This window comes from Paracoccus acridae, from assembly GCF_014642735.1.
GTDB lineage: Bacteria > Pseudomonadota > Alphaproteobacteria > Rhodobacterales > Rhodobacteraceae > Paracoccus > Paracoccus acridae.
Genome location: NZ_BMIV01000003.1, coordinates 221,320 through 278,990, shown reverse-complemented (window position 1 = coordinate 278,990; position 57,671 = coordinate 221,320). Strand labels below are relative to the sequence as shown.

Here is a 57,671-nt window from a genome sequence, read left to right as displayed (position 1 = left end):
CTGGCCTTTGGCGCGGCGGATTTCGGGCCGGACGTGGCGGCGATCACCGCCGACCACATGGGCCGACGCCCCCAAGTGGCCCCGGTGGACCGCGACGATCCCTGCTGGTTCTTCTTCACATCCGGCACCACGGGACGGCCCAAGGCCTCGGTGCTGACGCACGGCCAGATGGCCTTCGTGGTCACGAACCACCTGGCCGACCTGATGCCGGGGCTGACGGCGGATGACGCCTCGCTGGTGGTGGCGCCCTTGTCGCATGGGGCGGGGGTGCATCAGCTGACCCAGGTGGCGCGGGGGGTGAAGACGATCCTGCTGCCCACGGAACGCTTCGACGTGGCGCAGGTCTGGGATCTGGTGCGCGAATGGCGCGTCTCGACGATGTTCACCGTGCCCACGATCCTGAAGCTGCTGGTCGAACATCCCTCGACCGCCGGGGCCGACACGTCCTCGCTGCGCTATGTCATCTATGCGGGCGCGCCGATGTATCGGGTGGACCAGCAGAAGGCGCTGAACACCCTGGGTCCGGTACTGGTCCAGTATTTCGGCCTGGGCGAGGTCACGGGCAACATCACCGTCCTGCCCGCCCATCTGCACCAGGCCGAGGACGGCCCCACGGCCCGCATCGGCACCTGCGGCCATGCCCGCACCGGGATCGAGATCCAGATCCAGGACGACAATGGCCATGAGGTCGCGCCGGGCGAGACCGGGGAAATCTGCTGCATCGGCCCCGCCGTCTTCGCGGGCTATTACAACAACCCCGAGGCCAATGCGAAATCCTTTCGCGACGGCTGGTTCCGCACGGGCGATCTGGGCCACATGGACGAAGGGGGCTTCGTCTATATCACCGGGCGGCAGTCGGACATGTTCATCTCGGGCGGGTCCAACGTCTATCCGCGAGAGATCGAGGAAAAGATCCTCACCCATCCCGCCATCAACGAGGTCGCGGTGCTGGGCGTCCCCGACTCCTTGTGGGGCGAGATCGGCTGGGCGGTCTGCGTGGCGAACACCCCCGTGGCTGAGGAGGACCTGGCCGCCTTCCTGGACGGCAAGCTGTCGCGCTACAAGATGCCCAAGCGCTTCCTGTTCTGGGACAGCCTGCCGAAATCGGCCTATGGCAAGATCACCAAGAAGATGATCCGCGAGGAACTGGAAGCCCGCGGCATGATCGCATGAAGCAGCGGATGATCCATCCCGGCCCCCGCGCCGCGGAACGCACGGTGGCGGTGCCTGCATCCCTGCGGCGGATTGGGGGCGTGCTGCCGGCGGGGCGGACGGTGATGACGGCTGTGGCGCGGCTGTTCGCGGATGCGGGCTGCAAGGGCGGCGCGGTCTGGCTGGACGGCGTGACCTGCGATCCCATCCGCTTCGTGCTGCCCGCGCCTTCGACCGACGGGGTCCATGCCGCCTGGTATTCCGACACCCATGCCCCCGACGGCCCCGTGACCATCGAACGGGCAACGGCCACGGTCGGCTGGAAGGACGGCGCGCCCTTCCTGCATTGCCACGGCACCTGGGGCGGGACGATGGGCCACCTGCTGCCGCTGGATACGGTGCTGGCGGCTGATGCGCGCGTCACCGGCATCGGCGCCCCGGATGCCTGGTTCGAGGCGCTGCCGGATGCGGAAACCGCCTTCACCCTGTTCACCCCGCAGGGCGGCGGCAGCGGCACCGGCCTGCTGGCCCGGATCGGGCCCGGAGAGGATGTGGTCACCGCCATCGAAGCCCTTTGCGTCCGCCACGGCATCGCGGATGCCCGGCTGCACGGCGTGGGCAGCATCGACCATATCCGCTTCACGGATGGCAGCCGCATGGACTGCCATGCCACCGAATTGCGGCTGGACGGGGCCACCCTGGCCCAGGGCCGCGCCACCGTCCCGATCGAGGTCGTGGACATCCGTGGCACCATCATGCGCGGCACGCTGGAACGCGGGGCGAATCCGGTCGGCGTGACGCTGGAACTGATCGTTGAAAGGACCGACACATGACGCAGGACGCCAAGGTGGCAATCGTGACCGGGGGTTGCCGAGGCATCGGCCTGGCCGCGACCGAGATTTTCCTGGAACAAGGCTGGCGCGTCGCCGTGGTGGACCGCGACACCGAGGAACTGCACCGGGTCTGCGACCCGATGGAAAACGTCCTGGCCGTCGAGGCGGACGTGTCGAATCCGCAGGCGGTGGACGGCATGATCCGCCAGACGGTCGCCCGGTTCGGCCGCGTCGATGCCCTGGTCAACAACGCAGGCGTGGCGCTGTTTTCGCGCGCGGACATGACCAGCTTCGAGGAATGGCGCGAAGTGATGTCGGTCAACCTGGATGGCGTGTTCCTGTGCACCCAGGCCGCCGTGCCGGAACTGGCGAAAACCAACGGCGCCATCGTCAACATCGCCTCGATCTCCGGGCTGCGGGCATCGACGCTGCGGGTGGCCTATGGCACGTCCAAGGCCGCGGTGATCCACCTGACCAAGCAATTCGCGGCCGAACTGGGCGAACAGGGCATCCGCGTCAACTGCGTGGCCCCCGGCCCAGTCAGGACCAAGCTGGCCATGGCCGTCCACGCGCCCGAAATCATCGCCGCCTATTACGACGCGATCCCCCTGAACCGCTATGGCGAAGCGCGCGAGATCGCCGAGGCCATCGTCTTCCTGTGTTCGGACAAGGCCAGCTTCATCAGCGGGCAGACGCTGGCCGTGGACGGCGGATTCGACGCGACCGGCGTCGGCCTGCCCGCCCTGCGGCGCGAAGCGGCGGCGAAATAGAACCATTTGAATTACCTTAACAACAATGGATAATATATCAGGCTGATGCCTGATATATTATTTTACATTAATTGTGGATTATCATTTTAGTTAATGATATTCATTCAAATGGGAATCATTTATTTGGGCTGAAAACAGGAAGGCCCGAAATATCCCGAAAAACCGCAGCCCTGCGGCCATTCCTTGTTCGGCGCAAAACCCTTTTGCGTCGGTGTGATCACGATTGCCTGGAGTTCAAGATGCTGTTTTCTCTCAGCCACGGAACGCGGATCGTCCAGGATACCGCCGTCCCGCAGCCCGCCACCGATGCCGCCCTCACCAGGGGAATGGCGGTCCTGGAAAATCCCGCCGCCCAAATGGAACGTCTGGACCTCAAGCCGTTGTCCGCCGTGGTGGACGGCGCGACCGCCCCCGCCCCCGAGGCCGGCAGCCTGCGGTCCATGTCCACCGCGCCGGGGGCTTTCCGATATCTGTTCCGCGACGCGCCCGGCCTGCCGGAAGGTCCCGCCACGCTTGCGGCGCTTGACCAGCTTGCCGACAGCATGGCGACGGAAACGACGGGGCCGGGCGACGGTTCGGTCGCGCCGATCTTCACCTATTTCGGACAGTTCATCGACCACGACATCACCGCCAACACCGACCGGGAGGTCGCGGGACTGTCGGAAATCGCGGGCGACATCGCCCCCATGGACCGCATCCAGGTCGAGGGTGAACTGGACAACCTTCGCGAAGGAACGCTGGCCCTGGACAGCCTTTACGGCGATTCCCCGGGCCAAGGGGCCTTTGCGGCCAAGCTGGCCGGGCTGATGCGCCATCCGACCTTTACCGACAAGATGCGCCTGGGGGTCACCGCCGATTCCGGCGACGGACGCCCGCCCCTGCCCGCCGATCCTGCCGCCGACCTGCTGCGGCTGGGCTTTCTGATGGACCGCGGCGACATCACGGTGGCGGAACTGAATGCCCTGCCCCCGGATCTGCGCGCCAATTTCGTCGATGCCGATGGCCCGATCCGCACACGCGCGATCATCGGCGACGGGCGCAACGACGAAAACCTGCTGGTGGCGCAATTGCATGTCGCCTTCCTGCGCCTGCACAACCGGATGGTGGATCTGGGCCACGACTTCGAGGATGCCCGCCGCCTGACCCGCTATCATTACCAATGGCTGGTGCTGAACGCCTTCCTGCCCGCGGTCTGCGCGGGTGACGTCGTGGACGAGGTTCTGGCCACCGGCGCGCCGCTTTATGCCGAATTCCTGGCCGACAATCCGCCCGCCGATCCGGCCAAGATGCCGATGCCGCTGGAATTTTCGGTCGCGGGCTTCCGCTTCGGACATTCGATGGTGCGCGGCGGCTATGACCACAACCGCTTCTTCGGTCGGGCCGTGGCGGGATCGACGCAGCTTGCGCCATTCGCCAGCTTCACCCAGTTGTTCCAGTTCACCGGCAGCGGCAAGATGCCCTCGCCCCTGACGGCCGATCCCAAGACATCCCTGCCCGGCAACTGGGTGATCGAATGGGACCGCTTCGTCCATGCCGAAACCCCGCTGCGGTCGGCCCGCAAGATCGACACGCATCTGGCCCCGCCCTTGGACGACATGATCAACCAGCCCGCTAACCCGGCCGTGATGCGGCGCCTGGCCAGCCGCAACCTGCGGCGCGGTTATCGGCTGAACATGCCGTCGGCCCAGGGCCTGATCGAGGCGATCAACGCGACCGGCCTTTACCGCCCGATCCCGGTGCTGACCCCCGAACAGGTGGCCGAGGGACGCGATTTCCTGACCGGACCGGGCCTCGATGCGGCAACGCCCTTGTGGTTCTATGTCCTGCGAGAAGCGGAACTGGTCGGCGGCAACCACCTTGGCGCCCTGGGCAGCCATCTGGTCGCCAACACGCTGGCGGGGCTGGTGATCCACGACGCCGGTTCCTACTGGAACGCGAAGATCGGCGGGCACCGCTGGTCGCCGCACCTGTTCCAGCCCTCGCAGCCCATCGACAGCCTGAAGGCGATGCTGCGCTTTACCGGGTTGCTGGCCTGACGGTCTCTGCCTGGCCGAACCGGTCGGCCAGGGTCTGGACCATCTGCCGCCCCAGGGGACCTGGCCTGCGATGCGCGGGCCAGGCCACGACCACGGTGCGGACCGGGTGGAACTGCATGTCCTCGCAGACAAGCGGCACGACCTCGCCCCGCGCGATCTCGGGGGCAAAGGTGCCGCTGGCGGAAAAGCACCAGCCAAGGCCCGCCGTGACCATCGACTTGATCGATTCCACATCGTTCACCGTCCAGACATCCGTCGAAAACAGCCGCCCCACCCGTTCCATGTCGATCTGCGGGGATCCGACGTAATAGATCTGCCGTTCCCGGTCGAAGGCGCGCATGGCAAGGGGCTGCGGCAACCCGGCCAGCCGGTGCCCCGCCGCGCAGACCGGGCCCAGCGTCTCGGTCCCCAGGTGGCGTGCGGCGATGTCCGAGGGGATCGCGGCGGCCAGCGTCAACGCGAAATCGAAATTGCCGTCCCGCAGGTCGTCCCACAGCGTCGCCAGCGATGAATTGAAGAACTGGAAGCGCGCATGGGGATGGTCGTCCGCAAAGGCCCGCAGCGCCCGGTTCAGGTCGGCGCGGGGAAACAGCACGTCCACCAGCACGCGCAGCCGCGTTTCCTCGCCCTTTTCCAGCGATTGGGCGTGGGTGGTGAAGCTGCGGGCGCGTTCCACGACGCTGCGCGCCTCGGCCAGCAGGACCCGGCCGCGTTCGGTCAGTTCCGCCCTGCTGGTGCCGCGCCCCAGCAGGGGAAAGCCGCATTGGCTTTCCAATTGCGCCAGCGAATAGCTGACCGAGGAGATCGGCCGCCGCAATTCCTTGGCCGCCGCCGTCAGGCTGCCCGTGTCGGCGATGGCGCAGAAGGCGCGCAGGTGATCGACCAGGTTCGGGTGCATTTCAGAAATCCCGAAAGAACTTTGCCATTCTTTTCGGTTTACCCAAAATCGCATCCGATGCTAGCCTTTCCTTATCCACGGTCGGAGGAGGAACCGGCCGGCAAGACTGTTTGGGAGGACAGGCTATGCGCGGACTGAACGGGCTTGTGCCCGCATGAGCGATCATACCCTTGTCTGCGACAATGTCGTGCGCCGTTTCGGCGGCGTCGTCGCGCTGAAGAACGTATCCGTGGCCGTGAACCGGGGGGAAATCTTCGGCCTGGTCGGGCCGAACGGTTCCGGCAAGACCACGCTGGTCAATGCCATCACCGGCTTCTATCCGCCGCAGGAAGGCACGATCACGCTGGACGGCCAGCAGATCAACGGGCTGAAGCCGTTTCGCATCGCCTCCATGGGGGTGGCGCGCACCTTCCAGAACGTGGCGCTGTTCCACGGCATGTCGGTCCTCGACAACATCCTGATGGGCCGGCACATCTTCATGAAGCCCAATCCGCTGGCCTCCTTCTTTTATCCCTGGTGGGCGCAAAAGGAAGAAGTGGCCCACCGCCGCCATGTCGAGGAGGTGATCGACCTTCTGCAACTGGCGCCTGCGCGCGACGAACATGTCGACGTGATCCCCCTGGGCCTGCAGAAGCGGGTCGAACTGGCCCGCGCGCTGTGCGCCGAACCGCGCCTGCTGGTCCTGGACGAACCGATGGCCGGCATGAACCAGGAGGAAAAGGAATACATGGTCCGTTTCATCCTGGACGCGCAGGAGGCCCTGGGCCTGACGGTCCTGATCATCGAACATCACATGGATGTCGTGACCGCGCTTTGCGACCGGGTTCTGGTCCTGAACAACGGCCAGGAAATCGCCCAGGGCCCGGCACGCGAAGCCATCGCCGATCCCCGCGTGGTCGAGGCCTATATCGGAAAGCCCCGCCATGCAGCATGATCCGGTGAACATCGCCCAGGCCCAGGCGCTGCATCCGAACTGGCGCCAAGACGACACGATCTTGGCGCGCCTGGCGCAGAACGCGGCCGAGGTGCCGAACCAGGTCGCCATGCGCGAACGCGACCACGGCATCTGGCAGGAATATACCTGGGCCGACTACCTGCGGGCCGTGGTGGAATTCGCCGCAGGCCTTGAGGCGCGCGGCGTGAAGCCCGGCGACGTGGTCATGGTGATCGGCGACAACCGCCCGAACCTGTATTTCGCGATGCTGGGCGCGGCCTGCCTGCGGGCGATCCCGTCGCCCGCCTATGCCGATGCCCCGACCGAGGAACTGGCCGCCCAGATGGAGCGCGAGGATATCCGCGTCGCCGTGGCCGAGGACCAGGAACAGGTGGACAAGATGCTGGAGGCCAAGGGCCGCTGGACGCATCTGGATCTGGTGATCTATGACGACCCGCGCGGGCTTGCGGGCCGCGAACCGGCTGGCGTGGCGGGCTTCGACGCGATCCGCGCCGAAGGGGCTGCGCGGCTGAAGGCCGATCCGAACCTTGCCAGGAACCTGATCGCTCGGTCCACGATCCATGACATCGTGGTGCTGATGCATTCGTCCGGCACCACCGGCGCGCCCAAGGGCATCCCGCTGAAACACGGCCATGTCCTGTCGGGCGTCCGCAACGCCGCCGCCGCAGGCTATTTCCAGCAGGGCGAAGTCCACATGGCCTATCTGCCGATGGCCTGGGTCGGCGACTTCATCTTCTCGGTCGGCGCGGCGATGGAATTGCGCTTCACTGTCAACATCCCCGAGGCGAACGAAACCGCGCTGCACGACCTGCGGGAAATGGCGCCCACGCTGTACTTCGCATCCCCCCGCGCATGGTCGGCCATGCTGACCCGCGTGCAGGTGGGGATTGCGGAAACCACCGGCATCAAGCGCTGGCTTTACGACTATTTCATGCCCCGCGCGATGGAGGCGGAACGCGCCCGCCTGGACGGCAAGCCCGCGGGCGGCGGTCTGACGCGATTCCTGGGCGAATGGCTGATCTATGGCCCGATCCGCGACCAGCTTGGCCTGGGCCGCGTGAAGCGCGCCTATACTGCCGGAGAGGCCATCGGCGAGGACGTGTTTTTGTGGTTCCGCGCCATCGGCCTGAACCTGCGCCAGTTCTATGGTCAGACGGAAAACTGCGCCCTGGCGGTTGCGCAAAAGCCCGAGGACATCTCGCTGACCACGGTCGGGCGCCCCTTCCCGGGCGTGGAGATGAAGATCGACGAGCATGGCGAGATCCTGCTGCGCGGCGACAACATCTTCGACGGCTATTTCCAGAACCCGAAAGCCAGCGCCGAGGCGCTGCAGGACGGCTGGCTGCACACGGGCGATGCGGGCCAGATCGAACCCGACGGGCAGTTGGTCGTCCTTGGCCGCGTGTCCGAGGTGGTGGAAAAACGCGACGGCACCCGCTTCATCGCCACCTACCTGGAAAACCGGCTGAAATTCAGCCCCTATATCAAGGACGCCGCCGTCATCGGCAAGGGCCGCGACATGCTGGTGGCGATCGTCTGCATCGACTTCCAGGCGGTGGGCCAATGGGCGCAGGAACATGGCGTGGCCTATACCTCCTATGCCGAACTGTCCCAGGCCAGCCGCATCTATGACCTGATCTCGGGCGAGATCGCGGCCGTGAACGCCCATCTGCCGCATGGGCTGTCCATCGACCGCTTCGTGAACCTGCACAAGGAATTCGACCCCGACGACGGAGAGGTCACGCGGACCCGCAAGCTCAAGCGCAACGTGATCGACGACCGATACGGCCCGATCATCGAGGCGCTGAACCGGGGCGACGACCAGATCGACTTCAAGGCGCAGATCACCTATGAAAACGGCCAGACCGGGTCGCTGGACCGGGTGCTGCGGCTGTCCGACGTGAAGGGGGCCGCGTGATGGCTTATTTCCTGGAACTGCTGATCTCGGGCGCGCTGACCGGGCTGATGTATTCGCTGGTCGCCCTGGGCTTCGTGCTGATCTATAAATCCGCGGGCGTGCCGAACCTGGCGCAGGGCGCCCTGGTGATGACGGCGGGCTATGCGGTCTGGCTGGTCATGGCCTGGGGCCTTCATGTCTGGATCGCCATCCCGCTTGCGGCCGCGATCATGTTCGGCTTCGGCCTTGTGGTGGAACGGCTGCTGCTGCGCCGCATGGTCGGCCAGCCGGTCATCATGGTGGTGATGCTGACCCTGGGGCTTGAGATCCTGCTGCGCGGCATGGTGCCGGGCATCCTGGGATCGACGCCCAAGCCCATCGACCTGGGGATCGACTTCGCCCCCATCATCATCGGCGACGTCTTCATCAACCGCACCTCGCTTTACGGCGGCATCATCGCCTTGGCTCTGGTCGGCGCCTCGCTTCTGTTCTTCCGTACCCGGACCGGCACCAAGCTGCGCGCCGTGTCGGACGACCATGTGTCCAGCTGGGCCGTGGGCATCTCCGTGGAACGCGCCATCGGCATTTCCTGGGGCCTGGCGGGCATCGCCGCCGTGGTCGCGGGGGCGCTGTGGGGATCCTCGCAGGGCGTTGACTGGACGCTCTCCGCGCTGCTGTTTCCGGCGGTCGCCGTGGTGATCCTGGGCGGCGTCGATTCGGTGCCCGGCGTCCTGGTGGGCGGCATCCTGGTGGGCGTCCTGGGCACGGTCATCCCCGGATACCTGGACAGCTTCGCGGGCGGTTCGACCCGCGATGTCGTCACCTCGCTCATCATCCTGCTGACCATCATGGTCCGCCCCTTCGGCATCTTCGGCCGAGAAGACATCGAGAGGATCTGACGCCATGTTCTATCGCCTCTCGGGGACGTATCACACCAGCTATCAGGCCGACCGCAAGCTGTGGAAGATCCCCACGGACCGCTGGCTGGTGATCGGGCTTCTGGTGCTGGCGCTTCTCGCGCCGCTCTATGTCTCGCCGCTGTATCTGGGCAGCTATGTCCTGCCCTGGGTGATCTGGTCGGCGGCCGCGCTGTCGCTGACGCTGCTGATGGGCCTGGCGGGGCAGCTGCATTTCGGCTTTGCCGCCGTGATGGCGATCGGGGCCTATGCCTCGATCCACCTGGTGCGGGCGGGCGTGCCCTTCGAACTGGCGCTGCTGCTCTCGGGGCTGATCTCGGCGGTGATCGGCGCGATCTTCGGGGGCGCGGCGCTGCGGGTGAAGGGGCTTTACCTGGTGATGGCCACGCTGGCGATGCAATATCTGGTCGATTGGGTCGTGGTGAACGTGCCCGCGATTTCCGGGGGCGCGCACGCGACCCTGCGCACGCCTGCGGTCAGCTTCCTGTTCTTTCCCATCGAAAGCCTTTCGGCGCGCTATTGGCTGGCGCTTGGCTGGGCGGTGCTGCTGACGGTGTTCTTCATGAACGTCAAGCGCACTTCGTTCGGGCGCGCCCTTGTGGCGATTCGTGACAAGGATTTCGCCGCCGCCGTGATCGGGGTCGATCCCTTCAGGACCAAGCTGATGGCCTTCTTCACCTCGTCCTTCATGGGCGGCGTGACGGGCGCGATCCTGGCCTTCTGCTTCTATCGCGCGGTGACGCCGGAACAGTTCGGCTTCAACGTGTCCATCCAGCTTGTCGCCATGGTGCTGGTGGGGGGCCTGGGATCGGTGATCGGATCCTGGCTGGGCGCGGGCTTCGTGCTGCTGGCGCCGATCTTCCTGACCAACCTGGTATCGGGCCTTGCCGCATCCGGCTGGGTGCCGGTCAGCCAGAACTTCCTGTCGCACCTGCCCCTGATGATCTACGGCGCGATGATCATCGGCTTCCTGCTTCTGGAACCGCTGGGCCTGGCCAAGATCTATGACAACATCCGCAAGTATTTCCTGGTCTGGCCCTTCCGCCACGCCAGAAGCTGACCCTGAGAGGGGGAACGCATAACATGGGAGGAAAACACATGACCTTTCTGCGCAAGCTGGCGCTGACGACGGCCCTGGTGGCCGGGCTGTCCGCCCCCGTGGCCGCCGAGGACGTAAAGTTCGGCCTGCTTCAGGATTTCACGGCGGTTTATACCTTTGTGACCGGCCAGTATAACCAGGGCCAGCAGGATTACCTGGCCCTTGTGAACGCCGAAGGCACGCTGGGCGACGGCAATACCGTCACCGCCATCGTGCGCGACACCGGCAACCAGCCGCAGCGCGGGATCGAGGCCTATAACCGCGCCAAGGAGGAAGGCGCGGTTCTGTTCGACTTCCTGTCCACGCCCGTGTCCGCCGCCATCCTGGACCAGGCGCAGGCCGACAAGAACGTGGTCATCACCCCCGCCCACGGGCGCGGCGACGCCTCCGACGGCACGGTCTTCCCCTATGTCTTTCCGATGTTCGCGACCTATTGGGCGCAGGCCGCGGCCCTGATCGAACACATGAAGGAAACCGGCGGGCTGGAAGGCAAGAAGATCGCCATCGTCCATATCGACAGCCCCTTCGGCCGCGAACCCGGCCCGATCCTGCAGGCCCTCTCCGAACAGGAAAAGTTCGAGTTCCAGGCCTTCCCCTATGCCAGCCCCGGCAACGAGCAATCCGCCGCCTGGTCCGAGGTTCGGCGTTACCGCCCCGATTATGTCCTGATCTGGGGCGCGGGCGGCGGTCAGGCCGTGTCGGTCCGCACCGCCATCCAGAACGGCATCCGCCCCGAACAGATCCATTCGGTGATCTGGCTGGCCGAAACCGATGCCGCCAACGTGGGCCCGCAGATGAAGGGCGTGAAGCGCTTCGAGGCCACGGCCTCGGGCACCGACCATCCGATCATCCAGCGCATCCAGGAAAAGGTCATCGACGCGGGCAAGGGTTCGGGCGACCAGGCCAATGTCGGCACCAGCTATTACAACCTGGGCGTCGCCACCATGGCCGTCGCGGTCGAGGCCGCGCGCCTGGGCATGGAAGGCGGCCAGCCCTTGACCGGCGACGCGCTGAAGGCAGGCTTCGAGAAGATCGCGGGCTTTGACGCCGAAGGGCTGATGCCGCCCGTCACCTATACCGCCGAGGACCACCAGGGCGGCGGCGCAGGCCGGGTGTCGGAATGGGACGGCGAGAAATGGGTGCCGGTCAGCGAATGGCACGCCGCCTATCCCGAGCTGATCCGCCAGGTGATCGAGGAATCGGCCGCCAAATACGCAGCCGAGCACTGACGCCATGCCCGCGCTTGTTCTGGAAAACGTCGAGGTGATCTATGACAAGGTCTTCCTTGCCATCAAGGGCGTCTCGCTTGAGGTTGGCGAGGGCGAGATGGTCGCCCTGCTGGGATCGAACGGCGCGGGCAAATCGACGACGCTGAAATCCATCTCGGGGCTCTTGGGCCCCGAGCGTGGGCTGGTCACGCGGGGCGAAATCCGCTGGGGCGACCGGTCGATCCTGAACATGGGGGCGCCCGAACGCGTGGCGGGCGGGCTGGTGCATGTGCTGGAAGGCCGGCGCATCTTCGGCCACCTGACCCCGGACGAAAACCTGGTCGCCGCCTATCGCGGGCGTTCCGTCGCGCGCTTCAACGAGTTGCGCGAACAGGTTTATGCCTATTTCCCGCGTCTCAGGGAACGCATCAAGTCCAAGGCCGGATACCTGTCGGGCGGGGAACAGCAGATGCTGGCCATCGGCCGGGCGCTGATGACGGAACCGAGGCTCATCATGCTGGACGAGCCGTCACTGGGCTTGTCGCCCCTGCTGGTGCAGGAAATCTTCGGCATCATCGGGGAAATCAACGCGCGCGAGGGGCTGTCGGTGCTGCTGGTCGAACAGAATGCCGCCGCCACCCTGGACATCGTTTCCCGCGCCTATCTGATCGAGCAGGGGCAGGTGGTGATGTCGGGGGCGGCCGAGGTGCTGAAGTCGAACCCCGACGTGCAGGACTTCTATCTGGGCGGGGCGGAACATACCGACTACCGCAACGTCAAACACTATCGCCGGCGCAAGCGCTGGCTGGCCTGAGGAAAGCCCATGACCGTCGATCTTGACCACGCCCGCGACACGCGCGAGGGGACCCCGCTTGCCCGCCTGAACGCGCAACTGGCGCGGATGCGCGACACCCAAGCCTTCTGGACGGACCTGCCTGCAATGCCGTTGGACAGCCTGGCCGACCTCGCGCGCCTGCCGGTGCTGCGCAAGTCGGATCTGGTCGAATTGCAGGGCAAGGATGCGCCCTTCGGCGGGCTGACGGGCGGTCCGGTATCCGGGTTGCGGCGGCTGTTCGTGTCGCCCGGCCCGATCTTCGACCCGGAAGGGCGCGGGCCGGACTGGTGGGGATCGGCGGCGGCGCTGTCCGCCGCCGGGGTGCAGGGGGGCGACGTGATCCTCAACACCTTCTCCTATCACCTGACGCCCGCCGCCTTCATCTTCGAGGCCGGGGCCGAGGCCCTGGGCTGCCCGGTCATTCCGGCCGGTCCCGGCAACACCGCCGACCAACTTGTGGCGATCCGGCAATACCGCCCGCGCGTCTATGTGGGCGTGCCGGATTTCCTGAAGATCATCCTGGACAAGGCGGATGAAGGGGGCGTGGACCGGTCCTGCCTTCAGGTGGGCATGGTCACGGGCGCGGCCCTGCCCGACAGCCTGCGTGCCGAACTTTCGTCGCGCGGCGTGGCCGTCAGCCAGTGCTACGGCACCGCCGACCTTGGCATCGTGGCCTATGAGGATGGCGGGCCGGGCATGGTGCTGAATGACAGCGCGATCGTGGAAATCGTCCGCCCCGGCACCGGCGATCCCGTCCCCGACGGCGAGGTGGGCGAGATCGTGGTGACGCGGCTTGACGCCGACTATCCCCTGCTGCGCTTCGCCACGGGCGACATGTCGGCCATCATCCCCGGCGCGACGGGCGCGCGCCGCATCAAGGGCTGGATGGGCCGCGCCGACCAGGCGGCCAAGGTCAAGGGCATGTTCGTGCGCCCCGAACAGATCGCGGCCATCGGCCGCGCGGTCCCGGGCTGCGGGCGCCTGCGCCTGGAAATCAGCCGCAGCGGCGAACAGGACCGGATGCACCTGCTGGCGGAACATCCCGACAGCAGCGCCGCCGCCGCGTTGTCGGAAAGACTGGCCGAGATCACCCGCCTGAAAGGCTCGGTCGAGGTGGTGGCGCCGGGCAGCCTGCCCAATGACGGCCGGGTCATCGCCGACCTGCGATGATTATTCGACCGCCGGCGCCCCGTCCGCCAGCCGCGTCCGGTCCAGCACGCGGACGGCGCTGCGGCCCATTTCGATGATGCCGGCGTCGCGCAATTCGCCCAGCATCTTGTTGACGGTCTGGCGCGAACAGCCGATGACCACGCCAAGCTGCGACTGGCTGATGCGCACCGCATCGTCCGAATCGCCGGTCAACTGGCGCAGGTACAGCCGCATCCGCTGGTCGGCGGTATAGTAATGATCCGCCGTGCGGTTGCGGTTTTCCCGCATCAGCCGGTCGTGCAGCAGCGTGCACAGGTTGGGGATCAGGATCTGCGGCGGGACATGGGTGTAAAGCGCCTTGGCGGGACAGAACAGCACCGTCGTATCGGTCAGGGTGACGCAGCCGGCCGCGCAGGGCCGACCCGACAGGGCCTCGACCTCGCCCAGCATCTCGCCCGCGGTGGCGATGTGGATGATCACCTGATTGCCCGAACTGTCGACATAGCAGACCTCGACCCGGCCCGAGGCGATGAAATAGCTGCCGGTGGTCGGCTCGCCCTGGCGCAGGATGGGGGTCGAGGCCTTCACGAGGCGAGAGGTGCAGGCCGACAGCAGCGCGTATTTCTGGTCCCGTGTCAGACCTGTCAGGATCGGGGCCTGGAACAGATGGGCGAAATCGTGCGGATCAATCATCGCGGACAGGTCCATCGGCAACGGGGCTGAGTGCCAGTAAACCAAAGTGGACCATGAATGGAACGTAAAAATGGCTATCCCGGCCCCAAGGGGCACCGCATCAACATGATGCAACGGGATAGCCGTAACTCGCACTCAACCATAATCTTGCAGCGCACCACGACTGCGCCCTTAGACTGATAGTCCTTTTGTCTGGCACGAAGTGTCAACCAGACGACATTTCCGCCCTCAAAACGCAGTTGTGCAGGAAACTTGCGCGGCAATGCCCGTCGCATTTGTCACAATATCAACATGACCCTGAAATCGTTCACATTGGTCAAGGTGGGTCCGGTCACCACCTGCGCCCCGAGGGCTGCGAAAAACCCGTGCGCATCGTTCCGGTCCAGCGCAAGCCTGGCTTGGGCGGGGGGGATCGACGTCAAGGTCCGGGGCGAAATCAGCGCCCCCGCGACATCCGCCGCGCCATCCACCCCATCGGTGTCGCAGGCCAGGGCATGAAGATTCGGCGCGCCGTCCAGGGCCAGGGCCAGGGCCAGGCAATATTCGGCATTCGGCCCGCCCAGGCCGTCGCCCCGGCGGGTCACGGTCAGTTCACCCCCCGACAGGATCACCAGGGGCGAATCGCCCGGCCGGCGCGCGGCCTGTCGCGCCAGGGCCAGCCGGGCATGATCCGCCGCCACCTCCCTCGCCTCGCCTTCCAGCGAATCGCCCAGGGTTTCGACCGCGCAGCCCAGGTCGCGGGCCAGGTCGGCGGCGGCTTGCAGCGATTGGGCGGGGGCGGCGATGATGCGGTTTTCGACCCGCGACAGGCGCGGATCGCCGGGCGGGACCACCCCGCTGCCCCCTTCCAGAACGCGGGCCAGGCTTGGCGACTGCGGGATGCCCCAGCGATCCAGCACCGCGCGGGCGTCAGCAGGGGTGGACGGATCGCCGACCGTCGGCCCCGATCCGATCACCCCCGGATCGTCGCCCGGCACGTCGGAAATCATCAGCGTCAGCATCCGCGCGGGCCATGCGGCGGCGGCCAGTTGCCCGCCCTTCACGCGGGACAGATGCTTGCGCACCGTGTTCATGGCCCCGATCGGCGCCCCCGAAGCCAACAGCGCGGCATTCACCGCCTGCTTTTCCGCCAGGGTCAGGCCCTGGGCCGGGGCGCACAGCAGCGCCGAGGCTCCGCCCGAGATCAGCGCCAGCACAAAGTCGTCCTGCCCCAGGCCGTCCAGCAGCGACAGCATCCGCAGCGTGGCCTGCGCGCCCGCCTCATCGGGGACGGGATGGGAAGCCTCGACGATCTCGATGCCCTGGCAAGGGCGGGCATGGCCATGGCGGGTGATGACCAGGCCTTCGCAGGGCCCCCAGGCGGCTTCCACGGCCTCGGCCATGCGCGCGCTGGCCTTGCCCGCGCCGACGACCACGACCCGGCCGGACGGCCTGGGCGGCAGATGGGCCGCCAGCATCCGCATGGGATCGGCGGCCTGGACGGCGCGGTCGAACAGGCCGCGCAGGAAGGCGGCGGGATCGGTCACGGGGTTCATCGTCTTTGCCCCAAACCCCCGCCGGACTGACGGCGGCGGGCGGTTTCGTCATGGGCCTGCGATTCGGCGATGTCGCGGGCGGCCTTGCGGACATAGGCCAGATGCGCATGGGCAGCGCTCCGGGCGGCATCGGGATCGCCCGACAGGATCGCCAGGCCGATGGCGCGGTGCTGGTCGCGCAGATGGTCGCGGATCCGGTGCAAGGTGAACATCCGCCCCCTGTTCCGCGCCACGTTGCTGCGCAGGTTGCCCGACAGCGCCCGCATGATCTGCAAAAGGACAAGGTTGTGGCTCGCCTCATAGATCGCCTGGTGCAGGGCGGCGTCGGCCTCGGCCTCGTCGGCGGGATTGGCGGCGGCATGGGCGGCCTCGATCGCGTCAAGGGCTGCGGCAATGCGATCGCGATCCAGTTCCGTGGCCCGCAGCGCGGCCAGCCCCGCCGCGTGGCTTTCGACCACGTCCCGGAAATCCAGGTAATCGTCCTCGACTTCGGGGTGGTCGGCCAGAAGCGCGATCAGCGGGTCGGTGATCGCCGCCCGGCCCAAGGCCGCCACCCGCAACCCGCGTCCCTTTTCGCCCGTCAGCAGCCCCCGATCCTGCAGGATCCGCAGCCCGTCCCGCAGCGTCGGACGCGACACGTTCAGCCGCGCCGCAAGATCGCGTTCCGGCAGAAGCCCTTCGTCGGGGGCCAGCGATCCTTCAAGGATCAGCGTCTCGATATGCCGCGCCACGGCCTCGGCCGCGCGTTCGGGGCGGATGGAAAAGTCGGTCATGGCAAGAACCCTAGTGTCGCGCCCATTTCATCGCAATTGACAGGCTTGGTCAATTTATTTTACCAAGGCCCGAACACGGAGGCAAAGCCATGTCCATCGCCATGCCGACACCCGATGCGGGGGTCATCGCCCGGGGTCCGCAGATCGTCGCCGCCCTGCGCGCCGTCCTGCCCCCGGACGCGGTGATCGACGATCCCCAGGAAACCCGCGCCTATGAATGCGACGCGCTGACGGCATACCGTTGCCCGCCGCTGGCCGTGGTCCTGCCGCGCAGCACGGCCGAGGTCGCGGCCGCCATGCGCATCTGCGGCCAGATGGGCGTGCCGGTGGTCCCGCGCGGGGCGGGCACCTCGCTTGCGGGGGGCGCGCTGCCCACGGCAGATTGCGTGATCCTGGGCACCATGCGCCTGCGCGAGGTGCTGGAGATCGACACGGACAACCGCTTCATCCGCGTCCAGACCGGCGTGACCAACCTGTCGGTCAGCGCGGAACTGGAACCATACGGCTTCTTCTATGCGCCCGACCCGTCCTCGCAACTGGCCTGCACCATTGCGGGCAATATCGCGATGAACTCGGGCGGGGCGCATTGCCTGAAATACGGGGTCACCACCAACAACCTTCTGGGCGCGACCGTGGTCCTGACGACCGGAGAGGTCGTGGAACTGGGCGGGCCGGAACTTGGCCCTGCGGGCCTGGACCTGCTGGGCGTGCTGTGCGGGTCCGAAGGCCAGCTTGGCGTCGTGACCGAGGCGACCCTGCGCATCCTGCCCCGCCCCGAAGGCGCGCGGCCCGTGCTGATCGGCTTCGATTCCCCCGAGGTCGCGGGCGAATGCGTGGCCAACATCATCCGGTCCGGCGTGCTGCCGGTCGCCATCGAATACATGGACGAACCCTGCCTGCGCGCGGTCGAGGCCTTCGCCAAGGCCGGATACCCCGATTGCCCCGCCGTCCTGATCGTCGAGGTCGAGGGGTCCAAGGCCGAGATCGACGACCAGATCGCCCGCATTCGCGCCATCGCCGACGCCCTGAACCCCGTCGAGTTCCGCGAAAGCCGCAATGCCGACGAGGCGCTGGCGATCTGGAAGGGCCGCAAGTCGGCCTTCGGCGCGATGGGGCGCTTGGGCGACTACATCTGCCTGGACGGCACCGTTCCCGTGGGCCAGTTGCCCTATACCCTGCGCCGAATCGGCGAACTGTCCCGCCAGCACGGGCTGGAGGTCGCGAATGTCTTTCACGCGGGCGACGGCAACATGCATCCTCTGATCCTGTTCAACGCCAACAAGCCCGGCGACCTGGCCCGGGCCGAGGCCTTCGGCTTCGACATCCTGCGCCTGTGCGTCGAGGTCGGCGGCTGCCTGACCGGCGAACATGGCGTGGGCGTGGAAAAGCGCGACCTGATGGGGGACCAGTATGCGCCCGACGACCTGGCGATCCAGATGCAGGTGAAGGATGTCTTCGACCCCGGCTGGCTTCTGAACCCCGCCAAGGTCTTTCCGCTGGACGCCAGCGCCGCCCACCGCGCGAGGGCTGCGGAATGAGCGTCGCCCTGGATCTTGCCCCCGCGACCGAGGCCGAAGTCGCGGAAGTCCTGGCCGATTGCCATGCCCGGCGCACCCCCCTGCGCCTCACGGGCGGCGGCACGCGGGTCGAAAACCGCGCGGCCGGCGAAACCCTGTCGCTGTCGCGCCTGTCCGGCGTCGTGACCTATTCCCCGGGCGAGATGACGCTGATCGCCCGTCCCGGCACACCATTGCCCGAGATCGAACGGATGCTGGCCGCGGAAGGCCAGGCCCTGGCCTTCGAGCCGCCCGACATGCGCCCCGTCCTGGGGGGCAACGGCACGCCCACCCTGGGCGGCACCGTCGCCGCCAATGCCAGCGGCCCGCGCCGCCTTCTGGTCGGGGCCTGCCGCGATCACCTGCTGGGGGTGCGTTTTGTCGATGGTCGCGGACGCATCCTGAAGAACGGCGGACGGGTGATGAAGAACGTCACCGGCCTGGATCTGTCCAAGCTGCTGGCCGGATCGCACGGCACCCTCGCCGTCCTGACCGAGGTGGTGCTGAAGACCCTGCCGCTGCTGCCCGCCCGCACGACCCTGGCCTTTCCCGGCGTGACCGAGGACATCGCCCTGCGCATCTTCACGACGGCTTTGTCCACCCCCTATGAGGTGTCGGGCGCGGCCCATGTCGGCGGCGCGGCCTATCTGCGGATCGAGGGGCTGGATGGCCAGCTTGCCTATCGCCGCGACCGTCTGCTGGCCCTGCTGGCGGACCACCGCCCCGAGGTGATGGACGAGGCCCCTTGGCAAGCCATCCGCGACGTGGCGCATTTCGCCGGCGGCGGCCCGCTGTGGCGGATCCTGTGCAAGCCCAGTGATGCGCCCGGCCTTTGCGACCGCTTGCGGAGAATGGGCGGGGACTGCTCGCTGGACTGGGGGGGCGGCCTGATCTGGTATCATGGCCCCGGCAACCCGCGCGCCCTTGCCCCCTATGCCACGCTGGTCCGCCGCGAGGGCGCGGAAGGCCCGGCCTTCCCGCCGCTGCCCCCTGCCGTCGCGCGGCTTCAGGACGGGCTGCGCCGCAGCTTCGACCCGGCGGGCATCCTCAACCCCGGCCTGATGGACGCTTAAGATGCAAACGACCTTTACCGCCCAGCAACTGGCCGATCCACTGACCGCGCGGTCGAACGAGATCCTGCGGACCTGCGTCCATTGCGGTTTCTGCACGGCGACCTGCCCCACCTACAAGGTGCTAGGGGACGAATTGGACAGCCCGCGCGGGCGGATCTATCTGATCAAGGACATGCTGGAAAACAGCCGCGTGCCCGATGCCAAAACCGTCCAGCATATCGACCGCTGCCTGTCCTGCCTGTCCTGCATGACCACCTGCCCGTCGGGCGTGCATTACATGCACCTGGTCGATCACGCGCGGGAATATATCGAGGCGAACTATCGCCGCCCCCTGCCCGACCGGCTGCTGCGCTGGATGCTGGCCAAGATCCTGCCCTATCCCGGCCGCTTCCGGCTGGCGCTGCGTGGCGCGAAACTGGGCCGTCCCTTCCGCCGCCTGCTGCCCGACCCCCGGCTGCGCGCGATGCTGGACATGGCCCCCCGCGACATCCCGCCGCCCAGCCTGAACGACCGTCCGCAGGTCTTCGCGGCCCAAGGCGCCCGCCGCAAGCGGGTGGCGCTGCTGGTGGGCTGCGCGCAGCGGGCGCTGAACACCGACATCAACGACGCCACCATCCGCCTGCTGCGCCGCCATGGCTGCGAGGTGGTGATCCCCAAGGGCCTCGGCTGCTGCGGCGCGCTGACCCATCACATGGGCCGCACCGACGAAAGCCATGCCATGGCCGCGGCCAACATCCGCGCGGTCATGGCCGAGGTGAAGGGCGACGGCCTGGACGCAGTGGTCATCAATACCTCGGGCTGCGGGACCACGGTCAAGGATTACGGCCACATGTTCGCGGGCGATCCGCTGGAAGCCGACGCGGCGCGCGTGGCCGGTCTGGCCCGCGACATCACCGAGGTCATGGCCGACCTGGGCCTGTCGGACGCGACCCATGCCGCACCCCTGCGCGTCGGCTATCACGCCGCCTGTTCGCTGCAGCACGGACAGCAGATCAAGGCCACGCCCAAGGAATTGCTGGCCGATGCCGGCTTCACCGTGCTGGAACCGAAGGACAGCCATATTTGCTGCGGATCGGCGGGCACCTATAACCTGATGCAGCCCGCGATCAGCGCCGAGTTGAAGGCCCGCAAGGTCGCCACGCTGGAGGCCATCCGCCCGCAGGTCATCAGCGCCGGGAACATTGGCTGCATGATGCAGATCGGGTCGGGCACGGGCGTGCCGGTCGTCCATACCGCCGAACTGCTGGACTGGGCCACCGGCGGTCCGCGGCCCCGGGCCTTGCAGGGCATGGACATGTTGCAGCCGGGATAATGGTATAGAATTTCTGTCGGGAATCCTTGACGCGAAGCGCAGGATCGGGTGAATGCTGACCCGTCCAACAATCGCTCAGCGGCTTCCAGCAGGTTCCCCATGTCCGGTCTGTCCCGATCCCTTTTCCTGGCAAGCGTCAGCGCGCTTGCTCTGGCCTGTCCCGCCCTGGCGCAGGATGCCGCCGCACCTGCCGACGATTCGGTTTTCGTGCTGGGCGACATCACGCTGACCGTGGATGACGTCGCAGGCTATTTCGCCAACGGCGCGCAGGCCACCAAATCCGCGCTGCCGATCAGCGAGGCGCAGCAATCCATCAGCGTCGTGACCGAGGAGCAGATCACCGAGCAAGATTCCGAGAACCTGGGCGAGGCGCTGAACTATTCCACCGGCGTGCTGGGCCAGCCCTTCGGCAACGACCCGCGGTTCAACAACCCGACCCTGCGGGGCTTTCCCGGCGAACGCGCGCAGTATGTGAACGGCTTGCGCCAGGGCCGCCTGTTCGGCGCCGTCGATTACGAAACCTACGGGATGCAGCAGGTCGAGGTTCTGCGCGGGCCCTCGTCGTCGCTTTATGGGTCCGGCTCGCCCGCGGGGATCATCAACCAGGTCCAGAAGCGCGCCCAGTCCACCGATTTCGGCGAGATCGGGCTGGGCCTGGACAGCGACAAAGGCAAGCAGCTGTTCTTCGATGTGAACCGTGCCCCCAATGCGGATCTGTCCTGGCGCCTGACCGGGACGGGACGCGACATCCGCACCCAGGTCGATGACCTGGACAACAAGCGCGGCTATCTGGCGGGTGCGGTCCGCTGGACCCCGGACGAGGCGACGACGATCGACTTCCTGTCGTCCTTCACCAAGGATTCGCCGATCACGCCGGTGGGCGTGCCCTATGCGCTGGCGCAATCGGGCGATCTGGACGACCTGCGCGACCTCAACGCAAGCGAGCCGGACTTCGACGACAGCGATCGCAGGCTGTTCACCCTGGGGGTCGAGGTCAGCCACGAACTGGCGAATGGCTGGACCCTGTCACAGGGCGTGCGCTACGAGGACTTTGACTGGAACTACGACGCGACCTCCTGCGCCTTCTTCTGTCCGTTGAACGCGGACGGCACCTTCGACCGCACCACCATCCGCCAGAGCGAGGACAGCCGGACCATCAGCGCCGACACCCGCCTGTCGGGCGAGATCGTGACGGGCGCGGCCACCCATCAGGTGCTGCTTGGGCTGGACGTGCAGAAATACGATTCGGAAGACTTCACCATCTTCGGCACGGCGGCGCCGCTGGATCCGTCGAACCCGGTGTACAATCCCGATGCCGTGACGCTGGACGGTTTCGCAGGCGGGCGCGACATCACCTTCAAGCAGATCGGCCTTTACGCCCAGGACGAGGTGTCTCTAGGCAACTGGCGCGGATCGGCAGGCATCCGCTATGACCGGGCGGAACAGGACGGCCTGTCCTATGGGTCGGATTCGAGCTTTGACGACAGCCAGGTGACGGGGCGGCTGGGCCTTGGCTATGCCTTCGCCAACGGGCTTCTGCCCTATGCCAGCTATTCGACCTCGTTCGAGCCGCTGCCGGGCACCGACATCGAGGGCGCGGCCCTGCAACCGACTGAAGGCAAGCAGTGGGAGGTCGGCCTGAAATACAGCCCCGCCGCCTTTGACGGGCTGTTCACCGCCGCCATCTACGACCTGCGCCAGACCAACCTGACCCGCCCGGTGTCCGAGCAGATCGGCGGCGAAATCCGCAGCGGCCTTCGCCAGATCGGCGAGGCCAGGTCACGCGGGCTGGAACTGTCGGCCATCGCCACGGTTGCCGAGGGCTGGGACGTGCAAGCCAGCTATGCCTATAACGACACCGAACAGCTTGAAGGCGACAACGAGGGCAATGCCCTGCCCAACGCCCCCAAGCACCTTGCCAGCCTGTGGGTGATGCGCGATTTCGGCAACGGCATCCGCGCGGGCGGCGGCATCCGCCATGTGGGCGAACGCTTCGGGGACGAGGCCAATGCCCTGGAACTGGACAGCCAGACCCTGGTGGATCTGGGCGCCAGCTATACCCGCGGCAATGTCGAGGCTGCGCTGAACGTCTCGAACCTGACCGACAAGGCCTATGTCGCAAGCTGTTCCAATTTCGGCTGTTTCTTCGGCGAAGGCCGCACCCTGTCGGCGACGGTCAAGTACACATGGTGACGGGCGGGGGCATCATGCCCTCGCGTCGTGCGATCCTGTCCGCCGCCGGGGCATTCCTGGCGGCGGGTTTGCCTTTGCGGGCGGCCCCATCCGCGCCACGTCTGGCAGCCATCGACTGGGCGATGCTGGAAACGGCAACGGCCATCGGCCACATGCCGGTCGCCGCCGCCGAACTGGTCCGCTTCCGCGCCGATGTGATCACGCCCGCGATTCCCCCAGATGTAACCGACCTGGGCCTGCGCGGCGCCCCGAACTTCGAGCTGCTGCAGCTGGTCCGGCCGGACCTGATCCTGTCCTCGCCCTTCTACACCCATTACGAGGATCGGCTGCGCCAGGTCGCCCCGGTCCTGTCCCTGCCCTTCTTCGTGCCTGGCGAACCGCCCCTGCCCAAGGCCCTTGCCGCGCTGACGGCCTTGGCAGACGCTATCGGCGATCCGGCCGCGAGCGCGCGTGCCAGGGCAGAAACCGAGGCCACCCTGGACAGCCTTGCCGCGCGGCTGGCGCCCTTCCGCGACAGGCCGGTGGCCCTGGTCAATATCGGTGACGGGCGTCACATGCGGGTCTTCGGTTTCGACAGCCTGTTCGGCAGCACCCTGGACCGGCTGGGCCTGCGCAATGCCTGGGCCGGCGACACCGCCTTCAGCTTCCTTGCCCCCGTTCCGCTGGAGCGTCTGGCGGACATGCCCGATGCCCGGCTGGTCAATATCGGCACCCTGCCCCCTGCGGCCGACCGCGCCCTGTCGCGCAGCATCCTGTGGCGCGCCCTGCCCCCGGTGGCCCAGGGGCGGACCCATCTGCTGTCTGATGTCAACGCCTTCGGCGCCGTTCCTGCCGCGTTGCGCTTTGCCACGCTGCTGGCACAGGCCTTCGAAACAGGGCCAAAGGCCATCGCATGACCGCGCGGTTGCTGCCCCTTGCCCTGCTGGCATCGGCCCTGTGGCTGTGGGCGGCGCTGCATCTGCTGCCCTTGGCCCAATGGCCCGCCTGGCCGCTGGATCCGGCACGGATGGACATTCCGCAGATCCTGCTGGGTTTCGGGCTGATGCCGCGCGGCATCGTCGCCCTGCTGGCAGGCGCGGCCCTGGGCCTGTCGGGCGCGATGCTGCAGGTCGTCCTGCGCAACCCCGTGGCCGACCCGACCACGCTGGGGATCTCGGCCGGGGCGCAACTGGCGCTAGTGACGGCCACGATCATGGCCTCTGGCCTGTTGCAGGAAGGACGCTGGCCGGTGGCCCTGGCGGGTGCGGGACTGGCGGCCGGGCTGGTCCTGCTGATCGGCGCGCGGCGGGCCTTTGCGCCGGTGACGATGGTGATCGCGGGGATGCTGGTCGGCATGACCGCCAGCGCGGTGGCCACGGCCATGACGCTGGCGCAGGGCGAATACCTGCTGTCGCTGGTGATCTGGAACGGCGGTTCGCTGGTCCAGCAGGACTGGTCGGGGGTGCGGGCGCTAGCGGCGGTGCTGGCCTTCGGCGCCGCAGCGGCGGCCCTGCTGGCGCGTCCCCTGCGCGTGCTGTCGCTGGGCACCGAGGGCGCGCAGGGCCTGGGCCTGAACGTGGCCGCGGTGCGCCTTCTGGCCGTCGGCGTGGCGGTGATCCTGGCCGCCGCCGTGTCCGCCGAACTGGGGCTGGTCGCCTTCGTGGGCCTGGCCGCGCCCGCCTTGGCACGATCGATGGGCGCTGTGTCGATCCCGCGCCTGCTGGCCCTGTCGCCGCTGGTCGGCGCGCTGATCCTGTCGGTTTGCGACGGGCTGGTGCTGCTGGTGGCAGGCCAGGTGGGCGAGATGTTTCCGACCGGCGCGCTGACCGGCCTGATCGGCGGGCCGCTGCTGATCTGGCTGTTGCCGCGCCTGCGCGGATCGACCCCGCCCGGAACCGAACGCGCCGAAGGCCCCGCGCCGCGCCGCGAACGACCCGCGCCGCTGCTGATCGGGCTGGCGGTGTCGCTGGTCGTTGCCGCCCTTGTGCTGGTCTGGATCGGCCGGGTGCCGGGCGGATGGGCGGTGCTGGACGCCCAAAGCTTCGCGGCCTTTCTGCCCATGCGCCTGCCGCGCCTGATCGCGGCGGCATCCGCCGGTGCGGCCCTGGCGATCGCGGGCGCGATCCTGCAACGGCTGACGGCGAACCCGCTGGCCTCGCCCGAGGTGCTGGGCGTTTCGGGCGGCGCGGCCATGGGCTATGCGGGCGTGGTCTATCTGGTGGCGGCGCCCACGGCTGCCGCGCTGACGGCGGGCACGATGGCCGGGGGCGCGCTGGCCTTGATCCTGATTGCGGCCTTCGTCAGCCGCCGCGACATGCCCGCCGAACGCGTGCTGCTGGCGGGGATTGCGGTGTCGGCTCTGGCCTCGGCGCTGCTGTCGGCGGCGATGGCCGTGGGCGATGCGCGGTCCTTCCAGATCCTTGCCTGGCTGTCGGGGTCCTCCTCGGCCGTCACCATGCCGGGCGCGCTGGCGCTGGCGGCGGTGGCGGCGGTGCTGTGGACCGGGGCGCTTGCCGCGCGACGCTGGCTGGCGGTGCTGCCGCTTGGCGCCGGCGTCGCGGGCGGGCTTGGCCTGCCGCTGCGACCGGCGCGGATGGTGCTGATCGCATTGGCCGGGATGGCCACCGGCGCGGCGACCGTGCTGGTCGGCCCCTTGTCCTTCGTGGGCCTGATGGCCCCGCACATGGCCCGTCGCCTGGGCCTTGCCCGACCCGGCGATCACGTCACGGGTGCCGCGCTGATCGGGGCGGGGCTGATGCTGGCCGCCGATTTCGGGGCGCGGATGGCGGGCTTTCCCTATGAACTGCCGCTGGGGCTGTTCGCGTCCCTGATCGGCGCGCCCTGGCTGATCTGGCTGATGATGAGACCGCAGCGATGAGCCTTTTTTCCATCACCGACCTGAGCGTCGATGTCCCCGACCGCCGGTTGCTGCACGGGTTGACGCTGGACCTGCCGCCGGGCCGGATGATCGCGCTGATCGGCCATAACGGATCGGGCAAATCCACGCTGCTGAAGGTGCTGGCCCGGCAGATGACGGCCAGCGGCGGCCGTGTCGCCTTCGAAGGCAGGGCCCTGGCCGACTGGCGCGCGCGCGATTACGCCCGCCGCCTGGCCTTCCTGCCCCAGCACCCCCCTGCCGCCGAGGGCATGACCGTGCGCGAGCTTGTGGCCCTTGGCCGCTATCCCTGGCACGGCGCGCTTGGCCGGTTCGGTCCCGATGACCACGCCGCCGTCGCCCGCGCCATGGCCGAATGCGGCGTGACCCCCTTTGCCGACCGCCTGGTCGATACCCTGTCGGGCGGCGAACGCCAGCGTGCCTGGCTGGCGATGATGGTCGCGCAAGAAGCGGGAACCCTGCTTCTGGACGAGCCGATCAGCGCGCTGGACATCGCCCACCAGGTCGAGGTTCTGGCGCTTGTCCGCCGCATGTGCCATGAGGCGAACCGCAGCGCCGTGATCGTCCTGCACGAGGTCAACATGGCCGCCCGGTTCTGCGACCATGTCGTCGCGCTGAAGGCCGGGTGCCTGGCCTTGCAGGGCGGCCCCGCCGACCTGATGCGGCCTGACGCGCTGCAAGATATCTATGGCCTGCCCATGCAGGTGCTGACACGCCCGGATGGCAGCCCGGTTGCCATTCCCGCCTGAAGGAAACAACCGATGCTGCGCCAGTTCTTTTCCTATTACCGTCCCTTCATGGGGCTGTTCTGGCTGGATTTCGGCTGCGCGGTGCTGTCGGGCCTGCTGGAACTGGCCTTCCCGCTTGCCGTGACGGCCTTCATCGACCACCTGCTGCCGCAGGGCGACTGGACGCTGACGGTCGCCGCCGCCGTCGGATTGCTGGTGCTTTATGCGGTCAACGCGGGCCTGCTGACCGTGGTGATCTATTGGGGCCACAAGCTGGGCATCAACATCGAGACCGAAATGCGGGCCCGCGCCTTCGATCACCTGACGCGGCTGTCATGGCGGTGGTACGACCGGGCGCGGACCGGCAAGCTGGTCGCCCGCGTGACCCGCGACCTGGAAGAAATCGGCGAAGTCGCCCATCACGGCCCCGAGGACGCCTTCATCGCGATCATGACCTTCGTGGGCGCCTTCGCCCTGATGTTCTGGGTCAACCCGCAGCTTGCGGTGATCGTGGCGCTGATCGTGCCGGCGATGCTGGCCATCGTGATCGTCTATGGCGGGCGCATGACGCAGACCTGGCGCGACATCTATTCCCGCGTGGGCGACTTCAACGTCCGGCTGGAGGAAGCCTTGGGCGGCGTCCGCGTGGTCCAGGCCTTCGGCAACGAGGCGCATGAGAACCACCTGTTCGCCGCCGACAACGCCCGGTACCGCCAGGCCAAGCTGGACGCCTATCGCGTGATGGCGGCGTCGAACGCCCTGCAATACATGGGGCTGCGGCTGGTGCAGGTGGTCGTCATGGTGGTGGGCGCGGGCTTCGTGCTGTCGGGCGAACTGACCACCGGCGGCTTCGTCGGCTTCCTTTTGCTGGTCGGCGTCTTCTATCGCCCGCTGGAAAAGATCGCCGCCGTGATCGAGACCTATCCGCGCGGCATCGCCGGGTTCCGCCGTTATCAGGAACTGCTGGCGACCGACCCCGAGATCGCCGACGCCCCGGACGCCATCGAGGCCCCGGCCCTGCGCGGCGACATCCGTTTCGAGAACGTGGGCTTCGCCTATGAGGAAGGCCGCACCATCCTGGACGGCATCGACCTGACCGTCCGCGCAGGCGAAACCGTGGCCTTCGTGGGGCCGTCGGGCGCGGGCAAGACCACGCTGCTGGCGCTGCTGCCCCGCTTCTATGAACCGACGCAGGGCCGGATCACCGTGGACGGGCTGGCGCTTGCCGACATGCGGCTGAACAGCCTGCGCCGTCAGATCGGGCTGGTCAGCCAGGACGTGTTCCTGTTCGGCGGCACCCTGCGCGAGAACATCGGCTATGGCCGGCTGGGCGCCACCGATGACGATATCCGCCAGGCGGCGGCGCAGGCGCAACTGACCCAGATGATCGAAGGCCTGCCCGACGGGTTGGACACGATCGTCGGCGAACGCGGGGTGATGCTGTCGGGCGGGCAGAAGCAGCGCGTGGCCATCGCCCGCGCCTTCCTGAAGAACCCGCCGATCCTGATCCTGGACGAGGCGACAAGCGCGCTTGACAGCCAGACGGAACGGGAAATCCAGACGGCGCTGGATGCGCTTGCGGTGGGGCGCACGACCCTGGTGATCGCGCATCGCCTGGGCACGATCCGCAACGCCGACCGCATCGTCGTCATGCAGGCGGGCCGGATCGCCGAAATCGGCAGCCATGCCGACCTGATCGCCAGGGGCGGCATCTATGCCGCATTGGCGGCCTAGCCCCAATAGGCCGCCGTAGTGAAGGCCTTGCGGGCCATGCCGCGGGCCAGAAGGTGCTTGCGGGCCTGGCGGGCCTGCCCGGCCTCGGCCGCGAACCAGACAAAGTCCCCCTGCCCCGGATCGGCCGAAGCCAGGGCCGCCAGCAGGTCGTCGCAGCGCGTCACGCGCGGGTCGGCGGCCAGCGGGCCAAGGTCGGGATAACCGGCGCGGACATGGGCCGTCACCTCGCCCCGCGCCAGATCCAGCATCCGCGCGATGGCAGGCAGCGCGGTTTCGTCCCCGAACAGGTGCAGGCGCTCCGCCTCGGGGCACCAGCCGCCGCCGGGGCCGATGATGCCGACTTCTGCCCCCTCGGGCCCGGACAGCGCCCAGTCGCAGGTCGGACTGCCCGCATGGCGGAAGATGTCGAAATCAACCCAGTCCTCGGCCTGGGCCGCCACCGTATAGACCGGCCGGTGAAGCGCATCGGGTCCTTCGGGCCATTCGGTCCGGCCCGAGGCGCCGATGCGCGGCCAGACCGCCGCCCGGCCCCTGGGCGGCAACAGCAGGCGGAAATGCAGGCTGCCCATGCCGAACCGCGCCGCATCCGGCCCGGCTATCCGCACCCGGATGAAGCCGGGGGTCCGCCGCGTCACCGACCGAACGCGCATCAGGGACAGGCCGGGCGCCAGCGCGCCCGCATCCACGCGGTCCCAGGCAACCTCCAGCCCGGCTTCGGCGAACAGTTCGGTGGCGCTGTCCTGAAGCGAACCGATCAGCCGCTTTTCGGGCGCGCTGAGTTCGACGCGCAGGTCGTCCCCGCCCGGCACCAGCCGCAATTCGCAACCCCAGACGAACATGCTCAGCGCCTCGGGCGTTTCCACCAGCGGCACCTCCCAGGCGGCGGCGCGGGCCTTCAGCGCGGCCGCGGCTGCGCCGGATGCGCGGGGGATGGTCCCGAAATTGCGGTGGCTGCGCAGTTGCGACATGAAGCAGACCTTTCCAAGGATGGGCTTTTCCTATACTGAACCAATTCAGTCAACAATATGGAAACCGTCCGCCCGCATGAGCTTTCTGCACAGGATGACCTGCCGGACCGAAGGCATCCGGGCGACCGTCCCGGTCCGCTGGCGCGCGCTTGACGGCATGGTCGGCGTCTTCTGGCAGGCCGAGGGGCAGGCGGGCGCCAAGGGCTATTACCTGTCGCCGGATCCGCGCATCGTGCTGTTCCTGGACGACGTGTCGTCCCATATCATGATCTCGGACCGCGAGGGCACGGCCCCGGCCCAGGGTCGGCCGATGCTGCGCGCGATCTATGTCCCGGCGGGCCAGCCGCTGTGGTCCGGCTTCACGGGCAGCCATCGATTCGCGCATCTGGACTTGCATGTCCATCGCGACCGCCTGCTGCGCTTCCTGTCACCGTCGCTGGGTGCATCGGATGCCCTGTCCATCCTGCGCCGCCCGGTCGAACTGCAGGACGCCCCCGCCCTGGCCACGCTGGCGGGGCTGCTGGTGGACGAGGTGACCCGCCCCAGCCGCCATGGGGCCTTTGCGGAAAGCCTGGTGGGCAGCATTGCGACTGGGCTTCTGGACATTCCCGCCGCCGTCGCTGCCCCGGCCTCGGGCGGGCTGACGCCCGCGCAGATGCGCAGGCTGGCGGCGGCCCTGAAGGCGCGGCCCGACCGGCGCATGACCGTGGCCGACATGGCGGCGACAGTGGGACTGTCGGAAAGCTGGTTCGCGGCGGTCTTCAAGCAGACCACGGGCCAGACACCGCTGCAATGGCAACGGGGCCAGCGGATTGACCAGGCGCAGCGCCTGCTGGCGGAAAGCAGCCTGACCGTGGCCGATGTCGCGGCGCAGCTGGGCTTTTCCGATCAGGCGCACCTGACGCGCGCCTTCCGGCAGGTGGCGGGGGAAACACCCGCCGCCTGGCGGCGGCGGATGCGGCTGGCAGGCTGACACGCCCTAGAAGCTGTGGCGCAGGGTCACCGCGACTTCCCGGCCGGGGTTATAGTAATCCGCCGTGCCGCGCCCCACGACATGCTGTTCGTCCAGCACGTTGCTGACATTGACGGCCAGGTTGGTGTTGTCCTGCACCTGGTAATTGAACGCCGCGTCCAGCGTGATCGAGGGATCGGCCCGGCCCGTATCGTTCGAGATCGCGAAGTAATACGACCCGACATAGCGCGCACCCAGGCCGAAGGTCATGTCGCCGCGCGTCTGGGTGCCCGGCAGGGTATAGTTCACCCACAGCGACGCCATGTGGTTCGGCACGTCGCTGAACTCGTTTCCTTCCACGTCCACGCCCCGGATCGGACCCGACCGCAGCACCTCGGATTCCATATAGGAATAGGACGCGATCACATCGACATTGCCGGCCAGTTCCGCCTTGCCTTCCAGGTCGAACCCGCGCACGCGCTGTTCGCCCACCAGTTCGCGGGTGATGTTCCCGCCGGGCTGGACCACGGCCACGGTGACGTTGTTCTTGCGCAGATCATAGATCGAAGCCGAGATCAGCGCGTTCGTCCCGGCAGGCTGGTATTTCGCGCCCAGTTCGACCTGTTCGCCCCGTTCCGGCTCCACGCCGATGGTCGGAGGCGCCACGGATTCGACATAGCTGACATAGGTCGAGATCTCACTGTTGATCTTCCAGGTCAGCGCCCCCCGGACCGAGGTTTCCGCAAAATCGTCGCCGGACCGCACGCCGTTCAGCGTTTCCTCGATGTCCAGCCGGTCGTGGCGCAGGCCCAGTGTCGCGATGATGCGATCATCGAAGGACAGGTTCTGCTGCACGAACAGTGATCGGGTGCTGTATTCGTTGTCGCGCAGTTCATAGGGCGTCAGGTTGGTAGGGGCGCCTGCATAGACAGGGTCAGCGATGTCGATCGGGTCAATCGCGCGACCGACGAGGTTTCCGTTGTCATCAAAAATGGGCCCGAAGTAGAACGGCGAACCGCTGGTCGAGGCGTTACGAAACTCCAGCCCGGCCAGGGTGCTGCTGTCGAAACGCTCAAAGCTGCGGTCATATTGCAGGATGACGTTGCCGATCAGTTCCTCCGCAGTGTTTTCGCCGCCGAAATAGGCGCGCTCGACCGAGTTGCCGGTCCGCAGGCTGTCGAGCAGATAGACATAGCCGAAGTCGCTTTTCAGGTCGCTGTAGCGCAGGTTCGCGCGCAGGTTCAGGCCGTTTTCGAAGTCATGTTCCAAAAGGCCGGTGATGCTGGCGCGCTCGACGTTCTGATAGTTGAAATCCGGCTCGCCGAAGAAATCGCTGCGGTCGTATTCGCGGTCCAGCGGATAGCCGCCGCTGTTCGGGGTGTTCTCGCGCTTGAGATAGTCGGCGATCACGCTCAGCGTGGTGGCGGCGCCCGGCTGCCAGGACAACCCGCCCATCAGAAAGCGCGAATCGTTGCGGGAATGGTCGTAATCGCGTTCGCCGTCCTGGACCTTGCCGGTCAGGCGATAGGCGAGCGTCCCTTCGGCGTCCAGCACATCGCCCGCGTCGAACCCGTATTCGGCGTTGCGGGGCGATCCGAGGGATCCGTAAACCTCGCCGAACCGTTCGAAGCGGGGCTGCTTGGTCACGAAGTTGATCGTCCCGCCCGGATCGGACGTCCCGAACAGGGTCGAGTTGCCGCCCCGGATCACCTCGGTCCGCTCGAAGGCATAGGGTTCCTCGCGCACGCTGCGCATGGATCCCAGGGTCAGGCCGTCGCGATAGGTGGTGGCCTGGAAGCCGCGGACCAGGACATAGTCGTTGCGGTCGTCAGTGCCATAGTAATCGGTATGGATGCCGGCGGAATAGCTCAGCACCTCCTCCAGCGTGTCTGCGTCGCGGTCGCGGATTTCCTTTTCGGTGACGACGGACACCGATGCGGGCGTGTCCAGGATGCTGGTCGCGACCTTGCCGCCGGTCCACAACTCCTGGGCGACGATGGAATTCGCGTCGTCATCGGCCTGGGCGTCCGCATTGATCAGGATCGGCGACAGGCGATACGGGGCTTCGCCGGTTCCGGTGTCCTGCGCCAGGGCCGGGGATGCGATCAGCGCCGTGCAGCCCAGCAGAAGGGCCGTCAGGGTCCGGCAGGCGCCGGATGAAAGGTCATGTGCCATGATGGTCAAGGTTCCGCATTGTCATTGTTGTTGCTGCTGGCGTCCGGGCATCCCGGTGGCTGGCAGGAAAGGCGCCCATGCGGCAGCCCCACGGCGGCGGGCCGCGGCAACCGCAGGATCACGTTGCGGCGCCTCTTAATGGAGCCTTCCGCCCTTGTCTTGTATATTCCTACGGTTTTTGTCAGAAAGCATGGGAAACCGCCGCATGGTGGCCCGCTGCGGCTTGACGGCACAGGCCGGTCGCAGGCAATCCGCATCCACCGCCGAAGGAGATCCCATGCCGATCCAACATCGTTCGTTCGCCGTCCTTCTGGCCTGGACATGCGGCGCAGGCATGGCTCTGGGTCAGGAATTCCCCGTCAGCATCCCCCATGCCTTCGGAACGACCGTGATCTCTGCCAAGCCGCAGCGCGTGGCGACGGTCGCGTCCGGCAACCACGAGGTCCCTCTGGCGCTTGGCGTGGTCCCGGTGGGCATGGCTGCGGCGAATTACGGCGATGACGATGGCGACGGCCTGCTGCCCTGGGTGGCCGGAAGGCTGGGCGAACTGGGCGCAGAACCCCCCGTCCTGTTCGACGAAGGCGACGGCATCGACTTCGAGGCGGTCGCGGCGACCCGGCCCGACGTGATCCTGGCGGCCTATTCGGGCCTCACCCAGGCCGACTATGACACGCTGTCCCGGATCGCGCCGGTCGTGGCCTATCCCGACGGGGCCTGGACGACCGAATGGCGGCAGATGATCCGCATGAACAGCACGGGCATGGGCATGGCGGCCGAGGGAGAGGCGCTGATCGCCCGGATGGAGGCCGCCATCGCCGAGGCGGTCGCCCGCCATCCTGAACTGGACGGCAAGACGGCGATGTTCGTGACGCATCTGGACAGCACCAACCTGTCGGTCGTGAACTTCTATTCCGCCCATGACACGCGGGTGAAATTCTTCCAGGATCTGGGCCTTGCCATGCCCGCCAGCGTCGTCGAGGCGACGCAGCCGGGGCAGTTCTTCGGATCGGTCAGCGCGGAACGGATCGACGTCTTCGAGGACGTAGACATTCTTGTCACCTATGGCGGGGCGGATCTGATGGCGGCGATGCGGGCCGACCCGCTGATGGCGCATATGCCCGCCGTCGCGCACGAGGCCGTCGTCATGCTGAAGAACGACCCCATGGGCAATGCGGCAAACCCGACGCCGCTGGGGCTGCCCTATGTCCTGGAAGACTATACCGCCCTGCTGGCCGAGGCCGCGCGGAAATCCCGGTGACGGCCGATCCCGCCATTTCCGGACCGGCCCGGCAGCCCGGCGGCGTCCGGGGTCTGTGGCTGGTGGCGTGGCTTGCTGTCCTTGGGGTGCTCTGCGCGCTGTCGGTGGCCATCGGCACGCGGGCCGTGGGGCTTGAGGACATCGCCGCCGCCCTGCGGGGGCAGGTGGACAGCATCGGCCAGGCGGCGGTGGCGGCACGCATTCCGCGCACCGTCCTGGCGGCCCTGGCGGGTGCCGCATTGGGTGTGGCAGGCACGGTCATGCAGGGCGTGACGCGCAATCCCCTGGCCGATCCCGGCATCCTGGGAGTGAACCTGGGCGCGTCGCTGGCCGTCGCGGTCGGGGTGGCCTGGTTCGGCATCGCGTCGGCCCAGGCCTATATCTGGGTGGCGGTGCTGGGGGCCGGGGCCACGGCGGTCTTCGTCTATGCCATCGGATCGCTGGGCCGGGGCGGGCCGACGCCCCTGAAGCTGGCGCTTGCGGGTATGGCGACCTCGGTCGCCTTTGTGTCGCTGGTCACGGCGGTGATGCTGTCGCGGGGCGACATCGCGGGCGGGCTGCACGCTTGGCAGATCGGCGGAGTGGGCGGCGCGACCTTCGCGCGCATGGCCCATGTGCTGCCTTTCCTGACGGCGGGCTTCGCTCTTTGCCTGATATCGGCGCGCAAGCTGAACCTGCTGGCCCTGGGGGACGACTTGGCGGCGGGCCTGGGCGAACGGGTGGCCGTCGCGCGCGGCCTGGCTTCGCTGGGGGCGATCCTGCTTTGCGGGGCGACCACGGCTGTCTGCGGGCCGATCGCCTTCGTGGGCCTGATGGTGCCACATCTTGGGCGGCTGCTGGTGGGAGTGGACCACCGCTGGCTGCTGCCCTTCTCGGCCCTGGGCGGGGCCTGCCTGCTGATCGTGTCCGACATCGCGGGCCGCCTGATCGCCCGCCCGTCCGAACTGGACGTGGGCATCGTCACCGCCTTTGTCGGCGCGCCCTTCTTCATCTGGATCGTGCGCCGCGCGCGGGTGCGCGACCTATGACCGCCACGCTTCTGATCCGAACCGGCCGCCTGCGCCGCGCCCGTCGCCGCATGGCGGTCATCGGCGGCGCGCTGATCCTGTTGCTGGCGGGTTTCGCGCTGACGCTGATGCAGGGCCAGTCCTTCGTGCCGCCCGGCGACGTGCTGCGGGTGCTGGCGGGGCATGACGTGCCGGGCGCGTCCTTCACGGTGGGACAGTTGCGCCTGCCGCGCGCCGCCTTGTCGGTGCTGGCGGGCCTGTCCTTCGGGCTGGGGGGCGCGGCCTTCCAGATCATGCTGCGCAATCCGCTGGCCAGCCCCGACATCATCGGCATCAGCCGCGGCGCCAGTGCGGCGGCGGTGTTCGGGATCGTCGTTCTGGGCATCGACGGGCCGATGCTGTCGGTTCTTGCCGTCCTTGCCGCACTGGGGGTGGCCGTCATGATCCATGGCCTGTCGCATCGGGGCGGTGTGTCGGGAACGCGCCTGATCCTGGTGGGGATCGGCGTCTCGGCCATGCTGGAAAGCTTCATCGCCTATACCCTGTCCCGCGCACCGTCCTGGGATCTAATCGAGGCGATGCGCTGGCTGACCGGCAGCGTGAACGGCGCGCAGCTGTCCCTGGCCCTGCCCCTGCTGGTGTCGCTGGCGGTCTTCGGCGGGCTGCTGGTCAGCCGCGCCCGCGACCTGGAATCGCTTCGCCTGGGCGACGACACCGCCGCGGCATTGGGGACAAACGTGGCCCGGACGCGCCTGCTGGTGATCGTGGCCGCCGTCGGCCTGATCGCGGTGGCCACCGCCGTGACCGGGCCAGTGGCCTTTGTGGCCTTTCTGGCCGGGCCCATCGCCGCGCGGATCCTGGGGCCGAACGGATCGGTGCTGATCCCGGCCGGGCTTGTGGGGGCGCTTCTGGTCCTGGCGGGCGATTATGTGGGCCAGTTCCTGCTGCCCACGCGCTTTCCAGTGGGGGTTGTCACCGGCGCCTTGGGCGCGCCCTATCTGATTTACCTGATCGTGCGCGTGAACCGCGCCGGAGGATCGCTGTGAGCCGTCATTCCCTTTCCGTCCACGGCCTTGTCGCAGGCTACGGCGACCGCACGATCCTGCACGGGCTGGATCTGGACGTGCTGCCGGGCCGGATCACCGCCATCGTCGGCGCCAATGCCTGCGGGAAATCCACGCTGCTGCGGTCCATGTCGCGGCTGTTGACCCCGCGCGCTGGACAGGTGCTTCTGGACGGCAAGGCGATCCACAAGATGCCGCCCCGGCGGGTCGCGCAGGTCATGGGCCTTCTGCCGCAATCCCCCACCGCGCCGGAAGGCATCACCGTGGCCGACCTGGTCAGCCGGGGACGCCACCCCCATCACGGCATCCTGTCCCGCTGGTCGCCCGCCGACGATGCCGCCGTCGCCGCCGCGCTGGAGGCGACCAGGACCGTCGAACTGGCCGAACGCGCGGTGGACGAACTGTCGGGCGGGCAGCGCCAGCGGGTCTGGATCGCCATGGCGCTGGCGCAGCAGACGGACCTGCTGCTGCTGGACGAACCCACGACCTTCCTGGACATCAGCCACCAGGTCGAGGTGCTGGACCTACTGACCGACCTGAACCACCGGCGCGGCACGACGGTGGTGATGGTGCTGCACGACCTGAACCTGGCCGCCCGCTATGCCGATCATCTGGTCGCCATGGTGGGCGGCAGGCTGCACGCGCAAGGCACGCCGGAGGCCGTGCTGACTGCCGAAAACGTCCGTGCGGTCTTCGGGCTGGACAGCCGGATCATTCCCGACCCCACCTCGGGACGGCCGATGATGCTGCCCATCGGGCGGCACCGGATGGCGTGACGGAAAGCCGGGCTGTCACCCCCGGCCTTCCAGCCCGATCACTGCGGATCAAGCTGCCGGCGCGAGTCGAAGCGGTCGGCGTCGAAGACCATCCGGTCGTCGTTTTGCGCCCTCCAGACCGTGTCCATCGACAGAAGGTTGACGAAGAAATCGTTCGTCAAGCGCCCGCAGGCCGCCCACCAGCAGTTCCTCGGCCGGCACGTTGAACTTCCGGTGCTGATAGGTGCAGAAGACATCGGCCATCGGCTCCATCCAGTCGAAGCTTTTCACGTCGGTCTGGCCCTGCGTGGTGCCGCCCTGGACAGGTCGATTGCGGCGCATCGCAAGGCCTGCGGCCAGGATGCTGACCTCGGGCCGCATGGGCCGCAAGCTGGCCATTGTCCGCCGGAAAATCCCGCAGGAAGAATCTTGCTGCAGGCCACGCCTTTCGTGGCAACCAATTCCCCCGCGCGACGGTTCTGGAACTGCCGCCTTCCAGGGCGCGCCGGACGGGATCAATCATGACAATACAGCAGATGCTTGCCTTTGCCATCGTGGGCGCGATGATGGTGTTGTTCATATGGGGCAGGCTCCGCTATGACGTGGTGGCGATGCTGGCGCTGCTGGCATCGCTTCTGGCGGGAACCGTGTCGCCAGACGACGCCTTCACGGGCTTTTCCGACGACATCGTCATCATCGTGGGCAGCGCCCTGGTCGTCAGCGCCGCCGTGTCGCGGTCCGGCCTTATCGAGGCCGTGCTGCGCTGGCTGGTGCGCAAGCTGACGACGATGGGCGTGCAGCTTCTGGTGCTGGTGGGCACGGTCACGCTGCTGTCGTCGCTGGTCAAGAACATCGGGGCGCTTGCGATGATGATGCCTGCCGCGCTGAAGATGGCCAAGAAATCCGGGCAGTCCCCGTCGCTCTACCTGATGCCCATGTCCTTTGGATCGCTGCTGGGCGGGCTGATCACCCTTGTCGGCACCTCGCCCAACATCATCGTGTCGGGGGTCAGGCAGGAAATGACGGGCCAGCCCTTCCGCATGTTCGACTTTGCCCCCGTGGGCCTGGGGCTGTCGGCGGTGGGGGTCACCTTTCTGATGTTCGCCTGGCGGCTGCTGCCGTCCGATCGCCGCGCGACCGCATCCCTGGGCGAGGCGGTGAAGATCAGCGACTATAACACCGAAGCCGCGGTGCCGGAAAAATCCCCGGCGGCGGGCCGCACCATCGGGGCGCTGATCGGCATGGCGGATGGCGAAATCACCGTGACCGGCCTGATCCGGGGCGGCGAACGGCGCAAGGTCGTGCTGTTCGACACCGTGATCGAGGAAGGCGACATCCTGCTGTTGCGGGGCGAACCCGACGGGCTGGAACGCGCGGTGGCCCAGGGCGGGCTGGCCATGACCCGGCACGACACGGCGTCCCGGCTGGAACTGCCCGCCGGCAAGATCGGCGTGATCGAGGCGGTGACGGCCGTGACCTCCAGCCTGGTCGGCAAAAGCGTGGGCAGCATCCGGCTGTTCGACGAACAGGGGATCAGCCTGCTGGCCGTGTCGCGGTCGGGCCACCGCATGACCGAACGCCTGTCCAAGACCCGTCTTCAGGCGGGCGACGTGCTGCTGTTGCAGGGGCCGGTCGAACTGCTGCCCGAACGCATCCGCAGCCTGGGCCTGCTGCCCCTGGCGGAACGCAGCCTGCGCATCGGCAGCGTGCGCAAGGAACTGATGCCGATCCTGATCCTGGGGGCGGCGATGGGGCTGACCGCCACGGGGATCCTGCCCGTCGCCATCGCCTTCTTCGGCGCGGCGGTGCTGATGATCCTGTCGGGCGCGATCAGCCCCGAAGGCGCCTATGATGCGGTGGAATGGCCGCTGCTGATCATGCTGGGGGCGCTGATCCCCGTCAGCAGCGCCTTGCAGACGACCGGCGGCACCGACCTGATCGGTGCCTGGCTGTCGGACGTGGCGACCGGCCTGCCGGTCTGGGGGGCGGTCGCGCTGATCATGGTGGCGGCCATGGCGGTGACGCCCTTCCTGAACAATGCCGCGACCGTGCTGGTGATGGCGCCCATCGCTGTGACCTTCGCGGGCACCTTGGGATATGCCCCGGAAGCGTTCCTGATGGCCGTGGCGGTCGGCGCGGGCTGCGACTTCCTGACGCCCATCGGGCACCAGTGCAACACGCTGGTGATGGGTCCGGGGGGATACCGTTTCAGCGACTATCCCCGACTTGGCCTGCCCTTGTCGGTCCTGGTCGTGCTGACCGGGGTGCCGCTGATCCTGACGGTCTGGCCTGTTTAGCGGACAGCCTGCATCCGGCGGGGCGCTTCCCGCTTGGCGAGGCGCAGCACCGTATAGCCCAGGATGCCCGAGATCAGCGACCCTGCCAGGATGCCGATCTTGGCTTCGTCCTGCAGCAACGGTTCCGAGAAGGCCAGAAGCGAGATGAACAGGCTCATGGTGAAGCCGATCCCGCACAGCAGCGACGTGCCCAGCATCTGCAACCAGCTTGCCCCGGCGGGCAGGTTGGCCCAGTCCAGACGCACCAGGATCGCCACCGCGCCGAAGATGCCCACCACCTTGCCCAGCGCAAGGCCGGCGGCCACGCCCATCGTCACGGGCGCCAGCAGCGCATCGGCGCCCACGCCCGCAAAGCTGACGCCCGCATTGGCAAAGCCGAAGATCGGGATGATGACAAAGGACACGGGCACCATCAGCGCCTGTTCCATCCTGTGCAGCGGGCTTTCCGAAGGCAGCGCCTCGGGCGTGGCGGGGGTGCGCTTCAGCGGGATCGTCAGGGCCAGCAGCACGCCCGCGATGGTGGCATGAATGCCCGACCGCCAGACGAAGAACCACAGCATCGCCCCCAGCAGCAGATAGGGCCACAGCCGCATCACGCCGGACTGGTTCAGCCCCACCAGGGCCAGCACGATCAGCGCCGCGATCGCCAGATCGGCAGGCGACAGGCCGGTGGTATAGAACAGCCCGATGATCACCACCGCGCCCAGGTCGTCGATGATCGCAAGCGCCGCCAGGAACACCTTGAGCGAGGTCGGAACCCGCGACCCCAGAAGCGAGATCGCCCCCAGCGCGAAGGCGATGTCGGTGGCCGACGGGATCGCCCAGCCATGCGTGGCCCCGGTGCCCGCCGTGAAGAACAGATAGACAAGCGCAGGGACCGCCATCCCCGCCGCCGCCGCGACCCCGGGCAGGATCCGCCGGGGCCAGGACGACAGGTGGCCGTCCACCATCTCTCGCTTGATTTCCAGCCCCACCATCAGGAAGAACAGCGCCATCAGCGCATCGTTGATCCAATGCGCGACCGACAGCGGCCCGACATAGGCGTGCAGCGCGCTGAAATAGGCATCGGCCAGGGGCGAATTGGCGACGATAAGCGCCAGCACCGCCGCCGCGATCAGCAGCAGCCCCCCGGCCGTGCCATTGTCCAGAAACTTGCGGATCGTGTTTTGAATGCGGCCTGCCATGCACAGCCCCCTTTGTCAGAAACGGTTACACCAGTCTCCGTATTCAGGGGACGTCCCTGGGCGCACGCAGCACACGCCATGATGGACCCGGATAATATTCACCGAAAGCCGGTGATCAAGACCCTTGCGGATGGTCCCTGATTTCGCGCAGCCATTCGCGCCAGATCGCGACCAGCAGGGCCATCAGCACGGGACCCACGAACAGGCCGACGATGCCCATGGTCTTGACGCCCCCCACCAGCCCGAAGAACGTCGGCAGGAACGGCATCTTGACCGGCCCGCCCACCAGCACGGGACGGATGGTCTTGTCCACGATGAACAGTTCGACCGAACCCCAGACGAACAGCAGCACCCCCGCCAGGGGCGATCCGCTGGCCACCAGATAGATCGACACCAGCGTGAAGGACAGCGGCGCCCCGCCGGGGATCAGCGCCATGAACCCCGTGATGACCCCCAGCGTGACCGGGGACGGCACGCCCGCGATCCAGTAGGCGATGCCCAGGACCACCCCCTCGCCCATGGCGATCAGGGTCATGCCGGTCACCGTGGCGCTGATCGTCAGCGGCACCACGCGCGACAGCCGTTCCCAGCGGCGGGGCAGGATGCGCGCGCCGATGACGTCGATCTGGCCCGCGATCTTGTCGCCGTCGCGATAGAAGATGAACAGCGCGATCAGCATGAACAGCAGGTTCAGCGCCAGGTGGAAGGCCACGTTCCCGGCGGCCAGGATGCTGCGATAGATCGAGGCGATGGTTTCGCCGCTGGTCAGCTGCACCAGTTCGGCGATGGCGCCGGGCCGGCCGATATGACGCGCCCATTGTTCGTCGATCCAGTCGCCGATTCGCGGCAGGTCCACCATCCACAGCGGCGCGGGCGCGCCATTGGCATTGACCTCGAACACCCAATAGATCCACTGCTGCAATTCGCGGAACGCGTAAAGCAGCGCCATCGTGATCGGCACGACCAGAAACAGCACGATCACCAGCACGAACAGCGCAGCCGTGGTGGTCCGGTCGATCCCCAGACCCCGCTGGACGCTGCGCGACAGGGGCCAGCTTGCAAAGGTGATAATAGTGGCGGCCAGCACCGGCACCAGGAAGCCGTGGAAGAAATAGGCCGCGGCCGCGATGATGAAGACCAGAAGCCAGCGGGCGGCCGATATGTCGCTGATCAGCGGAAAGGGCAGCGTGGCCGGATCCTCGGGCACCGGCGCCTGGGGCCGTGGCGTTGCCTGCTGTGGGTCGATCATTCCGTCGCGCCTGCCTTCCGGGGATTGCCGCCTTGCCCCATGACTGTTGCATTGTTGATCGCCGCGTCAACCCGTCTTTCGGGACTTGCACCCTGCTTGCCGCGCCGGGCCGTTTGCGATAGCCCCCTGCCCTTTCAATCAAGGCCCTTTCAACCAAGGCTGGCCATGACCCTTGCCATCGACTTCGGAACCTCGAACACGGCTGTGGCGATCCTGGACCGCGGGACGGTGCGCCGCCTGCCGGTCGAGACGGGATCGGACACGCTGCCCACCGCGGTCTTCTTTCCGGCGGGCGGCGGCGCGATGCGGATCGGCGATGCCGCGCATCGGGCGCTGACCGACGGGCAGGACGGACGCTACATGCGTGCGCTGAAAAGCGTGCTGGGCACGTCCCTGCTGGGGGAATCGCGACTGATCGCCGGACGCCGCCGGACGCTTGCGGATGTGATCACGGCCTTTCTGATTGAACTGCGCCAGCGGGCCGAGGCCGCGACCGGCCAGCCGCAGACCCGCGTCCTGTCGGGCCGCCCGGTGCGTTTCCATGCCGATCCGGCCCGCGACGCCCAGGCCGAGGCCGATCTTCGCGATTGTTACCACGCGGCAGGCTTTGATCACATTCGCTTCATGCCCGAACCCGAGGCCGCGGCCCTGGCCTGTCATGGCATGGGCGCCACGGGCCGGACCGGGCTGATCGTGGACATCGGCGGCGGCACCTCGGATTTCTCGGTCTATCGGACCGAAGGGGGCGGGGTGCGGATCCTCGGCAGCCACGGCATCCGCCTGGGCGGGACGGATTTCGACGGGGCGGTCTCGCTGACCCATGCCATGCCGCTTCTGGGCCACGGAACCCAGTTGCGCCGCGAGATGGGGCCGGGCCTTCTGCCCGTGCCCAACGCGATCTATGCCGATCTGGCGGCCTGGGCGCATATCCCCTTTGTCTATACGCCCGAAAACCGCAGGCTGGCCGTCCAGATGGCGCGGCTTGCAGTGGAACCGGAACGGCTGGAAAGGCTGGTCACGGTCCTGACGGACGAGTTGGGCCACGATCTGGCATTCGCCGTCGAACGCGGCAAGATCGCCGCCAATCGGGGCGAAGACACCCGGATCGGCATGGGCTTCGTCCAGCCGCGCCTGGCCGCGCCGATCAGCCAGGCTTCGCTTGACCGGGCCTTGCAGGACCATCGCGCGGATCTGGAACAGGCCGTCGCGGAAACGCTGGCGCGGGCGGGTGTTGCTGCCGGCGATATCGGCGACATCGTCCTGGTGGGCGGGTCGAGCCTGATGAACCTGGTCACGAATCTGGCAGCGCGGATGATGCCCGGGGCATGTCTGCACCGTTCCGAGGCATTCACCGCCGTGGTCGATGGTCTGGCTTTGGCGACCGCGGCGGAATAGTGTTCCAGCCAAGACCGGAACCTCGGGAAACTTGGGTTTTTCCCGTATTCCAAACTTGCAACTTGTCCATTGCTGACGGATAGCGTGCCGTCCCAAGCGACAATGCCCGCATCACGAAACGAGAGTCGATGCCCATGAACAGCCTTGCCGAAACCACGATCACTCCGGCGACCCTGACGCATTTGCAGCGGCTGGAAGCCGAAAGCATCCACATCCTGCGAGAGGTCGTGGCCAATGCCGAAAACCCGGTGATGCTGTATTCGGTGGGCAAGGATTCGGCCTGCATGCTGCATCTGGCCCGCAAGGCCTTCTATCCTGCCCCACCACCCTTCCCGCTGCTGCATGTGGACACGACTTGGAAGTTCCGGGCGATGTACGAATTGCGCGACCGGGCCGCCAAGGACGCGGGCATGGACCTGATCGTCCACCAGAACCCCGAGGCGAAGGCCCAGGGCATCAACCCCTTCGACCACGGTCCCCTGCACACCGACATGTGGAAGACCGAGGGGCTGAAGCAGGCGCTGACCCAGTACAATTTCGACGTGGCCTTCGGCGGCGCCCGCCGCGACGAGGAAAAGTCCCGCGCCAAGGAACGCATCTTTTCCTTCCGGTCCGCCAACCACCGCTGGGATCCGAAGAACCAGCGGCCGGAACTGTGGAAGCTGTATAACACCCGCAAGGCCAAGGACGAATCGATCCGGGTCTTCCCCTTGTCGAACTGGACCGAGCTGGACATCTGGCAGTATATCCACCTGGAAAACATCGAGATCGTGCCGCTCTATTTCAGCGAGCCGCGCCCGGTGGTGGAACGCGACGGCCTGCTGCTGATGGTGGACGACCACCGCTTCCCCTTGCGCGACGGCGAACAGCCGCAGATGCGGTCGGTCCGCTTCCGCACGCTGGGCTGCTATCCCCTGACCGGCGCCGTGGAATCCAACGCCCGCACCCTGCCCGAGGTGATCCAGGAGATGCTGCTGACCACCACGTCGGAACGCCAGGGCCGCGCCATCGACAAGGACCAGGCCGCCTCCATGGAGAAGAAGAAGCAGGAAGGGTATTTCTGAGATGACCGCCCAAGATCCCGTTTACGTCACGGATGCCCTGATCGCCGAGGATATCGACGCCTATCTGCTGCGCCACCAGCACAAGACCATGCTGCGCTTCATCACCTGCGGGTCGGTCGATGACGGCAAATCGACGCTGATCGGCCGGCTGCTATATGACAGCAAGATGATCTTCGAGGATCAGCTTGCATCCCTGGAAGCCGACAGCAAGGTGTCGGGCACCCAAGGCGGGGAAATCGACTTTGCCCTGCTGGTCGATGGCCTGGCCGCCGAACGCGAACAGGGCATCACCATCGACGTGGCCTATCGCTTCTTCGCGACCGACAAGCGCAAGTTCATCGTGGCCGACACGCCGGGCCATGAACAATACACGCGCAACATGGTCACCGGCGCATCGACCGCCGATCTGGCCGTGATCCTGATCGACGCGCGCCAGGGCGTGCTGACGCAGACGCGGCGGCACAGCTATCTGGTGAACCTGCTGGGCATCCGCAACGTGGTGCTGGCCGTCAACAAGATGGATTTGGTCGATTACTCGGCCGAGCGGTTCTACGAGATCGTCAGCGACTATTCGCATTTCGCCAAGCAGATCGGCATGGACAGCTTCCTGCCCATCCCGATTTCCGGGCTGAAGGGCGACAACATCGTCACGAAAAGCCCCGAGATGCCCTGGTACCAGGGTCCGACCCTGCTGGGCCATCTGGAAGAAGCGCCGGTCAGCGACACGCGGATGCAGGACGCGCCCTTCCGCATGGCGGTGCAATGGGTGAACCGCCCGCACCTGGATTTCCGCGGCTTCGCGGGCCAGATCAGCGCGGGCGCCGTCCATCCCGGCGATCCGATCCGGGTGCTGCCCTCGGGCAAGACCACGACCGTGAAATCCATCGTGACCTTTGACGGCGACCTGCCCCAGGCGGTCGCCGGCCAGTCCGTCACCCTGACCTTCGCGGACGAGATCGACTGTTCGCGCGGCGACGTGATCGTGCGCGCCGACGCGCCTTGCGAGGTCGCCGACCAGTTCGAGGCCACCCTGGTCTGGATGTCAGAGGCCGAGATGCTGCCCGGCCGGCCCTATCTGCTGAAAATCGGCACCCAGACCGTCAGCGCAACCATCACCGAGCCGAAATACGAGGTGAACGTCAACACGATGGAACATCTGGCCAGCAAGACGCTGGGCCTGAATGCCATCGGCGTGGTCAACATCTCGACCGACCGGCCCGTGCCGTTCGAATCCTATGCGGACAACCCCGACCTGGGCGGCTTCATCCTGATCGACCGGATGACGAACGCCACCATCGCCGCCGGGATGCTGCATTTCGCGCTGCGCCGGTCGCAGAACATCCACTGGCAATCGACCGACATCAACCGCGAGGCCCATGCCGCGCAGAAGAACCAGCGCGCGCGCGTTGTCTGGTTCACCGGCCTGTCGGGGTCGGGAAAATCGACGATCGCCAACATCGTCGAACGCAAGCTGCACGCGATGGGCAAGCACACCTTCCTGCTGGACGGCGACAACGTCCGCCACGGGCTGAACCGCGACCTGGGCTTCACCGATGCCGACCGCGTGGAAAACGTCCGCCGCGTGGGCGAGGTCGCGAAGCTGATGACCGATGCGGGCCTGATCGTGCTGACCGCCTTCATCTCGCCCTTCCGGGCGGAACGGCGGATGGTCCGGGACATGATGGCCGCCGGCGAGTTCATCGAGGTTTATGTCGATACCCCCCTGGAAGTGGCCGAGGCGCGCGACGTGAAGGGCCTTTACAAGAAGGCGCGGTCGGGACAGCTGAAGAACTTCACCGGCATCGACAGCCCCTACGAAGCGCCCGAACAGGCCGAACTGGTGGTCAATACCGTCGCCCTGACGGCCGAGGAAGCCGCCGATCGCGTGGTCGAGGCGATCCTGTCGCAAGGCTGATCGCCCGCGTCACCAGATGCCGATGGCCTGCGGGCCATCGGCCTTCAGGATCCCCCGTCGGACAAGGATCCGCGTATTCCCCCGGACGCAGGGCACACGGCGACAGGGGATCCGGTTCGGCCATCTTCGTCGTTCCGGGCGGCTTGCAAGACCACGGAACAGCCCGGAAAGCTGCGCCGGCCGCGCTCCTTGCCATGGGCAAGTTCAGCCGGACACGCGATATCTTCCTGCCCTTCCCGGGACGCAGGAGAAGCAATCACCTGGAAAAAACTGCAAAAACGCCGGGAACCTTTCTTTGTTAACAGACGTTAATTGCCCGTAGTAGATTGCCGTGCCGCAATAATGTAACCAGTATGCCCGCCGTTTTTGTCCGGCGGGCATTTTCGTTCCGCTGACAGCGGCAGGCCCTTCACCGATCAGAATCCAGGCCAGGATCTATGTCGGATGCGCAGGCCTCGACCGCGTGCAGGATGGTGCAGATACCGCCGCCCGCCGCGATGTGGTTGTCCATGACCGGATCGTGTCCGACAACGAGACGCGGTGGTCGAAGCCACCGCCATGCAGCACCGGCTGTTTCATGACCAGCCGCAGGCCGGGGGCGCGCGCAGGTGATGCGGGCTGATGTGCCCCGCGTTTCGGCCAACAGGATCGCGGCGGCGGCACCGATATCCGGGCTAAGGCGTCGCCGGGGCGAAAGGGGGCGGCGTCTGGACCTGACCGATCAGGCGAAAGGCCAAGATGGATGCTGTTCCCGATGCCCTGCCGCCTTCGCGCGGATCGCGGCGCTTGTGACGGTGCCAGGGGCGACCACCTTGAGATGTCGCCATGGCCGCTCAGATCCTCGATCAAGGCGGGGCGGATCAGGGGTTCCGGGATCAGGTCGGAGGCATCAGCACCGTCTTGGCACGGTTCACCGACCCCTGCGCCCATCTCTCGCGCCAAGCCCGGCGCGGAGGGTCGTCACGTCCGGCAAGCTCGGCTTCTTCGCGCAGCGCGCACCGCACCCTCGCATGATGATGGCTTGGGCGATCCTGGCGTGTGATTGATGCTGCGGCAACCATGTTCAGGCGACAGGGCGCCGCGCCCGTGGTCTGCGCGACCCAAAGGATGACCTTTGCCGTCCTAAAGGCCGTCAGTAGGCGAAGATGTCGTCGGCCACCCCTGTCACGGTCAGGTGGGCTCCGGCCAGGACGATGCGATCTCCGCCGCCCAGATCCACGACCACCCCGGTCGCGGTCTTCGTCATGTGGTCGCGCATGAAGACCGCCGGATCTTGGTCCAGCAGGGCCTTGGCGATCAGCAGGCGGTCCAAGCCTTGCTGGAAATCCTGGATGGTATCGGTGCCGCCGCCCTTCACGAAGACGAAGCTGTCAATGCCCGCGCCGCCGTTCAGCAGGTCGTTGCCGGCCCCGCCCGTCAGCGTGTCGTTCCCGTCGCCGCCCGCCATTGTGTCGTTTTGCGCGCCCCCGTGCAGCCAGTCGTTGCCCGCCTGACCCGACAGCAGGTCCGCGCCGTCGCCGCCGAACAAGCGGTCGGCACCGAGCCCGCCCCACAGCTTGTCCTGGCCCGCATCGCCGAACAGCAGGTCGTTGCCGTCCTCGCCCGCAAGCTGATCGTTTTCGGTGCCGCCTTGAAGCGTGTCGTTGCCAAGACCGCCGTTCAGCACATCCGCCCCTGCCCCGCCTATCAGCCGGTCCGCCCCCTGTTGGCCATGCAACCGGTCGTTCCCGGCCCAGCCCGCGACCCAGTCGTTGCCTGCGCCCGCCTGAACGGTATCGTTTAAGGCGGTCAGACGATAATCGTCGTTCATCGCGGTGCCCATGGCGGAGGTCGTGAAAACCTTGCCATTGAAGGCATCCAGCCAGTCGGCACGCGATTGCACCGCGCTGCTTGCCGTGGGCGGGGCCACACGCAGGAAGGTGCCGCCATCCAGCCGGACCTGTCCATCCGTATCGGCAAAGTTCTGGGTCGCCATCAGCACCTGATAATTGCGGCCGCCGACGGCGATGGTCCCCACCTCCAGCCCGATCCCGACATAGGCCGCCTTGCCCATGATGTTGGCGTAATGGCCGGGGCTATCCAGCAGGTTGCGGTGCAATTGGCGGATTTCATCCTGAAGGTCACTGGCGCCCTGGATGCTGACATAGGCGATGTTTTCGGCGGTCATCCATTGTCCCGCCAGATCGAAACCGGCCTTTTCGATGCGCTGCCGCGACGAAGACCCGCCCTGCCCCTTATGGGAAAACACATCCGTTTCCAGCATCCAGCGGCTATGCGCCTGGGCCGAATCGTTCAACCGCTTTTCCAGGACAAGCGGCGCCAGCCCCTCGGCCTTGCGGGACTGGTTGATCAGGCTGGCGAAATAGCGTTCGTTCGCGGTGGCATAGGACATGATCGCGCCTTGGGTGATGGTCTTTACCAAGCACAACTATAACGTGAGGGATGCGAAAAGGCCGCAGGCAAATCCCTAAAAGGCGAGATGTTGCCGATCCGGGCAGGTGTCCTGCAACGCCTTGCCAGGCACGCCGCATCCATTGACGGGCTTGGCGATGATGGACGCGAAATCCAGCCCGGACCGGCAGATCGCCTTCGGAAGCCGTGAAGGGCTGGTCCTGGAACAGGGTTGCCGGGAAGGGACCAGGCCGCCCCGCTGCACGGCATGGGCGGCCTGACGTCTGTCGGGGTGTCATGCCGCCCTGCCGGAAGGTCAACCCGGCGTCAGTAATCCCGTTCGAAATAGATCCCCAGGGTGCTGTCGCCCTCGGTCCCCACCGATCCCCGCGCCGTCAGCGAATCGGTCACGTCCAGGTTCAGGTTGAGGGTGCTCTTGCCGTCCGCCCCCACCGCGACATCGGTATAAAGGTTCTCGGACAGGTATTTGCCTGCCCGCACCTGCACGTTCCCGTCGTCGTCGGTGGCCAGGTCCAGATCGTCCAGGCCCACCTGGTTGCGCAGGTTGCCGATGATCCCCTCACCCCCGCGGCCCGCCAGGACGGCGATGGCATTGGCAAGCTGGGCGGCCTGCAGGGGGCTGATATTGTCCAGCCCCTGCCCGAACAGCAGTTGGGACAGAACCTCCTCCTCGGGCAGTTCGGGCGAGGACTCGAAGGTGATCTCGGGGTCGCGCACCTCTCCGTCGATGATGATGCGGGTGGTGATGCCGTCGCGTTCGGTCTGGGCGACCAGACGGATCACGGGGATCAGGCTGCCCTGCAGTTCGACCAGGCCTTCGGACAATTCGAACCGGCGGCCCAGCAGATCGACCCGCCCCCGGATCAGTTCCAGGAAGCCGATGGGGATCGCGTTGCGCGTGGTGCCCTGCACCTGCAGCGACCCACCCAGTTCGGCATCGACCCCCCGCCCGCGCACGAAGACCTGGTTGGGGGCATTGATCACCAGATCCAGCCGGGGCGGCGCGGATGGCGGGACCGAGGGCGGCCCGGCCAGCCCCGCCTCGCGCGAGGCTTCGCTGGGATAGGGTTCCAGCCCCGCCTTGGCGCGGGTGGACCGAACCGGGCGGGTGTCGCCGACGTGGTTGATGTCGGGAATCGCCTTGGCCCCGCCAAGACCTGTCGAGGGGATGCGGATCTCGGTCTCGCCCAGGTTGACGGTGCCGGAAATCAGCGGCCCGTCGGCATTGCGTCCCGACATCCGCAGATTGCCGCTGATGATGGTCTCGTACAGGTTCGGATCGCGCGCGACCACCTGGTCCAGCAGGATCGCCAGATCCAGCGTGCCGCCGCCCAGGTCGATGGGTCCGGTCACGGTGACGCGCCCGCCTGCGGACACGGCGGCCGAGGCGTCCAGGTTTATCCGTCCCCCGGCGAGGTTGGCGGTGGCATTCACGCCTTCCAGGCGGATGCCGACGCCCGGATCGGCGACCTGCCCGTTCGCCAGCCGCACCTGGCCGCTGACGGATTGCAGGGACGGCGGGCCGTTGACCGCCAGATCGAAGGACAAGGGCCCTTCGATGCTGCGGGTGCGGATGAAACTGTTGGCGATGGATGCGTTGCTGGTCCCGTCGATCGACAGAGCCATGACCGAAAAGTCGCGCGCCACGCTGCCCGACACCTGTATCTGCGTATTGCCCGGCGCGGTGGCGGACAGATCCGTCACGAAATTGGCGCCGTCCTCGCGGATGGTGCCGTTGACCTGGACGGCCCCCGGGAACTCGGCCTGCAACAGGCCCAGATCAGCCAGCCGCGCGTCGATGGTCATGCCGCTGGCGGTGTCGCCCTGGGCCTGGATGCGCAATTGGGGGTTCTGCACGTCCAGCCGCTGGAAGGACAGGCCCGCCTGCGACTGGGTGGCCGCGACGTCAAAGCTGGTCTCGCCCCGCAGCAGCGGATCAAGCCGGGGCTGGCCCAGGGACAGGCCGCTGCCGGTCCCGGTCGCGGTGATGCGCCGGACCCCGCCCTGCTGGACCAACTGGCCATCTGCGTTCAGCGCACCGCTGATGCCATTGCCCAGGAAACGCAGATCCTGCGCGTTGACCTGGGCCGACACGTCGGTCTGGTCGCCCCCGACCGTGCCGGTTGCGGTGGCGTTCAGGCGCGGGTTGTCGATCCGGGCCTGTTCGATGGTGAAGATGCCGTTTCGTTCGGTGCCGGTGACCGCCAGCCGCGTTTCGCCCGCCAGCGCGCCATCGACCTGCGCCTGCCCAAAAGACAGGTCGCGTCCGGTGCCCGACACCTCCAGCCGCCGGATGCCGTCGCCCGCCTCGCGGAAGCTGCCGGTCAGATCCAGCGCGCCGCGCCAGCCGGGGCCGAAGGGCGCCAGCGATGCCACGGCGACATCGGCGGAAATGTCCGTCACGCCGGGGCCATAGGTGCCCTGGGCAGTCGCGTTAAGCTGGTCGTTGACCAATTCCACATCGCGCAGGGTGACGGTTCCCTCGCGCTCCTCGGCCTGGACGCGCAGGCGGGTCATGCCGGTCAGGGCGGCATCCGCGTTCTGGACGCCGAAGGACAGATTCTGCCCCGATCCCGTCAGGTCGATGAAGCGCGTGCCCTCCTGTTCGGTCAGCCGCGCGGTGGCGTCGAACCCGCCCGTCCAGCCGTCGCGGATGGCGGACAGATCCGGCACGGCCAGATCGACCGTCGCATCCAGCGCGCCTTGGGCGAAACTGCCCCGGCCTTCGGCACGGATCTGCGGGTTGGCAAGGCGGAACACCTCGACCTCGAAGCTCTGGGGCTTTTCGGCGGCAAGGACGGTCAGCGTGGTCTGGCCTTCAAGCGCGTTGTCCAGCGCCTCGATGCCGATGCGCAGATCCTCGGCCTCGCCGCTGACGGTCAACTGGCGCGACCCGGACGCGCCCGACAGCTTCGCATCGGCCTGCAACGCGCCCGAGAAGTTCGGATCGGCATCCTGCAGGGATGGCATGGAAATCGTCGCGGTCACGTCGCTGGACAGGCTGTTTACATAGCCTTGCGCCTGGGCCGTCAGCCGCTGGGCATTGATCGACAGATCCTCGATCTCGATCCCGGTTTCATCGCGCCGCGCATCCAGCGCGATGGTGGACCGACCTTCCAGCAGCCGGTCCAGTTGCGGCTGGTCCACCGCGATGTCGGTGCCGGTCACGCTGGCGTCGATGTCGAAGCTGCGGTTCAGGAACCGGTAATAGCCGCGCAGGCTGGCATCCGCCCTGCCCTGCACGTCCCGCCCGGCAAGGGTCGAGATGCGGGCCAGATCCTCGTATCGCGCATCGGCATCGACCGACAGCACGAAGCCGCTTTGCAGCCCCGACAGCAGGACCAGCCCGTCTAGGCCGTAATCGGGACCGCTGACGGTCAGGTCGGTGAATTCCACCACGTTGCCGGGGGTGAAGTCGAAACGGGTGCTGCCGGTGATCTCCGGGCCGATGGCCTGAGCCAGGCCCGCATCGGCAAAGACCATCTGCCGCGAGGCAAAGCGGATGCCCCCGTTCAGGGATCCAAGGCTGCCCTGGTCCAGCACCACCGCGCCCGACCCGTTCAGCTGCAATTCGCCCAGGCTTACATCGCCCAGATCCAGCGCGCCCACGCGCCCGTCCAAGGTCCAGCCCTGGCCCTCGGCCGCGTCATAGCGCAGTTCCAGCCGCCCCGATTCCACGGTCGAATTGTCCCCGGCGAAGGGCAGGGCGACCGGAACCTGTTCCGCGCCCGCGTCCGAACCCAGCGCGATCAGCAATTCGGCATTCTGCGGCGCCCCTTGGGCGTTCACGGCCAGCGATCCGTCCAGCGACAGCGCCTCGGTCACAAGGTTCAGGGTGGGGATTTGCAGCCGCCCATCCTCGCCCCGCCAGCCTTCGGCACGAAGCTGGACCTGGTTGCCGAAGAAGCTGCGGTTTTCGGGGGCCAGCAGGGACGCCACGTCGCCGCCCAGTTGCAGGGCGAAGTTCGTGCCGGGATTGCCGGCCTGATCCGGGGCGCCCGATGCGCTGACCCGGCCCGTGACGCGCGGCAGCCCGTCGGTCGCCAGCCTGATGTCCACGCCAAAGTCGCGGATCTGGCCTTCGCCGCTGATTTCCGCCACGACCGAGGGCTTGTCGTAAAGGTCGATCAGGTTGACCAGCAGCCCGTCCTCGGCCTCGTCCAGGGTCAGATCGACGCGCAGGATCTGGGTCTGGTTCGAAAAGGCGGCGTCCAGGTTGAAGTTGCCGCGCGGGCCGTCCAGCCGCTGGATGGCCAGCTTGGCCTGGCCTTCGCCGCCTTCCAGGCTCAGGCCGCCCTGCACGGAAATCGCGGCGGCGATCCCGATCACGGGTTCGCCCAGGTCCACGCGCTCGGCGCGGATCTGCTCGATGTTGATGGCCACGGGCAGTTCGGGCAGGGCGAATTCGAATTCCCGCGCCTCGGCGGTGACGGTCCCGTCCTGCTGTTCGCCCTGGGGCAGGCGGGGCAGCAGGATCTCTCGGGCCGACAGTTCGGCGATCTCGATCCGGCCGCGCAGCAGGGCGGACCGGTTCCACTGGATCGCGCCGTCGTTCAGCGTCAGCCAGACGCCATCCGCATCGGCGATGCTGATCCGGTCAAAGGTCGCGCGGGACGACAGGGCACCCTGGAAGCCGTCGATCACCACCGCGCGGCCCGCGCCCGACAGGTTGCGTTCCAGAAGCCGGGTCAGGAAACCCCGGTCGTCGCTTTCCTGCTGGGAAATCTCGGCTGCGCTTTGCGCCATCACCGACAGCGGGAAAAGGATCGCGAAGACGATCAGCCAGAGTGTGCGCATCAGAAAGCCTGCCCCAGTCCAAGATAGAGTTGCACGCCCTCTCCGGTGTCCCCTCCGGTCGGTCCGGCCACGTCGAAACGCAGCGGCCCGATGGGCGTGTTGTACCTAACGCCGATCCCCGCCCCCGAGTGCCATTCGCTGCCGCCGTTCCAGCCATCTTCCGCCCAGACCTCGCCGTAATCGGCGAAGGCCACGACGCCGATGCGTTCGCGGACCTGCCAGCGGACCTCGGCCGACAGGTTCGCCACGCTCATGCCGCCGGTCTTGATGGGACCGTTGGGGCCGGTGATCTCCTCGACGCCCAAGGACTGATAGGGCTGCCCGCGCACGGTGCCGCCCCCGCCCGAGAAGAACAGATAGTTGCGCGGGGTGTTCTGGATGTCGCTGCCCAGGACGCTGCCCAGACGCGCGCGGCCCGCAAGCGTGAAGCGGTCCTCGGGCCCCAGGGAATAGAAGGCGCGCCCCTCGCCCAGCAGGCGGATGCCGCTGTCGGTGCCGTCGAAACCCTTGAAGGGCGTTGCGTCGCCTTGCAGGTAATAGCCGCGCTTGGCGTTGTTTTCATTGTCGCGCGCGTCCCACATGACGCTGGTGGGCAGGGCCAGAACCTTGAAGTCCGTCTCGCCCAGGTCGTCGTAAACGCGCGAGAACTGGTACTGGATGGCCGTGTCGAAGGTGAAGCGGTCGCTGAAGATCTGGTTGAAGCCCAGGCCGATGATGCCGGTGTCCTCGTCGTAATCCTCCTCTCGCATCCGCGCCAGGCTGGTCAGGACATAGGCGGTCGTGTCGGGCGTGATCGTCGCCGGACGGTCGATGCGCAGGGTGATCTGTTCGTCCTTGCCGCTGGTGTCGGATCCGATGTCCTTGACCTCGCCCTCGATCCGCAGGCGCTCGCCCCCGCCCAGCAGGTTGCGGTGCATCCAGTAGGCCGAGACCATGGCCCCGTCGGTCGAGGAAATCTCGAAGCCCGCGCCGATGCGGCGGGGTTTCTGTTCCACCACGGTCAGGTTGATGTCCATGCTACCGTCGGGGTTCAGGGTTTCCGCCTCTTCCAGGGTGATGGCGGAAAAGACGCCCGACCGGCGCAGGCGCTTGCGGACATCCTCGACTTCGTCGGGATCGAAGCGCGCGCCTTCGGGCAGGCCTGCGATCTTGCGCAGCCGGCGCGGATCCAGGCGGTCATAGCCGCGCATGTTCAACTGGCCGAAAGTGACGCTGGGGCCGGGCGCAAGGCCGATCCGGCTGTCCACGACGTTGTTCACATGGTCGGCGGTGATCTCCTGGTCCGCGACCTCGGCCTTGGCATGGCCGACATTGCGCCAGCCCTCCACCCCCGCGCGGGCCGCGCCCCGGATCGTGCCGGTGCCCGCGAATTCGCCCTGGCGGTATTCGGCGGGCAGGTCGGTGCGGGGGGCCAAGGGGGCGATGGCGGCGCGGGAAAAGCGGAAGCGGGGACCGGCCTGGATGCTGACGACCACCTGGCGCACGATGTCGGGCGCGTCCAGGGGCGCGATCTCGGCCGCCTCAACGCCGTCCAGCGTGATGTTGATGATGGCCGAATAATATCCCCGGTCATAAAGATTGCCCAAAAGGCGGGCGTAATCGCCCCGGGCGGCGGCCAGGACATCCTGGCCGGTGGTGCGGCCTTCGGACAGCGCCCCCGAGATCAGCGAGGCGTTGCGCAGCGGCCGGTCCAGGTCGTCAGCGCCCTGGACGCGGAATTGCAGATCGACCGGACCTTCGTCCGTGCTTCCGCCGAACAGGCCGGAAAAGGGTGATGAGGCGGATTGCGCCCAGGCCATTCCGCCGAAGGCCATCACCGTGGATGCCACCAATGCCGCCCGAAGATATGCCCGCATCGTCCCGCGCCCTGCCTGTTCTTGGTTTTGGACCATATGAACAGGACGGCCGGATGAAGCCAAGCGATTCATCGACGGAAATCGGGCAGGCGCACGGGTTTCCGCCGCCTGTTGCCGTCAGGCCAGCGCCGCCAGGCAGCCGTACAGGGCGGCCATGTCGTCGCGGATCAGGAAGATCGGCGTATTTTCGGGGATGTGGCGCATATAGGGCTCGGCCAGGAAGGACGCCTCGAACCGATCCATCCGGTCCGAGATGCTGCGCCCGACGCTGCCCGCCAGGAACATCCCTTCCAGCGGCATGAACCGCATCGCCAGTTCCCGGCACAGCAGGCCCACCAAGTCGGTGAACAGGTCATAGGTCGCATTGGCGACCGGATCGCCCGCATCGGCCGCCCGGTCGATCTGTTCCCCCGGCACCGGCGTCGTCCCCGTCAGCGCGGCATGAAGGCGCGACAACCCGCGCCCGGCAAAGGCTTCCTCGGTCGAGATGAAGCCCGCCATCGCCTCGGGGCCGACGGCGTCCAGCAGGCGAAGATAGATGTTGGCGGGCAGGCTGGTATGGCCTTCCTCGGCCTCGAGCGCGGCGACGGCGCCGCCGGGCAGGCTGCGGACCGCGCAGACGTTGAAGCCGGTGCCCAGGTTGACGACCAGCGACTGCCCGTTGCGGGGCCGTCCGGCCGGTGCGCTGCGCAAGGTGGCAAGGCCATCGCCCGACAGGACGGGCGTGGCAAAGCCCATCGCCGTCAGGTCGTTGATCAGCCGGACCTGGTCCGCATCGGTCAGCCGCGCCAGCCGATCCTCGGAAAAGTCCCAAGGCCGGTTGGTCAGCCGCGCCTGGCCGTTGCTGACCGGACCCGCCACAGCGACGCAGACGGCGGTGATGCGGGGCTGGTCCTGTTCCTGCAGGAACTGGCGCACCACGTCATCGAAGCTGGCATAATCGTCGCCGCGAAAGCGGGTCACCGACTGCCGGTCGATGCTGCCGTTCCGCGCAAGGGCCAAACGGGCATTCGTGCCCCCAACATCGCCCAGAAGTATCGCCATTCGGGGTTCGTCCTTCCTGTCGCCTTAGCCCTTTACAACGCAGGACAATTGCCGGTTTCAGCGACCGACGCAACGCCGCGTCGCGCCAAAAATCGGAACCCATTGCGTCGGCCACACGTTTTTCCCCAGCAAACACTGGATGAAAGGCCCTGACCATGACCCGCATCGCAATCCGCATCGCCCGCTTCGGGATGGCCGGCAGCGTCGCGGCCCTGGTGGCCCTACCTGCCGCTTCCGCAACGCGCCCGGACCAGCCCGTGCAGGCCTGGCCCGCCATGGCGGGCGTCGACACCGCGACCCTGCTGGAACAGGCGCAGGATCTGCCCGTATCCGACATGGCCGTGGGCGACCAGCCCTATTGCGCCGCGGATGCCGAAATCCACCAGACCTTGCAGCAGGACTTCAACGAGACCCCGGTGCCCGGCGACGGCCATGCCGCGACCGAGCTTTGGGCGTCCGACCAGATGGGCACCTGGACCCTGGTCGTGCCGCGCAAGGACGACACAAGCTGCATCATCGCGTCGGGCATCGGCTATGACACGGCGCGCGACGTGGATGTGTATTATCAGACCGCCGGGCTGCGCTGACTGCCCCGGCTAGAAAAGCAGCGCAAGAAGTCCGATCCAGACGACCAGGTTGGACGCCAGGACGACCGGGATCACCAGGCTTCCGGGATTGATCCCTTCGTCCCGGCGCAGCTGCGGCAGGGGGCGGACCGGGCGTTCGACCAGGATCTGGCTGGCATGGGCGGGCCACAAGGCTGCTTCCACGGGGACAAGACCGGCATGGCGGCGTCCACGGACATGATCAATGCAGGGTGCGAATCCGTCCATCACCGATCTCCACGATTATTACTAATACTCTATAGCATAAGTCGTGTTTTTTCGTTCCAAATATCTCGCCGGGTGGGGGGTTTTCTTCTCTCAGCCGACCCGGCGCAGAAAGGCGCGGGTGCGGTCGTCCTGGGGATCGCCGAAAATCTGGGCGGGCGGCCCTTGTTCGACGATCCGCCCGCCGTCCATGAAGACGATCCGGTCGGCGATTTCGCGGGCAAACTGCATCTCGTGCGTGACGATCAGCATGGTCTGACGACCATCGGCGATGCTGCGAATCAGATCCAGCACCTCGCCCACCCATTCGGGATCCAGCGCACTGGTGGGTTCGTCGAACAGCAGCAGATCGGCATCCAGCGCCATGGCCCGACCGATCCCCACGCGCTGTTGCTGCCCCCCCGACATGGCGGAGGGATAGCTGTCGCCCCGGTCGGCCAGCCCGATCTGGGCCAGGATCTCGTCCGCGCGGGCAGCGGCCTTGGCCTGCGACCAGCCGCGCACGGTCGTCAGCCCTTCGGTGATGTTCTGCCGGGCGGTCTTGTTGGCGAACAGGGCATAGTTCTGGAACACGAAACCCGTCCGCCGCCGCAGCGCCAGGATCTGCGCGCGCGTGGCATGGGCCGCGTCCACCGACAGGTCGCCCAGCGTGATCCGTCCCGCATCGGGGGCATCCAGCCAGTTCAGGCACCGCAGCAGCGTCGATTTACCGGTGCCCGAGGGACCGATGATCGCCACCCGCTCGCCCGGCTTCAGGCACAGGTCGATGCCGTCCAGGACGGTGTTCGTGCCGAACCGCTTGGTCAGCCCGGCAATGTCGATCTCGCATTTCATCGCGCCACCGCCTTTCCCAGATGGCCTTCCATCCAGCGTTGCCCCACCGACAGGACCTCGACCATGATCCAATAGATCACGGCGACGACCAGGAAGGCTTCCAGATACAGGAAGCTGCCGGCCGCTTCCTTCTGCGCCGCGCCCATCATCTCGGTCACGCCCAGGGTGAAGGCCAGGGACGTGCTTTTGATCAGGTCGATGAAATAGTTCATCAGCGTCGGCGCGGCCACGCGGGACGCCTGCGGCAGCACGATCCGGCGCAGAAGCTGGCCCTGGGTCATGCCGATGGACTGCGCGGCCTCCCACTGGCTGCGGTCCACGCCCAGGATCGCACCGCGGATGCTTTCGGCCATATAGGCCGAGAAATGCAGCGTCAGGCCGATCACTGCCGCCG

At 67.3% G+C, this 57,671-nt stretch carries 45 protein-coding genes (2 of these 45 only partly in view); 29 read left to right on the top strand and 16 right to left on the bottom strand.

Annotated features, from left to right (window positions below; genetic code table 11):
* The 4 genes from IEX25_RS06680 to IEX25_RS06665 form a co-directional block, all read left to right on the top strand.
* Window positions 1-1,173, top strand: partial view of an acyl-CoA synthetase gene (locus IEX25_RS06680; protein WP_188714546.1) — the 3' portion only. Its footprint begins 405 nt before the window's first position; 1,173 of the gene's 1,578 nt are visible here — the last part of the coding sequence; the start codon falls outside the window, past its left edge; its stop codon occupies window positions 1,171-1,173.
* An 8-nt stretch (window positions 1,174-1,181) separates the two neighbouring features.
* Window positions 1,182-1,985, top strand: coding sequence for a PCC domain-containing protein (locus IEX25_RS06675; protein WP_188714545.1), 804 nt, complete (start codon window positions 1,182-1,184; stop codon window positions 1,983-1,985).
* A complete protein-coding gene (locus IEX25_RS06670; protein ID WP_188714544.1) occupies window positions 1,982-2,755 on the top strand; it encodes an SDR family NAD(P)-dependent oxidoreductase in 774 nt (257 codons plus the stop codon). Before IEX25_RS06675 ends, IEX25_RS06670 begins: the two co-directional genes overlap by 4 nt.
* 239 nt (window positions 2,756-2,994) lie before the next feature.
* Complete coding sequence (locus IEX25_RS06665) at window positions 2,995-4,791, top strand: peroxidase family protein (protein WP_188714543.1); 1,797 nt, start codon at window positions 2,995-2,997, stop codon at window positions 4,789-4,791.
* On the opposite strand, the gene IEX25_RS06660 is transcribed toward IEX25_RS06665, so the two are convergent.
* Window positions 4,772-5,689 (bottom strand): LysR family transcriptional regulator, encoded by a 918-nt coding sequence (locus IEX25_RS06660; protein WP_188714542.1) that lies wholly within the window; start codon window positions 5,687-5,689, stop codon window positions 4,772-4,774. The two genes, IEX25_RS06665 and IEX25_RS06660, sit on opposite strands and share 20 nt — an antisense overlap.
* A gap of 154 nt (window positions 5,690-5,843) precedes the next feature.
* On the opposite strand from IEX25_RS06660, the gene IEX25_RS06655 reads away from it, so the two are divergent.
* Genes IEX25_RS06655 through IEX25_RS06625 form a run of 7 tightly spaced genes read left to right on the top strand, consistent with a single transcriptional unit; the run spans window position 5,844 to window position 13,770 of the window.
* Window positions 5,844-6,623 carry an ABC transporter ATP-binding protein gene (locus IEX25_RS06655; protein WP_188714541.1) on the top strand — a complete coding sequence of 260 codons (780 nt, stop codon included), beginning with the start codon at window positions 5,844-5,846 and terminating at the stop codon, window positions 6,621-6,623.
* The gene (locus IEX25_RS06650; RefSeq protein WP_188714540.1) at window positions 6,613-8,562 is read left to right on the top strand and encodes an AMP-dependent synthetase/ligase; all 1,950 of its coding nucleotides are present in this window, start codon (window positions 6,613-6,615) and stop codon (window positions 8,560-8,562) included. Before IEX25_RS06655 ends, IEX25_RS06650 begins: the two co-directional genes overlap by 11 nt.
* Window positions 8,562-9,440, top strand: a complete 879-nt coding sequence (locus IEX25_RS06645; protein ID WP_188714539.1) for a branched-chain amino acid ABC transporter permease — start codon at window positions 8,562-8,564, stop codon at window positions 9,438-9,440. The genes IEX25_RS06650 and IEX25_RS06645 overlap by 1 nt, the downstream gene beginning before the upstream one ends.
* A 4-nt stretch (window positions 9,441-9,444) precedes the next feature.
* Complete coding sequence (locus tag IEX25_RS06640) at window positions 9,445-10,518, top strand: branched-chain amino acid ABC transporter permease (RefSeq protein WP_103172042.1); 1,074 nt, start codon at window positions 9,445-9,447, stop codon at window positions 10,516-10,518.
* A gap of 38 nt (window positions 10,519-10,556) precedes the next feature.
* On the top strand, window positions 10,557-11,786 hold the full coding sequence (locus IEX25_RS06635; protein WP_103172043.1) for an ABC transporter substrate-binding protein: 1,230 nt from the start codon (window positions 10,557-10,559) through the stop codon (window positions 11,784-11,786).
* 4 nt (window positions 11,787-11,790) lie between these two features.
* Window positions 11,791-12,579, top strand: coding sequence for an ABC transporter ATP-binding protein (locus tag IEX25_RS06630; RefSeq protein WP_188714538.1), 789 nt, complete (start codon window positions 11,791-11,793; stop codon window positions 12,577-12,579).
* Between the two features lie 9 nt (window positions 12,580-12,588).
* Complete coding sequence (locus tag IEX25_RS06625) at window positions 12,589-13,770, top strand: phenylacetate--CoA ligase family protein (RefSeq protein ID WP_188714537.1); 1,182 nt, start codon at window positions 12,589-12,591, stop codon at window positions 13,768-13,770.
* Here IEX25_RS06625 and IEX25_RS06620 read toward each other — a convergent pair whose 3' ends face one another.
* The 3 genes from IEX25_RS06620 to IEX25_RS06610 all read right to left on the bottom strand — a co-directional run bounded on the left by IEX25_RS06620 (window position 13,771) and on the right by IEX25_RS06610 (window position 16,750).
* Window positions 13,771-14,442, bottom strand: a complete 672-nt coding sequence (locus tag IEX25_RS06620) for a Crp/Fnr family transcriptional regulator (protein ID WP_158247961.1) — start codon at window positions 14,440-14,442, stop codon at window positions 13,771-13,773.
* Window positions 14,443-14,720: 278 nt separating this feature from the next.
* Window positions 14,721-15,977: a glycerate kinase type-2 family protein gene (locus IEX25_RS06615; protein ID WP_103172047.1), complete on the bottom strand. Its 1,257-nt coding sequence runs from the start codon at window positions 15,975-15,977 to the stop codon at window positions 14,721-14,723.
* Window positions 15,974-16,750, bottom strand: coding sequence for an FCD domain-containing protein (locus tag IEX25_RS06610; protein WP_103172048.1), 777 nt, complete (start codon window positions 16,748-16,750; stop codon window positions 15,974-15,976). Before IEX25_RS06610 ends, IEX25_RS06615 begins: the two co-directional genes overlap by 4 nt.
* Window positions 16,751-16,845: 95 nt before the next feature.
* On the opposite strand from IEX25_RS06610, the gene IEX25_RS06605 reads away from it, so the two are divergent.
* The 8 genes from IEX25_RS06605 (at window position 16,846) to IEX25_RS06570 (ending at window position 28,221) form a co-directional block, all read left to right on the top strand.
* Complete coding sequence (locus IEX25_RS06605; RefSeq protein WP_205049007.1) at window positions 16,846-18,288, top strand: FAD-linked oxidase C-terminal domain-containing protein; 1,443 nt, start codon at window positions 16,846-16,848, stop codon at window positions 18,286-18,288.
* Window positions 18,285-19,379: an FAD-binding protein gene (locus tag IEX25_RS06600; protein ID WP_188714536.1), complete on the top strand. Its 1,095-nt coding sequence runs from the start codon at window positions 18,285-18,287 to the stop codon at window positions 19,377-19,379. The genes IEX25_RS06605 and IEX25_RS06600 overlap by 4 nt, the downstream gene beginning before the upstream one ends.
* A gap of 1 nt (window position 19,380) precedes the next feature.
* Window positions 19,381-20,691, top strand: coding sequence for a glycolate oxidase subunit GlcF (gene glcF / locus IEX25_RS06595; protein WP_188714535.1), 1,311 nt, complete (start codon window positions 19,381-19,383; stop codon window positions 20,689-20,691).
* A 99-nt stretch (window positions 20,692-20,790) separates the two neighbouring features.
* Window positions 20,791-22,884 (top strand): TonB-dependent receptor, encoded by a 2,094-nt coding sequence (locus tag IEX25_RS06590; protein ID WP_188714534.1) that lies wholly within the window; start codon window positions 20,791-20,793, stop codon window positions 22,882-22,884.
* Window positions 22,881-23,780 carry an ABC transporter substrate-binding protein gene (locus IEX25_RS06585; protein ID WP_188714644.1) on the top strand — a complete coding sequence of 300 codons (900 nt, stop codon included), beginning with the start codon at window positions 22,881-22,883 and terminating at the stop codon, window positions 23,778-23,780. Before IEX25_RS06590 ends, IEX25_RS06585 begins: the two co-directional genes overlap by 4 nt.
* Window positions 23,777-25,741 (top strand): Fe(3+)-hydroxamate ABC transporter permease FhuB, encoded by a 1,965-nt coding sequence (fhuB, locus tag IEX25_RS06580; RefSeq protein ID WP_188714533.1) that lies wholly within the window; start codon window positions 23,777-23,779, stop codon window positions 25,739-25,741. Before IEX25_RS06585 ends, fhuB begins: the two co-directional genes overlap by 4 nt.
* Entirely contained in the window at window positions 25,738-26,508 is a 771-nt protein-coding gene (locus IEX25_RS06575; protein WP_188714532.1) for an ABC transporter ATP-binding protein, read from the top strand. Before fhuB ends, IEX25_RS06575 begins: the two co-directional genes overlap by 4 nt.
* Before the next feature lie 12 nt (window positions 26,509-26,520).
* A complete protein-coding gene (locus tag IEX25_RS06570) occupies window positions 26,521-28,221 on the top strand; it encodes an ABC transporter ATP-binding protein (RefSeq protein ID WP_188714531.1) in 1,701 nt (566 codons plus the stop codon).
* Here IEX25_RS06570 and IEX25_RS06565 read toward each other — a convergent pair.
* Complete coding sequence (locus IEX25_RS06565) at window positions 28,218-29,189, bottom strand: siderophore-interacting protein (RefSeq protein WP_188714530.1); 972 nt, start codon at window positions 29,187-29,189, stop codon at window positions 28,218-28,220. The two genes, IEX25_RS06570 and IEX25_RS06565, sit on opposite strands and share 4 nt — an antisense overlap.
* A gap of 76 nt (window positions 29,190-29,265) precedes the next feature.
* On the opposite strand from IEX25_RS06565, the gene IEX25_RS06560 reads away from it, so the two are divergent.
* Window positions 29,266-30,162 (top strand): helix-turn-helix domain-containing protein, encoded by an 897-nt coding sequence (locus IEX25_RS06560; protein WP_188714529.1) that lies wholly within the window; start codon window positions 29,266-29,268, stop codon window positions 30,160-30,162.
* Between the two features lie 6 nt (window positions 30,163-30,168).
* On the opposite strand, the gene IEX25_RS06555 is transcribed toward IEX25_RS06560, so the two are convergent.
* Entirely contained in the window at window positions 30,169-32,316 is a 2,148-nt protein-coding gene (locus IEX25_RS06555; RefSeq protein ID WP_188714528.1) for a TonB-dependent siderophore receptor, read from the bottom strand.
* A gap of 277 nt (window positions 32,317-32,593) precedes the next feature.
* Between IEX25_RS06555 and IEX25_RS06550 the strand changes: the two genes are divergently transcribed.
* Genes IEX25_RS06550 through IEX25_RS06535 form a run of 4 tightly spaced genes read left to right on the top strand, consistent with a single transcriptional unit; the run spans window position 32,594 to window position 36,421 of the window.
* Window positions 32,594-33,574 carry an iron-siderophore ABC transporter substrate-binding protein gene (locus IEX25_RS06550; protein WP_188714527.1) on the top strand — a complete coding sequence of 327 codons (981 nt, stop codon included), beginning with the start codon at window positions 32,594-32,596 and terminating at the stop codon, window positions 33,572-33,574.
* Window positions 33,571-34,602 (top strand): FecCD family ABC transporter permease, encoded by a 1,032-nt coding sequence (locus tag IEX25_RS06545; RefSeq protein ID WP_370463836.1) that lies wholly within the window; start codon window positions 33,571-33,573, stop codon window positions 34,600-34,602. Before IEX25_RS06550 ends, IEX25_RS06545 begins: the two co-directional genes overlap by 4 nt.
* The gene (locus IEX25_RS06540) at window positions 34,599-35,627 is read left to right on the top strand and encodes a FecCD family ABC transporter permease (RefSeq protein WP_188714526.1); all 1,029 of its coding nucleotides are present in this window, start codon (window positions 34,599-34,601) and stop codon (window positions 35,625-35,627) included. The genes IEX25_RS06545 and IEX25_RS06540 overlap by 4 nt, the downstream gene beginning before the upstream one ends.
* The gene (locus IEX25_RS06535; RefSeq protein WP_188714525.1) at window positions 35,624-36,421 is read left to right on the top strand and encodes an ABC transporter ATP-binding protein; all 798 of its coding nucleotides are present in this window, start codon (window positions 35,624-35,626) and stop codon (window positions 36,419-36,421) included. The genes IEX25_RS06540 and IEX25_RS06535 overlap by 4 nt, the downstream gene beginning before the upstream one ends.
* A gap of 48 nt (window positions 36,422-36,469) precedes the next feature.
* Here the strand turns inward: IEX25_RS06535 and IEX25_RS06530 are convergent, their stop codons facing one another.
* The gene (locus IEX25_RS06530; protein WP_188714524.1) at window positions 36,470-36,781 is read right to left on the bottom strand and encodes a hypothetical protein; all 312 of its coding nucleotides are present in this window, start codon (window positions 36,779-36,781) and stop codon (window positions 36,470-36,472) included.
* A 140-nt stretch (window positions 36,782-36,921) separates the two neighbouring features.
* On the opposite strand from IEX25_RS06530, the gene IEX25_RS06525 reads away from it, so the two are divergent.
* Window positions 36,922-38,697, top strand: coding sequence for an SLC13 family permease (locus IEX25_RS06525; RefSeq protein WP_188714523.1), 1,776 nt, complete (start codon window positions 36,922-36,924; stop codon window positions 38,695-38,697).
* On the opposite strand, the gene nhaA is transcribed toward IEX25_RS06525, so the two are convergent.
* Window positions 38,694-39,881 (bottom strand): Na+/H+ antiporter NhaA, encoded by a 1,188-nt coding sequence (nhaA, locus tag IEX25_RS06520; RefSeq protein WP_188714522.1) that lies wholly within the window; start codon window positions 39,879-39,881, stop codon window positions 38,694-38,696. The two genes, IEX25_RS06525 and nhaA, sit on opposite strands and share 4 nt — an antisense overlap.
* A 115-nt stretch (window positions 39,882-39,996) precedes the next feature.
* Window positions 39,997-41,130 (bottom strand): AI-2E family transporter, encoded by a 1,134-nt coding sequence (locus tag IEX25_RS06515; protein WP_103172064.1) that lies wholly within the window; start codon window positions 41,128-41,130, stop codon window positions 39,997-39,999.
* Between the two features lie 165 nt (window positions 41,131-41,295).
* Between IEX25_RS06515 and IEX25_RS06510 the strand changes: the two genes are divergently transcribed.
* From IEX25_RS06510 to cysN, 3 genes are all read left to right on the top strand, one after another.
* Window positions 41,296-42,525 (top strand): Hsp70 family protein, encoded by a 1,230-nt coding sequence (locus IEX25_RS06510; RefSeq protein WP_188714521.1) that lies wholly within the window; start codon window positions 41,296-41,298, stop codon window positions 42,523-42,525.
* Between the two features lie 128 nt (window positions 42,526-42,653).
* On the top strand, window positions 42,654-43,589 hold the full coding sequence (gene cysD, locus IEX25_RS06505; RefSeq protein ID WP_103172066.1) for a sulfate adenylyltransferase subunit CysD: 936 nt from the start codon (window positions 42,654-42,656) through the stop codon (window positions 43,587-43,589).
* Between the two features lies 1 nt (window position 43,590).
* The gene (cysN, locus tag IEX25_RS06500) at window positions 43,591-45,504 is read left to right on the top strand and encodes a sulfate adenylyltransferase subunit CysN (RefSeq protein WP_188714520.1); all 1,914 of its coding nucleotides are present in this window, start codon (window positions 43,591-43,593) and stop codon (window positions 45,502-45,504) included.
* Window positions 45,505-46,636: 1,132 nt separating this feature from the next.
* On the opposite strand, the gene IEX25_RS06490 is transcribed toward cysN, so the two are convergent.
* The 4 genes from IEX25_RS06490 to IEX25_RS06475 all read right to left on the bottom strand — a co-directional run bounded on the left by IEX25_RS06490 (window position 46,637) and on the right by IEX25_RS06475 (window position 55,613).
* Complete coding sequence (locus IEX25_RS06490) at window positions 46,637-47,896, bottom strand: CAP domain-containing protein (protein ID WP_188714519.1); 1,260 nt, start codon at window positions 47,894-47,896, stop codon at window positions 46,637-46,639.
* A 326-nt stretch (window positions 47,897-48,222) separates the two neighbouring features.
* Window positions 48,223-52,713 (bottom strand): translocation/assembly module TamB domain-containing protein, encoded by a 4,491-nt coding sequence (locus IEX25_RS06485; RefSeq protein WP_188714518.1) that lies wholly within the window; start codon window positions 52,711-52,713, stop codon window positions 48,223-48,225.
* Entirely contained in the window at window positions 52,713-54,569 is a 1,857-nt protein-coding gene (locus IEX25_RS06480; RefSeq protein WP_188714517.1) for an autotransporter assembly complex protein TamA, read from the bottom strand. The genes IEX25_RS06485 and IEX25_RS06480 overlap by 1 nt, the downstream gene beginning before the upstream one ends.
* A gap of 117 nt (window positions 54,570-54,686) precedes the next feature.
* Entirely contained in the window at window positions 54,687-55,613 is a 927-nt protein-coding gene (locus tag IEX25_RS06475) for a glucokinase (protein WP_188714516.1), read from the bottom strand.
* A 155-nt stretch (window positions 55,614-55,768) separates the two neighbouring features.
* Here IEX25_RS06475 and IEX25_RS06470 point away from each other — a divergent pair, with 155 nt between their 5' ends.
* A complete protein-coding gene (locus tag IEX25_RS06470) occupies window positions 55,769-56,200 on the top strand; it encodes a hypothetical protein (RefSeq protein ID WP_103172073.1) in 432 nt (143 codons plus the stop codon).
* A 9-nt stretch (window positions 56,201-56,209) separates the two neighbouring features.
* Here the strand turns inward: IEX25_RS06470 and IEX25_RS06465 are convergent, their stop codons facing one another.
* The 3 genes from IEX25_RS06465 to IEX25_RS06455 all read right to left on the bottom strand — a co-directional run.
* Window positions 56,210-56,446 (bottom strand): hypothetical protein, encoded by a 237-nt coding sequence (locus IEX25_RS06465; RefSeq protein WP_188714515.1) that lies wholly within the window; start codon window positions 56,444-56,446, stop codon window positions 56,210-56,212.
* A gap of 90 nt (window positions 56,447-56,536) precedes the next feature.
* Window positions 56,537-57,277, bottom strand: a complete 741-nt coding sequence (locus IEX25_RS06460; RefSeq protein WP_103172074.1) for an amino acid ABC transporter ATP-binding protein — start codon at window positions 57,275-57,277, stop codon at window positions 56,537-56,539.
* Window positions 57,274-57,671, bottom strand: the 3' portion of a protein-coding gene (locus IEX25_RS06455) for an amino acid ABC transporter permease (RefSeq protein ID WP_188714514.1). The gene runs 277 nt beyond the window's last position; only the last 398 of its 675 coding nucleotides appear in the window; its start codon lies off the right edge, out of view — the gene reads right to left on this strand; the stop codon is at window positions 57,274-57,276. Before IEX25_RS06455 ends, IEX25_RS06460 begins: the two co-directional genes overlap by 4 nt.

Coding starts and splice junctions, on each gene's coding strand:
- IEX25_RS06675 (WP_188714545.1), top strand. CDS start 1,182: ATGATCCATCCCGGCCCCCGCGCCGCGGAACGCACGGTGGCGGTGCCT.
- IEX25_RS06670 (WP_188714544.1), top strand. CDS start 1,982: ATGACGCAGGACGCCAAGGTGGCAATCGTGACCGGGGGTTGCCGAGGC.
- IEX25_RS06665 (WP_188714543.1), top strand. CDS start 2,995: ATGCTGTTTTCTCTCAGCCACGGAACGCGGATCGTCCAGGATACCGCC.
- IEX25_RS06660 (WP_188714542.1), bottom strand. CDS start 5,689: ATGCACCCGAACCTGGTCGATCACCTGCGCGCCTTCTGCGCCATCGCC.
- IEX25_RS06655 (WP_188714541.1), top strand. CDS start 5,844: ATGAGCGATCATACCCTTGTCTGCGACAATGTCGTGCGCCGTTTCGGC.
- IEX25_RS06650 (WP_188714540.1), top strand. CDS start 6,613: ATGCAGCATGATCCGGTGAACATCGCCCAGGCCCAGGCGCTGCATCCG.
- IEX25_RS06645 (WP_188714539.1), top strand. CDS start 8,562: ATGGCTTATTTCCTGGAACTGCTGATCTCGGGCGCGCTGACCGGGCTG.
- IEX25_RS06640 (WP_103172042.1), top strand. CDS start 9,445: ATGTTCTATCGCCTCTCGGGGACGTATCACACCAGCTATCAGGCCGAC.
- IEX25_RS06635 (WP_103172043.1), top strand. CDS start 10,557: ATGACCTTTCTGCGCAAGCTGGCGCTGACGACGGCCCTGGTGGCCGGG.
- IEX25_RS06630 (WP_188714538.1), top strand. CDS start 11,791: ATGCCCGCGCTTGTTCTGGAAAACGTCGAGGTGATCTATGACAAGGTC.
- IEX25_RS06625 (WP_188714537.1), top strand. CDS start 12,589: ATGACCGTCGATCTTGACCACGCCCGCGACACGCGCGAGGGGACCCCG.
- IEX25_RS06620 (WP_158247961.1), bottom strand. CDS start 14,442: ATGATTGATCCGCACGATTTCGCCCATCTGTTCCAGGCCCCGATCCTG.
- IEX25_RS06615 (WP_103172047.1), bottom strand. CDS start 15,977: ATGAACCCCGTGACCGATCCCGCCGCCTTCCTGCGCGGCCTGTTCGAC.
- IEX25_RS06610 (WP_103172048.1), bottom strand. CDS start 16,750: ATGACCGACTTTTCCATCCGCCCCGAACGCGCGGCCGAGGCCGTGGCG.
- IEX25_RS06600 (WP_188714536.1), top strand. CDS start 18,285: ATGAGCGTCGCCCTGGATCTTGCCCCCGCGACCGAGGCCGAAGTCGCG.
- glcF (WP_188714535.1), top strand. CDS start 19,381: ATGCAAACGACCTTTACCGCCCAGCAACTGGCCGATCCACTGACCGCG.
- IEX25_RS06590 (WP_188714534.1), top strand. CDS start 20,791: ATGTCCGGTCTGTCCCGATCCCTTTTCCTGGCAAGCGTCAGCGCGCTT.
- fhuB (WP_188714533.1), top strand. CDS start 23,777: ATGACCGCGCGGTTGCTGCCCCTTGCCCTGCTGGCATCGGCCCTGTGG.
- IEX25_RS06575 (WP_188714532.1), top strand. CDS start 25,738: ATGAGCCTTTTTTCCATCACCGACCTGAGCGTCGATGTCCCCGACCGC.
- IEX25_RS06570 (WP_188714531.1), top strand. CDS start 26,521: ATGCTGCGCCAGTTCTTTTCCTATTACCGTCCCTTCATGGGGCTGTTC.
- IEX25_RS06565 (WP_188714530.1), bottom strand. CDS start 29,189: ATGTCGCAACTGCGCAGCCACCGCAATTTCGGGACCATCCCCCGCGCA.
- IEX25_RS06560 (WP_188714529.1), top strand. CDS start 29,266: ATGAGCTTTCTGCACAGGATGACCTGCCGGACCGAAGGCATCCGGGCG.
- IEX25_RS06555 (WP_188714528.1), bottom strand. CDS start 32,316: ATGGCACATGACCTTTCATCCGGCGCCTGCCGGACCCTGACGGCCCTT.
- IEX25_RS06550 (WP_188714527.1), top strand. CDS start 32,594: ATGCCGATCCAACATCGTTCGTTCGCCGTCCTTCTGGCCTGGACATGC.
- IEX25_RS06540 (WP_188714526.1), top strand. CDS start 34,599: ATGACCGCCACGCTTCTGATCCGAACCGGCCGCCTGCGCCGCGCCCGT.
- IEX25_RS06530 (WP_188714524.1), bottom strand. CDS start 36,781: ATGCGGCCCGAGGTCAGCATCCTGGCCGCAGGCCTTGCGATGCGCCGC.
- IEX25_RS06525 (WP_188714523.1), top strand. CDS start 36,922: ATGACAATACAGCAGATGCTTGCCTTTGCCATCGTGGGCGCGATGATG.
- nhaA (WP_188714522.1), bottom strand. CDS start 39,881: ATGGCAGGCCGCATTCAAAACACGATCCGCAAGTTTCTGGACAATGGC.
- IEX25_RS06515 (WP_103172064.1), bottom strand. CDS start 41,130: ATGATCGACCCACAGCAGGCAACGCCACGGCCCCAGGCGCCGGTGCCC.
- IEX25_RS06510 (WP_188714521.1), top strand. CDS start 41,296: ATGACCCTTGCCATCGACTTCGGAACCTCGAACACGGCTGTGGCGATC.
- cysD (WP_103172066.1), top strand. CDS start 42,654: ATGCCCATGAACAGCCTTGCCGAAACCACGATCACTCCGGCGACCCTG.
- cysN (WP_188714520.1), top strand. CDS start 43,591: ATGACCGCCCAAGATCCCGTTTACGTCACGGATGCCCTGATCGCCGAG.
- IEX25_RS06490 (WP_188714519.1), bottom strand. CDS start 47,896: ATGTCCTATGCCACCGCGAACGAACGCTATTTCGCCAGCCTGATCAAC.
- IEX25_RS06485 (WP_188714518.1), bottom strand. CDS start 52,713: ATGCGCACACTCTGGCTGATCGTCTTCGCGATCCTTTTCCCGCTGTCG.
- IEX25_RS06480 (WP_188714517.1), bottom strand. CDS start 54,569: ATGCGGGCATATCTTCGGGCGGCATTGGTGGCATCCACGGTGATGGCC.
- IEX25_RS06475 (WP_188714516.1), bottom strand. CDS start 55,613: ATGGCGATACTTCTGGGCGATGTTGGGGGCACGAATGCCCGTTTGGCC.
- IEX25_RS06470 (WP_103172073.1), top strand. CDS start 55,769: ATGACCCGCATCGCAATCCGCATCGCCCGCTTCGGGATGGCCGGCAGC.
- IEX25_RS06465 (WP_188714515.1), bottom strand. CDS start 56,446: ATGGACGGATTCGCACCCTGCATTGATCATGTCCGTGGACGCCGCCAT.
- IEX25_RS06460 (WP_103172074.1), bottom strand. CDS start 57,277: ATGAAATGCGAGATCGACATTGCCGGGCTGACCAAGCGGTTCGGCACG.